The organism is Cellulosimicrobium sp. 22598, from assembly GCF_052044445.1.
In the GTDB taxonomy this organism is placed as follows: domain Bacteria; phylum Actinomycetota; class Actinomycetes; order Actinomycetales; family Cellulomonadaceae; genus Cellulosimicrobium; species Cellulosimicrobium cellulans_G.
This window is the reverse complement of the sequence record NZ_JBQEMZ010000017.1, coordinates 10031-67701: the sequence shown is the minus strand read 5'-3', so window position 1 is coordinate 67701 and position 57671 is coordinate 10031. Positions and strand designations below refer to the sequence as shown.

General features: G+C 73.4%; 54 protein-coding genes. 45 read left to right on the top strand and 9 right to left on the bottom strand.

All coding sequences use genetic code 11. From position 1 onward, the window contains the following. The first annotated feature begins 607 nt into the window (after positions 1–607). The 7 genes from ACTJIY_RS16930 to ACTJIY_RS16900 all read left to right on the top strand — a co-directional run bounded on the left by ACTJIY_RS16930 (position 608) and on the right by ACTJIY_RS16900 (position 7523). Complete coding sequence (locus tag ACTJIY_RS16930) at positions 608–1087, top strand: carboxymuconolactone decarboxylase family protein (protein ID WP_353707974.1); 480 nt, start codon at positions 608–610, stop codon at positions 1085–1087. 78 nt (positions 1088–1165) lie between these two features. Beyond that, positions 1166–1561 carry a DUF1801 domain-containing protein gene (locus ACTJIY_RS16925; RefSeq protein ID WP_253051055.1) on the top strand — a complete coding sequence of 132 codons (396 nt, stop codon included), beginning with the start codon at positions 1166–1168 and terminating at the stop codon, positions 1559–1561. A gap of 115 nt (positions 1562–1676) precedes the next feature. After that, positions 1677–2114, top strand: coding sequence for a hypothetical protein (locus ACTJIY_RS16920; protein WP_440674774.1), 438 nt, complete (start codon positions 1677–1679; stop codon positions 2112–2114). Continuing rightward, positions 2111–2440, top strand: coding sequence for a winged helix-turn-helix domain-containing protein (locus tag ACTJIY_RS16915; RefSeq protein ID WP_440674775.1), 330 nt, complete (start codon positions 2111–2113; stop codon positions 2438–2440). The genes ACTJIY_RS16920 and ACTJIY_RS16915 overlap by 4 nt, the downstream gene beginning before the upstream one ends. Before the next feature lie 419 nt (positions 2441–2859). Continuing rightward, the gene (locus ACTJIY_RS16910; RefSeq protein WP_440674776.1) at positions 2860–4713 is read left to right on the top strand and encodes an ABC transporter family substrate-binding protein; all 1854 of its coding nucleotides are present in this window, start codon (positions 2860–2862) and stop codon (positions 4711–4713) included. Between the two features lie 297 nt (positions 4714–5010). Then, positions 5011–6489 (top strand): ABC transporter permease, encoded by a 1479-nt coding sequence (locus ACTJIY_RS16905; protein ID WP_440697247.1) that lies wholly within the window; start codon positions 5011–5013, stop codon positions 6487–6489. Next, positions 6486–7523 (top strand): ABC transporter permease, encoded by a 1038-nt coding sequence (locus tag ACTJIY_RS16900; protein WP_253051060.1) that lies wholly within the window; start codon positions 6486–6488, stop codon positions 7521–7523. Before ACTJIY_RS16905 ends, ACTJIY_RS16900 begins: the two co-directional genes overlap by 4 nt. A gap of 65 nt (positions 7524–7588) precedes the next feature. On the opposite strand, the gene ACTJIY_RS16895 is transcribed toward ACTJIY_RS16900, so the two are convergent. Next, positions 7589–8167 carry a PH domain-containing protein gene (locus ACTJIY_RS16895; protein ID WP_440674778.1) on the bottom strand — a complete coding sequence of 193 codons (579 nt, stop codon included), beginning with the start codon at positions 8165–8167 and terminating at the stop codon, positions 7589–7591. Positions 8168–8232: 65 nt separating this feature from the next. On the opposite strand from ACTJIY_RS16895, the gene ACTJIY_RS16890 reads away from it, so the two are divergent. The 9 genes from ACTJIY_RS16890 (at position 8233) to ACTJIY_RS16850 (ending at position 21432) form a co-directional block, all read left to right on the top strand. Beyond that, on the top strand, positions 8233–10065 hold the full coding sequence (locus ACTJIY_RS16890) for an ABC transporter ATP-binding protein (RefSeq protein WP_253051062.1): 1833 nt from the start codon (positions 8233–8235) through the stop codon (positions 10063–10065). Positions 10066–10200: 135 nt separating this feature from the next. Then, positions 10201–11970 carry a BCCT family transporter gene (locus tag ACTJIY_RS16885; RefSeq protein ID WP_253051063.1) on the top strand — a complete coding sequence of 590 codons (1770 nt, stop codon included), beginning with the start codon at positions 10201–10203 and terminating at the stop codon, positions 11968–11970. Between the two features lie 207 nt (positions 11971–12177). Continuing rightward, a complete protein-coding gene (gene typA, locus ACTJIY_RS16880; protein ID WP_440674779.1) occupies positions 12178–14088 on the top strand; it encodes a translational GTPase TypA in 1911 nt (636 codons plus the stop codon). A gap of 13 nt (positions 14089–14101) precedes the next feature. Then, complete coding sequence (locus ACTJIY_RS16875; RefSeq protein ID WP_440674780.1) at positions 14102–15139, top strand: PIG-L family deacetylase; 1038 nt, start codon at positions 14102–14104, stop codon at positions 15137–15139. A gap of 10 nt (positions 15140–15149) precedes the next feature. Beyond that, positions 15150–15599: a hypothetical protein gene (locus tag ACTJIY_RS16870; RefSeq protein ID WP_440674781.1), complete on the top strand. Its 450-nt coding sequence runs from the start codon at positions 15150–15152 to the stop codon at positions 15597–15599. A 76-nt stretch (positions 15600–15675) separates the two neighbouring features. Continuing rightward, positions 15676–18543 carry a VanW family protein gene (locus tag ACTJIY_RS16865; RefSeq protein WP_440674783.1) on the top strand — a complete coding sequence of 956 codons (2868 nt, stop codon included), beginning with the start codon at positions 15676–15678 and terminating at the stop codon, positions 18541–18543. Positions 18544–18575: 32 nt separating this feature from the next. Next, on the top strand, positions 18576–19481 hold the full coding sequence (locus tag ACTJIY_RS16860; RefSeq protein ID WP_440674785.1) for a hypothetical protein: 906 nt from the start codon (positions 18576–18578) through the stop codon (positions 19479–19481). Beyond that, positions 19478–20440: a prephenate dehydratase gene (locus ACTJIY_RS16855; protein ID WP_253051069.1), complete on the top strand. Its 963-nt coding sequence runs from the start codon at positions 19478–19480 to the stop codon at positions 20438–20440. The genes ACTJIY_RS16860 and ACTJIY_RS16855 overlap by 4 nt, the downstream gene beginning before the upstream one ends. Further along, positions 20437–21432: a prephenate dehydrogenase gene (locus ACTJIY_RS16850; protein ID WP_440674786.1), complete on the top strand. Its 996-nt coding sequence runs from the start codon at positions 20437–20439 to the stop codon at positions 21430–21432. Before ACTJIY_RS16855 ends, ACTJIY_RS16850 begins: the two co-directional genes overlap by 4 nt. A gap of 5 nt (positions 21433–21437) precedes the next feature. Here ACTJIY_RS16850 and ACTJIY_RS16845 read toward each other — a convergent pair whose 3' ends face one another. Continuing rightward, the gene (locus tag ACTJIY_RS16845; protein WP_440674787.1) at positions 21438–21743 is read right to left on the bottom strand and encodes a putative acetyltransferase; all 306 of its coding nucleotides are present in this window, start codon (positions 21741–21743) and stop codon (positions 21438–21440) included. Positions 21744–21897: 154 nt separating this feature from the next. On the opposite strand from ACTJIY_RS16845, the gene fdxA reads away from it, so the two are divergent. The 3 genes from fdxA to ACTJIY_RS16830 all read left to right on the top strand — a co-directional run bounded on the left by fdxA (position 21898) and on the right by ACTJIY_RS16830 (position 24790). Continuing rightward, the gene (fdxA, locus tag ACTJIY_RS16840) at positions 21898–22215 is read left to right on the top strand and encodes a ferredoxin (RefSeq protein ID WP_024841122.1); all 318 of its coding nucleotides are present in this window, start codon (positions 21898–21900) and stop codon (positions 22213–22215) included. Positions 22216–22234: 19 nt separating this feature from the next. After that, positions 22235–23365: a succinyldiaminopimelate transaminase gene (dapC, locus tag ACTJIY_RS16835; RefSeq protein ID WP_440674788.1), complete on the top strand. Its 1131-nt coding sequence runs from the start codon at positions 22235–22237 to the stop codon at positions 23363–23365. Between the two features lie 126 nt (positions 23366–23491). Continuing rightward, positions 23492–24790, top strand: a complete 1299-nt coding sequence (locus ACTJIY_RS16830; protein WP_253051073.1) for a citrate synthase — start codon at positions 23492–23494, stop codon at positions 24788–24790. Between the two features lie 184 nt (positions 24791–24974). Here the strand turns inward: ACTJIY_RS16830 and ACTJIY_RS16825 are convergent, their stop codons facing one another. Beyond that, positions 24975–25952, bottom strand: coding sequence for a hypothetical protein (locus ACTJIY_RS16825; RefSeq protein WP_440674789.1), 978 nt, complete (start codon positions 25950–25952; stop codon positions 24975–24977). 28 nt (positions 25953–25980) lie between these two features. Next, the gene (gene dapD, locus ACTJIY_RS16820; protein WP_440674790.1) at positions 25981–26973 is read right to left on the bottom strand and encodes a 2,3,4,5-tetrahydropyridine-2,6-dicarboxylate N-succinyltransferase; all 993 of its coding nucleotides are present in this window, start codon (positions 26971–26973) and stop codon (positions 25981–25983) included. Between the two features lie 36 nt (positions 26974–27009). Between dapD and dapE the strand changes: the two genes are divergently transcribed. From dapE to ACTJIY_RS16790, 6 genes are all read left to right on the top strand, one after another. Next, complete coding sequence (gene dapE / locus ACTJIY_RS16815; protein WP_439158693.1) at positions 27010–28137, top strand: succinyl-diaminopimelate desuccinylase; 1128 nt, start codon at positions 27010–27012, stop codon at positions 28135–28137. A gap of 10 nt (positions 28138–28147) precedes the next feature. After that, entirely contained in the window at positions 28148–28984 is an 837-nt protein-coding gene (locus tag ACTJIY_RS16810) for a TIGR00730 family Rossman fold protein (RefSeq protein WP_047233518.1), read from the top strand. Positions 28985–28997: 13 nt separating this feature from the next. After that, positions 28998–29984, top strand: a complete 987-nt coding sequence (gene folP, locus ACTJIY_RS16805) for a dihydropteroate synthase (RefSeq protein ID WP_440674791.1) — start codon at positions 28998–29000, stop codon at positions 29982–29984. Next, positions 29981–31198 carry a hypothetical protein gene (locus ACTJIY_RS16800; protein WP_440674793.1) on the top strand — a complete coding sequence of 406 codons (1218 nt, stop codon included), beginning with the start codon at positions 29981–29983 and terminating at the stop codon, positions 31196–31198. Before folP ends, ACTJIY_RS16800 begins: the two co-directional genes overlap by 4 nt. Positions 31199–31318: 120 nt before the next feature. Then, entirely contained in the window at positions 31319–31486 is a 168-nt protein-coding gene (locus ACTJIY_RS16795; RefSeq protein WP_064506638.1) for a DUF3117 domain-containing protein, read from the top strand. Between the two features lie 60 nt (positions 31487–31546). After that, complete coding sequence (locus ACTJIY_RS16790) at positions 31547–33115, top strand: leucyl aminopeptidase family protein (RefSeq protein WP_440674794.1); 1569 nt, start codon at positions 31547–31549, stop codon at positions 33113–33115. A 12-nt stretch (positions 33116–33127) separates the two neighbouring features. On the opposite strand, the gene ACTJIY_RS16785 is transcribed toward ACTJIY_RS16790, so the two are convergent. Continuing rightward, positions 33128–33733, bottom strand: a complete 606-nt coding sequence (locus tag ACTJIY_RS16785) for an O-methyltransferase (RefSeq protein WP_269430019.1) — start codon at positions 33731–33733, stop codon at positions 33128–33130. 250 nt (positions 33734–33983) lie between these two features. Between ACTJIY_RS16785 and sigE the strand changes: the two genes are divergently transcribed. The 7 genes from sigE to ACTJIY_RS16750 all read left to right on the top strand — a co-directional run bounded on the left by sigE (position 33984) and on the right by ACTJIY_RS16750 (position 40274). After that, positions 33984–34610 (top strand): RNA polymerase sigma factor SigE, encoded by a 627-nt coding sequence (gene sigE, locus ACTJIY_RS16780; protein WP_440674795.1) that lies wholly within the window; start codon positions 33984–33986, stop codon positions 34608–34610. Further along, positions 34607–35569, top strand: a complete 963-nt coding sequence (locus ACTJIY_RS16775) for a zf-HC2 domain-containing protein (RefSeq protein ID WP_353707992.1) — start codon at positions 34607–34609, stop codon at positions 35567–35569. Before sigE ends, ACTJIY_RS16775 begins: the two co-directional genes overlap by 4 nt. After that, positions 35566–37032: a S1C family serine protease gene (locus tag ACTJIY_RS16770; protein WP_353707993.1), complete on the top strand. Its 1467-nt coding sequence runs from the start codon at positions 35566–35568 to the stop codon at positions 37030–37032. Before ACTJIY_RS16775 ends, ACTJIY_RS16770 begins: the two co-directional genes overlap by 4 nt. A 9-nt stretch (positions 37033–37041) precedes the next feature. Next, positions 37042–37389, top strand: a complete 348-nt coding sequence (locus ACTJIY_RS16765) for a twin-arginine translocase TatA/TatE family subunit (RefSeq protein WP_353707994.1) — start codon at positions 37042–37044, stop codon at positions 37387–37389. Positions 37390–37460: 71 nt separating this feature from the next. Further along, positions 37461–38552 carry a tryptophan--tRNA ligase gene (trpS, locus tag ACTJIY_RS16760; RefSeq protein WP_290444915.1) on the top strand — a complete coding sequence of 364 codons (1092 nt, stop codon included), beginning with the start codon at positions 37461–37463 and terminating at the stop codon, positions 38550–38552. Beyond that, positions 38549–39112, top strand: coding sequence for a 2'-5' RNA ligase family protein (locus ACTJIY_RS16755; RefSeq protein ID WP_253051084.1), 564 nt, complete (start codon positions 38549–38551; stop codon positions 39110–39112). Before trpS ends, ACTJIY_RS16755 begins: the two co-directional genes overlap by 4 nt. Before the next feature lie 10 nt (positions 39113–39122). Next, positions 39123–40274 carry a YihY/virulence factor BrkB family protein gene (locus ACTJIY_RS16750; RefSeq protein ID WP_353707995.1) on the top strand — a complete coding sequence of 384 codons (1152 nt, stop codon included), beginning with the start codon at positions 39123–39125 and terminating at the stop codon, positions 40272–40274. Positions 40275–40639: 365 nt separating this feature from the next. On the opposite strand, the gene ACTJIY_RS16745 is transcribed toward ACTJIY_RS16750, so the two are convergent. From ACTJIY_RS16745 to sdhC, 4 genes are all read right to left on the bottom strand, one after another. Beyond that, positions 40640–41407: a succinate dehydrogenase iron-sulfur subunit gene (locus ACTJIY_RS16745; RefSeq protein WP_253051086.1), complete on the bottom strand. Its 768-nt coding sequence runs from the start codon at positions 41405–41407 to the stop codon at positions 40640–40642. Then, positions 41407–43239, bottom strand: a complete 1833-nt coding sequence (gene sdhA, locus ACTJIY_RS16740) for a succinate dehydrogenase flavoprotein subunit (protein ID WP_253051087.1) — start codon at positions 43237–43239, stop codon at positions 41407–41409. The genes ACTJIY_RS16745 and sdhA overlap by 1 nt, the downstream gene beginning before the upstream one ends. Before the next feature lie 67 nt (positions 43240–43306). Next, complete coding sequence (locus ACTJIY_RS16735; protein ID WP_047233508.1) at positions 43307–43768, bottom strand: succinate dehydrogenase hydrophobic membrane anchor subunit; 462 nt, start codon at positions 43766–43768, stop codon at positions 43307–43309. Next, positions 43768–44151: a succinate dehydrogenase, cytochrome b556 subunit gene (gene sdhC, locus ACTJIY_RS16730; protein ID WP_087471554.1), complete on the bottom strand. Its 384-nt coding sequence runs from the start codon at positions 44149–44151 to the stop codon at positions 43768–43770. Before sdhC ends, ACTJIY_RS16735 begins: the two co-directional genes overlap by 1 nt. A gap of 234 nt (positions 44152–44385) precedes the next feature. Between sdhC and ACTJIY_RS16725 the strand changes: the two genes are divergently transcribed. The 13 genes from ACTJIY_RS16725 (at position 44386) to ACTJIY_RS16665 (ending at position 57601) form a co-directional block, all read left to right on the top strand. Further along, complete coding sequence (locus ACTJIY_RS16725) at positions 44386–45513, top strand: mannose-1-phosphate guanylyltransferase (RefSeq protein ID WP_253051088.1); 1128 nt, start codon at positions 44386–44388, stop codon at positions 45511–45513. Next, entirely contained in the window at positions 45510–46727 is a 1218-nt protein-coding gene (locus ACTJIY_RS16720) for an amidohydrolase (RefSeq protein ID WP_253051089.1), read from the top strand. Before ACTJIY_RS16725 ends, ACTJIY_RS16720 begins: the two co-directional genes overlap by 4 nt. 226 nt (positions 46728–46953) lie before the next feature. Continuing rightward, complete coding sequence (locus ACTJIY_RS16715; RefSeq protein ID WP_253051090.1) at positions 46954–48048, top strand: BMP family lipoprotein; 1095 nt, start codon at positions 46954–46956, stop codon at positions 48046–48048. Positions 48049–48272: 224 nt separating this feature from the next. Then, complete coding sequence (locus tag ACTJIY_RS16710; RefSeq protein WP_440674798.1) at positions 48273–49895, top strand: ABC transporter ATP-binding protein; 1623 nt, start codon at positions 48273–48275, stop codon at positions 49893–49895. Then, positions 49892–51208, top strand: coding sequence for an ABC transporter permease (locus tag ACTJIY_RS16705; protein WP_374614485.1), 1317 nt, complete (start codon positions 49892–49894; stop codon positions 51206–51208). The genes ACTJIY_RS16710 and ACTJIY_RS16705 overlap by 4 nt, the downstream gene beginning before the upstream one ends. Beyond that, complete coding sequence (locus tag ACTJIY_RS16700; RefSeq protein WP_253051092.1) at positions 51205–52500, top strand: ABC transporter permease; 1296 nt, start codon at positions 51205–51207, stop codon at positions 52498–52500. The genes ACTJIY_RS16705 and ACTJIY_RS16700 overlap by 4 nt, the downstream gene beginning before the upstream one ends. A gap of 13 nt (positions 52501–52513) precedes the next feature. After that, entirely contained in the window at positions 52514–52987 is a 474-nt protein-coding gene (locus ACTJIY_RS16695; RefSeq protein ID WP_290444916.1) for a cytidine deaminase, read from the top strand. 146 nt (positions 52988–53133) lie between these two features. Beyond that, entirely contained in the window at positions 53134–54399 is a 1266-nt protein-coding gene (locus tag ACTJIY_RS16690) for a thymidine phosphorylase (RefSeq protein WP_253051440.1), read from the top strand. Positions 54400–54401: 2 nt separating this feature from the next. Beyond that, a complete protein-coding gene (locus ACTJIY_RS16685) occupies positions 54402–54809 on the top strand; it encodes a YidH family protein (RefSeq protein WP_253051093.1) in 408 nt (135 codons plus the stop codon). Beyond that, on the top strand, positions 54806–55153 hold the full coding sequence (locus tag ACTJIY_RS16680; protein WP_253051094.1) for a DUF202 domain-containing protein: 348 nt from the start codon (positions 54806–54808) through the stop codon (positions 55151–55153). The genes ACTJIY_RS16685 and ACTJIY_RS16680 overlap by 4 nt, the downstream gene beginning before the upstream one ends. Then, complete coding sequence (locus ACTJIY_RS16675) at positions 55150–56118, top strand: hypothetical protein (protein ID WP_253051095.1); 969 nt, start codon at positions 55150–55152, stop codon at positions 56116–56118. Before ACTJIY_RS16680 ends, ACTJIY_RS16675 begins: the two co-directional genes overlap by 4 nt. Positions 56119–56168: 50 nt before the next feature. Further along, positions 56169–56408, top strand: a complete 240-nt coding sequence (locus ACTJIY_RS16670) for a hypothetical protein (RefSeq protein ID WP_253051096.1) — start codon at positions 56169–56171, stop codon at positions 56406–56408. Between the two features lie 62 nt (positions 56409–56470). Then, positions 56471–57601, top strand: coding sequence for an adenosine deaminase (locus ACTJIY_RS16665; protein WP_253051097.1), 1131 nt, complete (start codon positions 56471–56473; stop codon positions 57599–57601). Positions 57602–57671 lie beyond the last annotated feature (70 nt).

The window sequence follows — 57671 nt, the reverse complement described above, 5'->3', positions numbered from 1 at the left end:
GTCCACCGAGCGACGCGGTCGTCGTCGACCACGACGAGACCTCGCGTGGGCGCCGAGCCGAGAAGACCGCGACGCTCGCGGCGGAGCGGGCACGAGCGACGCTCCGGCGAACATGCCCGACGTGCGACGTGCGGACACGACTCGGCAGGAAGCGGGCCGCGGTGGCAGCGTCGCAGGCCGTTCGATCGCCCCGTCCGCCGCGACGTCCGTCTCATGCCCACCGGAACGTCGCTCCGCGACGACCTCGAGCCCGTCTCCGCGGCTCTCTGGGAGAGCGTGCGACGCGCCCGGCTCGCGGCTCGCGGTGTCGACGTCCGGCTGCGCGTCCGGCTGTTTCCGTTCAGCGTCCCGCCCTGCACGGGTAGTGGGACGCCTTGAGCCACCCGCGGGCACGAGCCGCGTGCGCGACGCCTCCGAGGCGGTACGACGGACGTCGCCGCTGGCGTCCGAAGGCTGGGCGGCGACCGTGCGTCGAGGCCGCGCACGTCGTCCTTCCGATCGTTAACCCAGGACGCAGGGGACGTTGCTCGACCCGTCGTTGTTCGAGGCCGGGCCGGCTGCGAGGCTCGAGACGTACCGAGCAGCCACCACGGCAAGGAGAGCTGAGATGACCTCGACGACCCCCCTCGCGACACCCCGGATGTCGAATCCGGCCACGCTGCTCGACGGCGCGTCGGGTGCGATCTTCGCGCTCATGAAGGCAGCCCGCCAGACGGACCTGCCGCACTCGACGCTCGAGCTGGTGCACCTCCGGGTCAGCCAGATCAACGGCTGCAGCGTCTGCGTCGACTCGGGCGTGCGGTCCGCGAAGCAGGCGGGCGAGACCGACGAGCGCCTTCACGCGGTGGTCGCGTGGCGCGAGACGCCGTACTTCACCGACGAGGAGCGCGCCGCGCTCGCGCTGGCGGAGAGCGTCACCCGGCTGGCCGACCGCCCGGACCCCGTCCCGGACGACGTGTGGGACGAGGCGGCGAGCTTCTTCGACGAGCGCCAGCTGGCGGCCCTGGTCCTCTACGTCGCGACGACCAACCTGTTCAACCGGCTCAACGCCACGACGCGTCAGCTCGCCGGCGCTTCCTGGGGCTGAGCGTTCCCGACCCGATCAGACGACCTGCCCCGACACGCGAGAGGCACGACGATGGCAGCTGTGCGAGACCAGAGATCCGTGAACGCCGACGAGGCGTCCGCAGGGAAGGAGATCGATGCGATCGTCGCCCACGCCGGCGGGTGGCGTGCGGAGACGCTCGCGCGGGTCCGCCGGGTGATCCTCGACGCTGACCCGGGGATCGTGGAGGAGATCAAGTGGCGCAAGCCCTCGAAGCCGGAGGGCGTCCCCACGTGGGTGTGCCAGGGGAACGTCTGCATGGCGGACCTCCTGAAGCGAGCCGTGCGGCTGACCTTTCCCGCGGGGGCCCGGCTGGACGACCCGGCTCGCCTCTTCAACGCCCGGCTGGACGGCGCCACGGTCCGGGCGATCGACCTCGTCGAGGACGCGGAGATCGACGACGACGCGCTCCGCGAGCTCGTGCGTCGCGCGGTCGCCGAGAACCGGCGAGGGTGATCCAGAGCCTCAGGGCACACCTCCGGTGAAGTGCTTGAATGATCGTTGAGTACATGATTCCATGGCAAGCATGAGCTCGTCTCGTGCAGACACCCGTTCCCGAGCTGGAGGCATCGTGTCGACACCGGAGGACACCAGCGGTTCGTGGCCGTCGACAGCGGCGGAGACGCTCGCCGCGGCCGACGAGGTCGGTCGCCGGATCCGTTCGCGCCGGCGGTGGTACGTCGTCGGCGCGCTCGTCATGGCGACCACCCTGACCGCGTTCACCGTCGCGCTGGCGTCGTGGCCGGAGCGTCTGGCCGAGGTGATCGTCCCCGGCCTCGTCGTCGTCGGCGCGACCCTCGCCCTCCTCGCGTGGTGCGGACGGACCGTCCCGGCCGCCGCCACGGCGGCGACGCAACGCGCGCTCTTCCTCGGCGCTCTGCTCCTCGTCGTCGCGCTGCTCGTGATCCGGCTGGTCCTCCCCGAGGGCTTCTCCGGATGGGTCGTGCTCGTCGGTCTGCTGCCCGGCCTGCCCTTCCTCGAGCTCGCATGGCGGGTGAGCCGAGCGTGACGCACCCGCGTCATCGCCTCGACGACCTCATCCACTCGCCGGTCCGGCTCTCCGTCATGGCCGCGCTCCGCGCCGCGGACGCCATCCACTTCGGGCTGCTCCGGGACACGCTGGAGGTCAGCGACTCCCTGCTGTCCAAGCACCTCGCCGCGCTGGAGTCGGCCGGCTACATCGAGGTCACGAAGGGCTATGCCGGACGTCGGCCCCGCACGTGGTACTCCCTCTCGCCGGAGGGCCGGGCCGCGTTCGACGCGTACGTCGTAGCGCTGCGCGAGATCGTCGACGCGTCCGACCCCTCGGACCCGCCTCCTCGTTCCCCGGCGTGAGGCGCATGCCTGTCGTGCCCCGGGCCACGGAGCGCCCCGTCGTCGCCCAGCGCGGCGGTCCGCCGTGCGCGGCGCTGCGGGCGATGCGCTCCGGCCGATCCGAAGACCGGTGAACGCCCGCCGCATCGTGAGACACAGCGGGCGTCGTCGCCTCGCTCGGCGGCGCGTTTCACGCGTGTTTCTCTGCCGTCTCGGGGTGGCGACGCGCCCGTACCAGCCAGTATCAACTCGATAACGATCGACCGCAGCAACCGGGCAAGGGGGAGAAGCGTCGCAACTTGCTGGGTAGCGTTGCCTCAAACCGTGGTGGGCATTCCCGTCCACGCGCACCGACACCAACCGGGCGCGCGGGAGACGGGGCGGCCGGGGGGCGAACGACGCCCGTCCGTCCGCGCCCACCATCCCTTGGAGGAGGAACATTGAAGATCAGGCGCACGAGTGCCGCCCTTGCGGTGACGGTCACCGGGGCACTGCTGTTCTCGGCGTGCAGCGGCACGTCGGGTGACGGCAACACCGAGACCGACGACTCCGGCATCAACACCGAGTCCGCCGTCACCGTCGCGTGGGAGGCGCCCCTCAACGAGCTCAACCTGAGCTCCGCGAACGGCAACGCGACGCAGAACGCGGTCATCAACTACATGCTCAACGCGGGCTTCAACTACTACGACGCCGACCTGAACCTCGTCCAGGACGAGTCGTTCGGCACGTACAAGAAGGTGTCCGACGACCCGCTGACGATCGAGTACACCGTCGGGGACGACACGAAGTGGTCTGACGGCACCCCGTTCGACGCGACCGACATCCTCCTCGAGTGGGCCGGTTCCGGGACGAACCTCAACACGGTCCAGGCGGAGACCGACGAAGAGGGCAACATCACCAACCAGGACGCGGTGGACGCCGGTGTCTACTTCGACGGCAGCTCGCCGGGCGTGGCGCTCATCCAGGACACCCCGACGATCAGCGACGACGGCAAGACCATCACGATGGTCTACTCGAAGCCGTTCGGTGACTGGGAGCTGAACTTCACCAACCAGTTCGTCCCCGCGCACGTCGTCGGCCAGAAGGCCCTCGGCATCGAGGACGCGCAGGAGGCCAAGGACGCCGTCCGCGACGCCATCGTCAACAACGACGTCGCCGCGCTGTCGAAGATCTCGGCGTTCTGGAACTCGGGCTTCGAGTTCGTCAAGATGCCGGACGACCCGGCGCTGACGGTCTCGACCGGCCCCTACACGCTCGACGCGTACGAGGAGAACCAGTTCCTCACGCTCAAGGCGAACCCCGACTTCGCGGGCCAGAACAAGGCCTCGATCGACACGGTCACGGTCCGCTACATCGACGACCCGATGGCCCAGGTCCAGGCGCTGCAGAACGGTGAGGTCGACCTCATCGGCCCGCAGGCGTCCGCCGACGTCCGCACCGCGCTCGAGGCGCTCGACGGCGTCGAGACCCGCTCGGGCATCGAGGGCACGTACGAGCACGTCGACCTCGTCTTCCAGAACAAGGGCCCGTTCGACGCGCAGACCTACGGTGGCGACGCGGAGAAGGCCAAGCTCGTGCGCCAGGCGTTCCTGCTGACGATCCCGCGCCAGACGATCGTCGACAACCTCATCAAGCCGCTCAACCCGGACGCCGAGGTGCGCAACTCGAACATCCTCATCCCGGGCTCGCCGAACTACGACCAGATGGTCCAGGAGAACGGCTCGGCCGAGTACCCCGACGCCGGTGACGTCGAGAAGGCGAAGGAGCTCCTCGCCCAGGCGGGCGTCCAGACGCCGATCGACGTGCGCTTCGCGTACAACAACGAGAACACGCGCCGCGTGAACGAGCTCGCGCTCATCCAGGACACGGCGACCCAGGCCGGGTTCAACATCATCGACACGGGCCGCCCGGCCGCCGAGTGGGGCACGCTGCTCCAGTCCGGCCAGGACCAGTACGACGCCTCGCTCTTCGGCTGGCAGTCGACCTCGACCGCCGTCACCGAGTCGGACGCCAACTTCCGCTGGTCGCCGACGCCGGGCATCAACAACTACGGCCAGTACAACAACCCGGCCGTGGACGCCGCGCTGGACAAGCTCCAGGTCTCGACCGACCCCGAGGAGCAGTTCCAGCTCCAGCTCGAGGTCGAGAAGAACCTGTGGGCGGACGCCTTCGGTGTGACGATCTTCCAGTTCCCGGCCATCCAGGGCTGGAACGACGGCCTGAAGGGTGTCGAGCCGATCACGATCAGCCCGACCATCTTCCACGGCTTCTGGAACTGGTCGTTCGAGGGCTGACAGCCCTGACCGCCTGACGTGGCCCGTCGCCGTCCGCGAGGACGACGGCGGGCCCGTCCGGACGTGAGAGACCGGGGGTCTCGACGGCCCGCCCGTCGAGGCCCCCGGTCCTCGCGTGCTCCCGTCCCCGACGTCCTGACACCGCGGCGTCCCGTGCCCCTCGGTTCACGATCACGCGAGACCCACGCGTAGAATCGACCGGCCCCAGACCCGGGGTCCCTACCGACCAGCGAGGTAAGACCTCCGATGTTCTCCTTCATCTCGCGGCGTGTGCTGGCAGGGTTGGCGACCCTTCTCGTGTCCACGTTCGCGATGTTCCTGCTCGTCAGCGCCGCGATCCGGCCGTACATCTTCATGGATCTCGAGGGCAGCACCAACCCCAACAAGGCGCAGCTGATCGAACAGCGCACGATCGACCTCGACCTGCACACGAACGTCGTCATCCGCTACTTCAAGTGGCTCGGCGACTTCGTGCAGGGGGATCTCGGCGTCGCGTGGCGCTCCGGCCAGCAGGTCACGACCCTGCTCCAGGGCGCCGTGATCTCGACCATCCAGCTCGTCGCCGCAGCAACGGTGCTCGCGGTCGTCTTCGGCGTCATGGTCGGCATCGTCAGCGCGCTGCGTCAGTACAGCACCTTCGACTACCTGACGATCTTCGTCTCGTTCGTCCTGTACTCGCTCCCGGCCTTCTGGGTCGCCGTCCTGCTCAAGCAGTGGGGCGCGATCGGCTTCAACGACTTCCTCCGGGACCCCAACCTCTCGATCCTCGCGATCGCCGTGGTCGGCGTGATCATCGGTCTGCTGTGGTCGCTCGCGTTCGGGGGGACCGCACGACGGCGTGCGACGGTCTTCGGCATGGGCTTCGCCGCGAGCGCGCTCGCGCTGCTCTACCTCCAGCTCTCGGGCTGGTGGGCCGAGCCGAACCTCGGTCCCGTGATCATCGTCGTCACCGGCACCGCCCTCGCGTTCGCGATCACCGCGCTCGTCTCGGGCCTGCAGAACCGTCGTGCGCTCTACGCCGCGCTCACCACGGTCGTCGTCGGGGTCGTCGTCTACTTCCCGATCCAGTCCGTGCTCCGCCAGGTCGACAACTGGTGGCTCGTCCTCGTCCTCGCCGTCGTCACCGTCGCCGTCGGCATCGGGATCGGGTTCGCGTGGGGCGGCCCGGACAAGGGCGTGTCGGCGCGTGCTGCGGCGATCACGGCGTTCCTCGTGGGGTCGATGATCTTCGTCGACAAGGTGATGTCCGTGTGGCCCGCCTACTTCGCCGCCCCGGCGATCAACGGCCGGCCCATCCCGACGATCGGCAACAGCACGCCGAACCTGGGCGGCAACTTCTGGGTGCAGGTCCTGGACCAGTACACGCACCTGCTGCTCCCGACGATCGCGCTCGTGCTCATCCAGTTCGCCGGCTACACGCGGTACTCGCGCGCGAGCATGCTCGAGGTGATGAGCCAGGACTACATCCGCACGGCGCGCGCCAAGGGCCTGCCCGAGCGGACCGTCGTCATGCGGCACGGGTTCCGCAACACGCTCATCCCGCTCGCGACGATCGTCCCGATCGACGTCATCACGCTCCTCGGCGGCGCGATCATCACCGAGAAGGTCTTCGGCCGGCCCGGCATGGGCCTGCTCTTCCTGAACTCGCTGCAACGAGGCGAGATCGACCCCGTCATGGCCTATCTCGTCATCGTCGCGGCCCTCGCCATCATCGCCAACATCGTGGCTGACCTCATCTACGCAGCCCTCGACCCGCGGATCCGGGTGAACGCATGAGCAACACACCGAACGACGCGTCGCAGAGCGGCGCGCTCGAGAACCAGATCGAGCTGCTCGAGGTGGAGGGCCTGTCGCAGGGCCAGATCGTCCGGCGGCGCTTCTTCCACCACAAGGGCGCGGTCGTCGCGCTCGTCGTCCTCGTCGGCATCGTGCTGCTCGCGGTGACGTCGATCGGCGTCGCGGGCTGGAACGGCTGGTACGCCTACAAGGCGACCGGCCAGGGCTCGACGTACCCGCTCGTCAACGGCGGTGCGCCGTCGGCCGAGCACATCTTCGGCCAGGACGAGGCGGGCCGCGACGTGTTCGCGCGCGTCATGCTGGGTACCCAGACGTCGCTCCTCGTGGTGCTCTCCGTCGGCGTCATCTCGACCGTGGCGGGCATCCTCTTCGGGGCGCTCTCCGGGTTCTTCCGCGGCCGCGTGGACTCCTGGCTCATGCGGTTCACCGACCTCATCATCACGATGCCGGTCATCGTCATCGGCGCGGTGCTCGCCCTGCTCTCCGGGGGGAGCAACCCGCTCATCCTGGGCGCGTTCCTCGGTCTGGTGCTGTGGCCGCCGCTCGCGCGTCTGGTGCGCGGCGAGTTCCTCTCGCTGCGCGAGCGCGAGTTCGTCGACGCCGCGCGCGTCGCGGGGGCGAGCAGCAGCCGGATCATCTTCAAGCACATGCTGCCCAACGCCGTCGGCGTGATCATCGTCAACGTGACGCTGCTCATGAGCTCGGCGATCCTCCTGGAAACGGCGCTCAGCTACCTGGGCGTCGGCATCCAGAACCCGGCGACCTCGCTCGGCAAGCTCATCAGCGACTACCAGGAGGCGTTCGCGACGCGTCCGTGGCTGTTCTGGTGGCCGGGCCTGTTCATCGTCGCGATCGCGCTGTGCGTCAACTTCATCGGCGACGGCCTGCGCGACGCGTTCGACCCGCGCCAGAAGCGCATCCCGTCGGAGCGCAAGATGGCCCGTGCGCAGCGCGTCGCACGTCCGACCGCCACCGCCACGCCGGGCGCGACCGGTGAGGCCGGGGCGAGCTGATGACCGCCGTCGTCGCCGCCCGCCCGAGAGGTCGTGGACCTCTCGGGCAGGGCGGCGCGCCGCGGTCAGGCGGTGAGCGCCACGACCGTCGCGACGGCGAGCGCGCCCAGCACGGCGAGCTGCACGACGTGCCACGTCGTGCGCGCGCCGGGTGCGCCCGGCACCGCACGGTCGAGGTGGCCGGCGGCCACGAGCAGGCCGTGCCGCTGCGTCACGGCCTCGGCGACCGTCTCGGCGTTCGCGCCGGTGACCACACGCTCGCGGTCCACGGGGTGTCTCCGAGAGCTGCGCAGCCAGCGGGCCGACCCGCTCGAGCGGGGCGCCGCCCAGGCGGTCACGCGACCGCCGGTGTAGCGCACCTCGAGCGAGTAGCGGGTCTCGACGCCCTCGTACGCGGTCCACGGCACGTGGACGGTGCGGGTGACGTTGCGGACCTCGACCCCGCCGTCGGACACCTCGACGGCGGGACGCCAGAACAGCATCCAGACGAGGTACGTCACGAGCGCGGCGGGCACGAGAGCTCCCACGACCGCGCCGACGTCCCCCGTCAGGGCCGTGCTCACGCCCAGCGCGACGGCGACGGCGCCCGTCGCCACCGTGAGGACTCGGCCGTACGTCGAACGGAAGACCAGCGTGGGACCCATGCGCCCATGCTCGCAGAGTCGCGGCGCCACGAGCGCCGGCTCCAGCAGGAAGGACACTGATCAGCGTGGCCATCGAGACGTCTCCCGCGGCCCCGGCCGCGCGCCAGGGCAGCCCCGTGCTGACCGTGCGCAACCTCGGCGTGGACTTCTACGTCGACAAGGCCTGGTACCCCGCGGCCACGGACGTGAGCTACGACCTCCACTCCGGTGAGGTCCTCGCGATCGTCGGCGAGTCCGGCTCGGGCAAGTCCCAGTCGTCGCTCGCGCTGCTGGGCCTGCTCCCGCCGAACGGTCGCGCGCGCGGTTCCGCCAAGCTCGGCGACCGCGAGCTCATCGGCATGTCGCACGGCTCGCTGCGGCACGTCCGCGGCAAGGAGATCTCCATGATCTTCCAGGAGCCGATGACGGCGCTGAACCCCGTGTACACGGTGGGCTTCCAGATCGTCGAGACCATCCGGACGCACTTCAACGTCGGCCCGGCCGACGCGAAGAAGCGAGCGATCGAGCTCTTGCGGCTCGTGGAGATCCCGGAGCCCGAGCGTCGCTTCGACGCCTACCCGCACCAGCTCTCCGGCGGCCAGCGCCAGCGCGCGATGATCGCCCAGGCGCTCGCGTGCGACCCCAAGCTGCTCGTCGCCGACGAGCCGACCACGGCGCTCGACGTCACGGTCCAGGCCGAGATCCTCAAGCTCCTGCGCGACCTGCGCTACCGCGTCGACGCGGCGATCATCCTCATCACGCACGACATGGGCGTGGTCGCGGACATGGCCGACTCGATCATGGTCATGAAGGACGGCCAGGTCGTCGAGCGCGGGACGTCGGCGGAGATCTTCGGCAGCCCGCAGCACCCCTACACGGTGCGTCTCCTCGAGGCGGTCCCGCACCTCGGCTCGAAGCGCGACACGACCACGGTCACGGACCGCGCGCCGTCCGGTGCGGCGACGCAGGACCGCGCGCTCGTCCTCGACGCGCAGGACATGGTCATCGAGTACCCGGGGCGTCGCCGCCAGGCGGCGTTCCGCGCCGTCGACGAGGTCTCGCTGCAGATCCACCAGGGCGAGGTCGTCGGGCTGGTCGGCGAGTCGGGCTCGGGCAAGACGACGATCGGCCGTGCGGCCGTGGGACTCCTGCCCGTCACGGGCGGGTCGCTCCGGATCGTCGGCAGGGACATGGTCGGCGCCAAGCCCAAGGACCTCAAGCCGCTGCGCACCGAGGTGGGCATCGTCTTCCAGGACCCGGGGTCGTCGCTCAACCCGCGTCTGCCGATCGGCGAGTCGATCGGCGAGCCGCTCATGCTCCACCGCGGGGTGAAGGGCAAGGAGCTCAGCCGCGAGGTCGAGCGCCTGCTCGACCAGGTCGAGCTCCCGCGCGCGATGCGCAACCGCTACCCGCACGAGCTCTCGGGCGGTCAGCGCCAGCGCGTCGGCATCGCGCGCGCGCTCTCGCTCGAGCCCAAGCTGCTGGTGGCGGACGAGCCGACGTCGGCGCTCGACGTGTCGGTGCAGGCCAAGGTCCTCGACCTGTTCACGGACCTGCAGCGCGAGCACGGCTTCGCGTGCCTGTTCATCTCGCACGACCTCGCTGTCGTCGAGCTCCTGTCCGACCGTATCGCCGTCATGCACAAGGGCAAGCTCGTCGAGGTGGGCGAGACGTCGCAGATCGTGCACGCCCCGAAGCACCCGTACACGCAGCGGCTCCTCGCCGCGGTGCCCGTGCCGGACCCGGCGGCGCAGCGCGAGCGCCGTGCGGCCCGGGACGCGCTGCTCGAGGCCGCGGCGCGCGACATCGCGAACGACGAGCTGTCGTCGCTGGTGGACGAGGAGCGCTCGCTCGCCGAGGCGCGCGACGACATCGACCACGAGCGCAGCGCACCCCCCACGGCGGGCGCGGGGTTCTGACGGCGCTACCCACCTCCGGTGGCGCGGCGGATGCCGCGCGACCGACGACACCGACGCCCCGGCGCGGCCACGTTCGTGGCCCGCGCCGGGGCGTTCCGGTTGCCGGGCGCGGGGTGCGCGGCAAGCCTGGGACGCATGACACCAGCGGAGGACGACGTCCCCGGGACGCCGAGCGCGGACCGGCCCGGGCCGGGCGACGCGGGCGCCCCCGCCCGCGGGGCCACGGCCGCCGACGACCTCGACAGCCCGCGGACCGGACGTCCGGACCCCCGGGTCTTCTACCCGGCGGCCGGCCTCATCCTGCTGTTCGTGCTGGCGACCATCCTGTTCACCGACACGGTGACGGCGCTCATGAACACGCTCCAGCGCGACGTCATCGGCGTCTTCGGCTGGTACTACGTGATCGTCGTCGCCGGGTTCGTCGTGTTCTCGCTCTGGATGGGCATGAGCCGCTTCGGCGACATCGTGCTCGGCAAGGACGAGGACGAGCCCCTGTTCCGGCTGCCCGTCTGGTTCGCGATGCTCTTCGCGACGGGCATGGGGATCGGGCTCGTGTACTGGGGGGTGGCGGAGCCCCTGTCGCACTACGTGAGCCCCAAGCCGGGCGTCGAGGGGAGCGACCCGGCGCTCGCCCAGGCCGCCATGGGGCAGAGCTACCTCCACTGGGGCGTCCACGCGTGGGCGATCTACGTCGTCGCGGGCCTCGCGCTCGCGTACGCGATCCACCGCAAGGGGCGGCCGGTGTCGATCCGGTGGGCCCTCGAGCCGCTGTTCGGCGACCGGGTCCGGGGCCGGCTCGGGGACGTCATCGACGTCGTCGCGATCATCGGCACGGTCTTCGGCGTGGCGACGTCGCTGGGCTTCGGCGTCCTCCAGATCGCGGCCGGGCTCGGCTACCTCGACGTGGTGCAGCCGAGCACGGCGCTCGAGATCGGGCTCATCGCGGCGATCTCCGCGCTCGCGACGATCTCGGTCGTGTCGGGGCTGGGCAAGGGGATCAAGTGGCTGTCCAACGGCAACATGATCCTGGCGGGGGTCGTCCTGGTCCTGGTGCTGGCCCTCGGGCCGACCCTCTTCCTCCTGCGCGAGTGGGTCCAGTCGCTCGGCTACTACGTCCAGAACATCGTGCGGCTGTCCTTCGACACCACGGCCTTCCAGGGCGAGGCCGGGCTCGAGTGGCAGTCGTCGTGGACGATCTTCTACTGGGGCTGGTGGATCTCCTGGGCGCCGTTCGTCGGCGTCTTCATCGCCCGGATCTCGCGCGGGCGGACCGTGCGGGAGTTCGTCCTCGGGACGCTCCTCGTGCCGACGGTCGTCACGACCCTGTGGTTCTCCGTCTTCGGCGGGTCGGCCCTCTACCGCGAGCTGACGGAGCCGGGGAGCATGCTCGTCGACGGCGAGGTCGACACCGACACGACGCTGTTCCAGCTCTTCGACGGGTTGCCCCTCGGCAACGTCCTCTCGGTGGTGGGCATCCTCCTGATCGTCGTGTTCTTCGTGACGTCGTCGGACTCCGGGTCGCTCGTGGTGGACATGCTCGCGAGCGGGGGCAACCCGAACCCGCCCACGTGGAGCCGCATCTTCTGGGCCGGCGTCTCGGGCCTGCTGGCCATCGCGCTCCTCCTCGCCGGTGGGCTGCAGGCGCTCCAGACCGCGGCGATCCTCATCGCGCTGCCGTTCTCGGTCGTCATGATCGGGATGGCCGTCTCGACCGTCCGCGCCCTGCGCGCGGAGCACGCCGCGATCCTGCGCGCCGAGCGGAGGGCGGCGCGCGCGGCGCTGACGGAGCACGTGACCACGCGCGTCTCGGAGAGCATCTCGGAGCAGTGGGAGGAGCTCTACCCCGACCGGCCGGAGCGGTGGCGCGCGCTGACCCGGCGCCCGCGCAAGGGTTCGCCGCCGTGACGTCTCTGCCCGGCCGACGGGTCGCGGAACGACGGTGCGGCGCCGGGGTGACGTGGGTCATGGTGGCGGGGAGCGCGACCCGGTAGGATAGCCGTGCCCGGGTGACGGCCCGTGCTCCGTGATGCCGCGGCGGGCTGCTCCCGCGCCGTGCGCGCAGAGGTGGCCGGCCGTCGTCGCCCCTCGAACCCCACGAAATGAGAACCGTAGATGTCTGTGCGCTCCGACCTGCGCAACGTGGCGATCGTCGCCCACGTCGACCACGGCAAGACCACGCTCGTCGACGCGATGCTGCGCCAGTCCGGCGCCTTCTCCGCGCACCAGCACGTGGACGACCGCGTCATGGACTCCGGTGACCTCGAGCGCGAGAAGGGCATCACGATCCTCGCGAAGAACACCGCGGTCCGCTACGCCGGCCCGGCCGCCGCCGCGGTGGGGGAGCCCGACGGCATCACGATCAACGTCATCGACACCCCCGGTCACGCCGACTTCGGCGGCGAGGTCGAGCGCGGCCTGTCGATGGTCGACGGCGTCGTCCTCCTCGTCGACGCGAGCGAGGGCCCGCTCCCGCAGACCCGGTTCGTGCTGCGCAAGGCGCTCGCCGCGAAGCTCCCCGTGATCATCGTGGTCAACAAGGTCGACCGTCCGGACTCGCGCATCACCGAGGTCGTCGCCGAGGCGACGGACCTGCTGCTGGGCCTCGCGTCCGACCTCGCGGACGAGGTCCCCGACCTCGACCTCGACGCCATCCTGGACGTCCCGGTCGTCTACGCGTCGGCCAAGGCCGGTCGTGCGTCGCTCGACCAGCCCGTGGACGGCCAGCTCCCCTCGAACGAGGACCTCGAGCCGCTCTTCACGACCATCCTCGAGAAGATCCCCGCGCCGACGTACGACGAGGGCGCGCCGCTCCAGGCGCACGTCACGAACCTCGACGCGTCGCCGTTCCTCGGCCGCCTCGCGCTGCTGCGCATCTTCAACGGCGAGCTCCGCAAGGGGCAGGTCGTCGCGTGGGCCCGGCACGACGGCACGCTCCAGAACGTCAAGATCACCGAGCTCCTCGAGACCAAGGCCCTCGACCGCGTCCCGACCGAGTCGGCCGCGCCCGGCGACATCGTCGCCGTCGCGGGCATCGCGGACATCACGATCGGCGAGACCCTCACCGACCCCGAGGACCCGCGCCCGCTGCCGCTCATCACGGTCGACGACCCGGCGATCTCGATGACCATCGGGATCAACACCTCGCCGCTCGCGGGCAAGGGCGGCAAGGGCCACAAGGTCACGGCGCGCCAGGTCAAGGACCGCCTCGACTCCGAGCTCGTCGGCAACGTGTCGTTGCGCGTCCTGCCGACCGAGCGCCCCGACGCGTGGGAGGTCCAGGGTCGCGGCGAGCTCGCGCTGGCGATCCTCGTCGAGCAGATGCGCCGCGAGGGCTTCGAGCTCACGGTCGGCAAGCCGCAGGTCGTCACGCGCACGATCGACGGCAAGACGCACGAGCCGATGGAGCGCATGACGATCGACGTCCCCGAGGAGTACCTCGGCAACGTCACGCAGCTCCTCGCGCAGCGCAAGGGCCGCATGGAGACCATGTCCAACCACGGCACCGGCTGGATCCGCATGGAGTTCATGGTCCCGGCCCGCGGGCTCATCGGCTTCCGCACGCGCCTCCTCACGGAGACGCGCGGCACGGGCATCGCGGCCTCGATCTCCGAGGGCTACGAGCCGTGGGCCGGGCACATCGAGACCCGCACGACGGGCTCGCTCGTGGCCGACCGCGCCGGCAAGGTGACGCCGTTCGCCATGATCAACCTCCAGGAGCGCGGCTCGTTCTTCGTCGACCCCACGCAGGAGGTCTACGAGGGCATGATCGTCGGCGAGAACTCGCGCAACGAGGACATGGACGTGAACATCACCAAGGAGAAGAAGCTCACGAACATGCGGTCCTCGACGGCCGACAACTTCGAGAACCTCGTCCCCCCGCGCCACCTCACGCTCGAGGAGTCGCTCGAGTTCGCGCGCGAGGACGAGTGCGTCGAGGTCACGCCCGAGGTCGTGCGCATCCGCAAGGTGATCCTCGACCAGACCGAGCGCGCCCGCGCGGTCTCGCGCGCCAAGCGCGCCTGACGTCGCCGCACGGGTGAGCGTCCCCCCGGTCCCGCAGGCCGCCGTCGTGCCCGACGGCGGCCTGCTGGCCGTGCACGCCCACCCCGACGACGAGACGCTCGCCACGGGCGCGCTCCTCGCGACGTGGGCGCGCGCCGCGCAGCCGGTCACCGTGGTGACGTGCACGCGCGGCGAGCGGGGCGAGGTGATCGACACCTCGGCGCACCCGACCGGCGTCGGGCACCTGGAGGGCGACGGCCCCGCCCTCGCGGCGCACCGCGAGGGCGAGCTCGCCCGCGCGCTCGGCGCCCTCGGCGTCACGGACCACGTCTTCCTCGACACGGTCGCGCCGCCGACGGCGGGTGCGGCGCCCGACGGCGGAGCCCGCCCCCGGTTCGAGGACTCCGGCATGGCGTGGGTCGCACCGGGGGTCGCGAGCGCGGTCGCCACGGAGCAGCTCCCGCCCCGCGCGTTCGTCGGCGTCCCGCTCGACGAGGCGGCCGCCCGGCTGGCCGCCGTCGTGCGCGACCGCCGTCCCGCGGTCGTCGCGACGTACGAGCCCGGCGGCGGCTACGGGCACCCCGACCACGTGCGCGCGCACGACGTGACGGTCCGGGCGCTGGAGCTGCTCGAGACCGCCGGCGATCCCGTCCCGGCGCTGTGGCTCGCCGTCGCCCCCGAGAGCACGGTGCGCGCGGCGCGGCGGGCGCTCGCCGCGCACCCCGCGGTCCGCGCGCTCCTCGCCGCGGGCGCGGACCTCACCCTGCCCGACCCGGACGAGGCCCTCCCGCCCGTCGCGCGCCCCGACGCCTCGCTGCCCCCGCTCGTGGCGGTGCCCGTGGCTCCCGTCCTCGACGAGCTCCTCGTGGCGATGCGCGCGCACGCGACGCAGGTGCAGCACGTGACCGCCGCCGCGACCGCGGGGTCCACCGCGGAGGAGGAGCCCACGGGCGTCCTGGGCTGGTACGCCCTCAGCAACGACGTGCTGGCGCCCGTTCCTTCACACGAGTTCTACGCTCCCTCCGGCGGCGCTCTCCCGCGCGGCCAGGTCCGGCGCGAGCCCACGCGTTAGCCTGGGGCCCGTGGAGACCGGTATGGGGCGGCTCATCGGCCGCGGGGTGGCGAGCGCGCTCGTCGGCGTGCTCGTCGGGCTCGTCGGCACCGTCGCGCACCGGGCGCACCTGCTCGGCGTGGACCTCCCCGGAGGCGTCGGGCTGGGCATCGTCCTCGCCCTGCTGACCGTGCTCGCGGCGGGGACCCTCGCGCGCGCCTGGGGCGGCATGGCCGGCCTGCTGGGCTACGGCGTCGGATGGGTCGTCGTCGTCCAGCTCCTCTCGCTCGAAGGGCCGGGCGGCGACGTCCTCGTGCCGAGCGAGCCCGTCGGGTACGTGTGGATCTACGGGGGTCTCCTCGTGGTCGCGGCGGTCGCCTTCCTGCCGCGCTCGTGGTTCAGCGACCGCCCCGTCCGCCCGGCGCTGCACGGGCGTCCCACCAGGCACGACGGACCCGAGGACCCCCTCGCGTCCCGCTAGAATTCGCGGTGCGGGTCCCCGCACACCCCTCGTCGTCGCGCGCTCGACCGCGCGCCTTTCGTCACGGAGACAGTGGATGGGTCAGCCGACCGACCGAGACGCCGAACTCGACTCCCCGCAGGACGCCGTGCCCGAGCCCGCTGCGTCCGGTGAGGAGCGCGCGCCCGTCGGTCAGACCGGTGACGACGCGCCCGCGACGCTCGACGACGTGGCGGAGCGCGAGGACGACGCGGTCCGCGGCGCCGAGACGGTCGACGAGGCGGTGCCCGGCGCGCAGGACGAGGTGTCCACGGCGCCGGAGCGGGGCGACGCGCCTGCGGCACCGGCCGGCCCGGTCGAGGACCCCACGGAGCCGGTGACGGCGGCCGCGGAGGACCAGGCGGCGGAGACTCCCACCGACCCGGTCGGGGAGCCGGACGCCGTGGCGGACGAGACCCCCGGGCACGGCACCGACGAGGCGGTGACGGATCCCGTCGGACCGGCCGAGCCCGTCGGACTTGTCGCGCCCGTGACGGAGCCCGCCGAGCCGACCGAGCCCGAGGTCGCGGAGCGACCGACGGCCGAGGCGCCGCCCGCGGGCGAGGACGTGTCGCCGGTGGCCACGGACCCCGAGGGCGACCCGGCCGGGGACGGCAGCGCCGAGGCGGGCGCGACGACCGACGACGCCGCGACGACCGACGACGCCGCGACGGTCGAGGGGCCGGCCGACGTACCCGCACCTGCCTCCGCACCGGGACCGGAAGCGCCGACCGCGACCGAGGGCGTCGCCGCGTCCGCGCAGGCCGACGACGAGGACGAGCCGTACGTCCCGCGCGTGTTCGCGTTCGACCCCGACGTCCCGGCCGTGCTCGTCCCCCCGCCCGGCTCGGACGCGCAGCCCGCCGCGGTGACGGGTGACCCGTCCGTCGCTCCTGTCGACCCGCCCGCTGCGACGCCGGAGGCGGTGGGCCGAGCCGCGGCGGACGAGCCCGACGCCGACCCGACGGCCGTCGTGCCCGTCGTGCCGCCGCAGGCGCCCGCCTCGCCCGCACCCGGCGCCGCGGAGCCGACGTCGGCGGCCGACGCCACGCAGGTGATCCCGCCCGTCGACCCGTGGTCGCGGCCGGCCCCCGTCGTCCGCACGTCCGTCCGTCCGGCCCCGCAGGCTGCCACGGAGGCCGCGGCGGCCCCGACGGCGACCCCCGCGGCCGCCCCGGCGGCGGGCCTGGGCAGCGCCTTCGGCCCCGTCCCGCCCGACGAGTCGCGGGAGACCTCGCCCTTCGACGGCTTCGAGGAGGAGGCGCCGCGGCGCGGCTGGGTGCGCGGGCTGCTGTGGACCGGCGTCGGGGTGCTCGTGCTCGGCGGCCTCTACACCGGTGCGCAGTGGTTCTTCTCGGACAAGGTCCCGAGCGGGACGAGCGTCGCCGGCGTGGACGTCGGGGGACAGACCCGGACGGCGGCGCAGGACACGCTCGAGGCCGAGCTCGGGCCGCGCGCGGCCGAGCCGGTCACGCTCACGGCGGGCGAGGCGAGCACGACCCTCGACCCGGCCGCCGCCGGGCTGACCTTCGACGCCGCGGCCACCGCCGAGGAGCTCACGGCGTTCTCGATGAGCCCTGCCAGGCTCTGGCAGCACCTCTTCGGCGGCCAGGACGAGGCGCCGGTCCTCGCGGTCGACGAGGCGGCGCTCGACGCCCAGGTCGAGGCGCTGCGGGGGAGCCTCGAGATCGAGCCGGTCGACGGCACGGTGCAGTTCGTGGACGGCGCGCCGACGAGCACCCCGGCGGCCGACGGCTCGGCCCTCGTGACCGACGAGGTCCCGGCCGTCATCACCGGGAGCTGGCTCGTCACGGACGGCCCGGTCGCGCTGCCGACCGAACCCGTGGAGCCCGCGATCACGCAGGAGGAGACCGACGCCGCGCTCGCGCAGGCGCAGAAGGTCGTCTCCGCGCCCGTCGTCGTGTCCGTCGGCGGCCAGAACCCCGAGCTGCCGCCGGAGGCGCTCGCGGCCGCCGCGTCCTTCCAGGCTGCCGACGGCGTGCTCACCCTGACCTTCGACGGGGCTCTGCTCGTCCAGTCGGTGGTGGACCGGACGAACGACCTGCTCACCGCCGCGGACGACGCCCACTTCGTCTTCCAGGACGGCGTCCCCGTGATCGAGGGCGGGGAGCCGGGCACGACGATCGACCCCGCGGCCATCGCGACGGCCGTCACGACGGCGGCCTCCGGTGACGAGCGGACCGCGACCGTCGAGCTCGTGGAGTCCGACCCGGCGCAGTCGGTCGCCGCGCTCGAAGCCCTCGGGATCACGGAGAAGGTCTCGGAGTTCTCGACCCCGGTGCCCAACGTCCCGGTCCGCACCGCGAACCTGCGCCGCGGGGCGGAGAAGGTGACGGGGACCCTCGTCAAGCCGGGCGAGACGTTCTCGCTCGTCGACACGCTGTCGCCGATCACGCTCGAGGGCGGCTACTTCGCCGCCGGCATCGTCGAGAGCGGGCGGCACACCGAGGGGGTCGGCGGCGGGCTGTCCCAGATGGCGACGACCACGTACAACGCGGGTTTCTTCGCGGGGCTCGAGGACGTCGAGCACCGGCCGCACAGCTACTGGTTCGACCGGTACCCCGCGGGGCGCGAGGCGACGATCTTCGTCGGCTCGATCGACATGAAGTTCAAGAACGACACGCCGTACGGCGTCCTCATGCAGTCGTGGGTCGGCGGCGGCGAGCTGCACGTCGCGATCTGGAGCACCAAGTACTACGACGTGGAGACGTCGTCGAGCGGCAAGACGAACGTGGTCCAGCCGACGACGGTCACGCACTCGGGCGCGGACTGCGCGCCGACGCCCGCGGGCAGCCCGGGCTTCTCCATCACGAACTACCGCAAGGTCTACCACGAGGGGGAGCTCGTCAAGGACGAGTCCTACCGGTGGACGTACAAGCCGGACAACGCGGTCGTCTGCGAGTAGACGACCCGGTCCACCACACACACGGAGGTCCTATGCTCGGACGCAGCGAACGGGAGTCGGGCGCGCAGGCGCTGCTCGCGGCCACGGCGGCAGGCTGGGTCGCCGGCGACCCCGCCGAGGCGGACGCGCTGCTCGACCTCGGGTCGACGACGGCGACGCTGTCGACCGTCGCGAGCATCGACGGGCTGTCGGCCGTCGTGCACCTGGGGCACCCCGCGCAGCCGTCGCACGAGCTCGAGCGGGCGCTGCTCGCCGCGCCGCCCTCGCTCGTGCTCACGGGTGCGTCGGCCGTGCCCGCGCAGTGGGTCTGGGTGGGGCGCTCGGCCTCCGCGCGGGACCTGACGGGGCACGTCGTCGTGGACGAGGCGGGCATGCGCGACCGCCGCCACGTGCTGCGCACGATGGGCGTGAGCCCGTCCCTCGTCCCGACGCGGACGAGCCTGGAGGAGCGCGTCGCGCTCGCCGGCCCGGACGGCAGCCTCGTCGTGGAGCGCTCCGTGGCGGCGGGCCCGCTCGCCGCGCTCGGGTACGCGGAGCTCTCCGGGAGCGAGGTCCTCGGGGAGGGTGCGCCCGTCTGGTACGGGCTCCTGGAGAGCCGGGACGTGGTGCCGCGCGTCGACGGCGTGGCGCAGGTCTGGCTCGCGTTCGGGCCCCGGGACGACCACCGCGGCTCGTTGCAGCAGACGCTCGGGCTCGTCGCCCAGGCCGGCATCGACCTCCAGCACCTGCGCAGCCACCGTTCGCAGACCGGGACGCACATCTTCTTCTGCGCGTTCTCCTGCCCGGACGCGGCGACGCTGGACGCCCTCGTCGCCGGGTTCGCGGAGTGCGGCGTCGCGCACCGCCTGCTCGCCGTCCTGCCCGGGCAGGAGTTCGTGCCCGGCCCGGACGCGCTCGCGCCGCGCTGGGCGTCGGCGCCGGACGCCGTGCGCGCGTGAGCGTCGTCGGCTACCTCGGCCCGGAGGGGTCGTTCACGCACCAGGCGGCCGCCGCGTGGTGCGCCGACCGCGGGGACGACCCGGCGTACCGGTCGGCCCGCCTCGCGGCGCGCACGACGGTGGCGGACGTGTTCGCCGGGGTCGCCGCGGGAGACCTCGCGCGCGGGGTCGTGGCGATCGAGAACACCGTCGAGGGCTACGTGGTCCCGTCGCTCGACGCGATCGTCGGGAGCGCGACGGTCGTCGCGGTCGACGAGGTCGTGCTCGACATCTCGTTCGACGCGTTCGTGCGGCCCGGCCACGGCGAGCTGACGGAGGTCACCGCCCACCCGCACGGCCTCGCGCAGTGCCAGGAGTTCGTCCGCCGGACGGGTCTGGCCCCGCTCGCCGCGTCGTCGAACGCGGCGGCGTGCCGGGACGCGGGGCCGCACCAGGTCGCGCTCGGGCCGACGATCTGCGGCGAGCTCTACGGGCTGGAGACGTTCGAGCGCGCGGTCGAGGACTTCGCCGGTGCCCGGACGCGCTTCCTCGTGCTCGCGCCGCGGGCGGAGGCGTCGGCGACGCTGGAGGGCGCGCGCACGCGCGGGGACGGTCCGTGGCGCACCATGCTCGCGGTGACCCCGGTCGTCACGGGGCCGGGCGTGCTCGCCCGGATCACACGGTCGTTCGGCGAGCGCGGCGTCAACCTGTCGAGCCTCATCACGCGACCGCTCAAGGCGGTGGCCGGCACGTACGTGTTCGTCCTGACCGTCGACGGCGCCCCGTGGGACGCGCCGGTCCGCGCCGTGCTCGACGACCTGGTCCGCGCGGGCGACTCGCTCAAGACGCTCGGGGTCGTGCCCGCGCGCGGCGAGCTGGACGAGTCGGTGCACGCCGACGTCGACGTCGCGCACGTCCCGGTGGGCAGCGTGGACGCCTCGGCGGACCCGTCCGCGCTCGCGGCGGGGCTGCTGTGGTGACGGTCGACGCCGCGTCGGCGGCGGGCACCGGGCCGCGGGTCGGGGTCGTCGGGCTCGGGCTGGTCGGCGGCTCGGTCGCGCGGCTCCTGCACGAGCAGGGCGTCGACGTGACCGCCCACGACACGACGGCCACCACGCGCGCCGCGGCCCGCGCCGCGGGCCTCCGGGTCGTCGGCGACGTGGCCGACGTGTGCGCGGCGGAGCCCGACGTCCTCGTGCTCGCGGTCCCGCTGCGGGCCATGCGGTCCGTCGCGACCGAGGTCGCGCGGCACGTGCGCGGCGCGACCGTCGTCACCGACGTCGGGAGCGTCAAGGGCGCGGTGCGCGACGCCGTCCGCTCGGCGGGTCTCGACGCGCGCTACGTCGGGGCGCACCCGATGGCCGGTACGGAGCACTCGGGGTTCGCGGCGTCGGACCCGGCGATGCTCGACGGCGCACGCTGGGCCGTCACGGTCGACGGGACGACGCGGCGCGAGGCTCTCGTGACGCTGCTCCGGCTCGTGACCGGACCGCTGGGCGGGACCGTCCACGTCCTCACCGACGAGGTCCACGACGAGTCGACGGCGCTCGTCAGCCACGTCCCGCACGTCCTCGCCACGGAGCTCCTCGGCGTCGTCGCCGACGCGCCCGTGCGGGACGTCGCGCTCGGGCTCGCCGCGGGCAGCTTCCGGGACGCGACGCGGGTGGGGCGCACCGACCCGCGGCGCACCGAGGCGATGGTCACGGACAACGCCGCCTGGGTCGCGTCCGCCCTGCGCGTGGTCGTGCGCGACCTCGAGCAGCTCGTCGCGGCGCTCGAGTCCAACGCGCCCGTGGGGGAGTTCTTCGACCGGCCCGAGCCGGTCCGCGGCCCGGCCCCCGCGCCGGGCAGCGGGGAGCGGCGGCGGATCGACCTCGACGAGGCGGGGGAGTGGCGCACGGCGCTGAGCGACGCCGGCGCCCGGGGCGCGGTCGTCGTGGACGTCGCGGACGACGCGGTCGTCGTCGCCTGACGGCGCTACCGCAGGGACGCCGGGCGCCGCGGGGGACGGGGCGGCACCGGCTTGCCCGCCACGATCGCGTCGAGCGGGACCGTCACCAGGGGCGGGACGTCGTCGTGCGTCCCGTGACCGCGGTGCGGCGGGGCGGCGCTCCCGCCCGCGTCCTCGCGCAGGACCAGCTCCGTGGGGGTGGTCCGGACGACCACGCCGATCACGTCCGTGAGCGGCTTGCCCGCCGCGGCGGCCTCGTCGGGGGCGAGGCGACGGCGCACGACCACCCGGGTGCCCGGTGCCCACGTCGTCCAGGGCGCGTCGTCGGGCACGGGAGCGCTCCTCGGGTCTGTGACGTTCGTCCACGGGCTGGTCAGGGAGGGTCGGGCACGGTCCGACCTGAGCGATACTAGTCCTGCGTCTCCCTGTCGTGACCTCGCCCCTCGCCGGGTCGGGGTCCGGACGAATCCAGAAAGGTACTCGGTCGTGACTTACGTGATCGCTCAGCCGTGCGTGGACGTCAAGGACAAGGCGTGCATCGAGGAGTGTCCTGTCGACTGCATCTACGAGGGCAAGCGGTCGCTGTACATCCACCCCGACGAGTGCGTGGACTGCGGTGCCTGCGAGCCGGTCTGCCCGGTCGAGGCGATCTACTACGAGGACGACGTGCCGACGGAGTGGAGCGACTACTACCGCGCCAACGTCGAGTTCTTCGACGACCTCGGCTCGCCCGGCGGCGCCGCGAAGATGGGTCTCATCGAGAAGGACGACCCGATGATCGCCGCCCTGCCGCCGCAGGCCTGAGCACCCGGCACCGCCGCACGTGGGACTCGCCGACCTCTCCGGTCTCGCCTATCCCTGGGACACGCTGACCCCCTACGTCGAGCGCGCCCGCGCGCACCCGCGCGGCGTCGTCGACCTCTCGATCGGGACGCCCGTCGACCCGACGCCGGCCGTCGTGCGCGACGCGCTCGCCGCCGCCTCGGACGCGCACGGCTACCCGACGACCCACGGCACGCCGGCGCTGCGCGAGGCCGTCGCCGCCTGGTTCGCGCGGCGACGCGGCGTGCCGGGCCTCGACCCGGACGCCGTGCTCCCCACGGTCGGCAGCAAGGAGCTCGTCGGGCTCCTGCCCGCGCTCCTGCGTCTCGGGCCGGGCGACGTCGTCGTGCACCCGCGCACCGCCTACCCCACGTACGACGTAGGCGCGCGCCTCGCCGGCGCGACGCCGCTCGCGACCGACGACGTCGACGAGTGGGCGGGGCGGGCCGACGTCCGGCTGGTGTGGGTGAACTCCCCGAGCAACCCGACCGGGCGCGTGCTCGACGCCGCCCACCTCGCGCGCGTCGTCGCGGCGGCCCGCGAGATCGGTGCGGTCGTGGCGAGCGACGAGTGCTACGCCGAGCTCGCCTGGGTCGAGCCGTACGCGTCGCGGGGCGTGCCGAGCCTGCTCGACCCGGCCGTCGCGGGGGGCTCGCACGAGGGGCTCCTCGTCGCCTACTCGCTCTCGAAGCAGTCGAGCATGGCCGGCTACCGCGGCGCGTTCGTCGCCGGCGACCCGGCCCTCGTGGCGGACCTGCTCGGCACCCGCAAGCACCTCGGGATGATCGTCCCCGCGCCCGTCCAGGCGGCGATGGTGGCCGCGCTGTCCGACGACGCCCACGTCGCCGCGCAGCGCGACGTGTACGCGCGGCGCCGCGAGGTGCTCGTCGGGGCGCTCGGCGACGCCGGGCTGCAGGTCGACCACTCCGAGGCGGGCCTCTACCTCTGGTCGAGGCCGGCCGGTGACCACGCGGGCGACTGCTGGCGGACCGTGTCCGACCTCGCCGATCTCGGCATACTCGTCGGGCCGGGAGCGTTCTACGGACCGGAGGGCGCGGGCCACGTGCGCGTCGCGCTCACCGCGACCGACGAGCGCGTCCACGAGGCCGCCGCTCGACTCTCCGAAGCCTGAACTCTGACGTGACCTGCCTCACAGAGGTGTGGTGTTCTCGTGACGGTTCAGGATTGGTCACGTGCGGGTGAAGCGGGGTACGGTCGACCGCGCGGCAACGGCGCGAGCAGCAGCAGGAAGGGAACCATGACCACCACTCAGCAGGCGAAGGTCCGCCTCCTCGTCGACGACCAGGCGCAGGACCTGCCCGTGGTCGCGGCGACCGAGGGCAACGACGGCATCGTCGTGTCCTCCTTGCTCAAGTCGACCGGCCTCGTGACGGTGGACCCGGGCTTCATGAACACGGCGTCGTGCGAGTCGAGCATCACCTACATCGACGGTGACGCCGGCATCCTGCGGTACCGCGGGTACCCCATCGAGCAGCTCGCGGAGCAGTCGACCTTCCTCGAGGTCGCGTACCTGCTCATCCACGGCGAGCTCCCCGACACCCCGACGCTCGAGGCGTTCGTCGAGCGCGTGAACCGCCACACGCTGGTGCACGAGGACTTCCGCACCTTCATGGGGACGTTCCCCCGCGACGCCCACCCGATGGCCGTGCTCTCGTCCGCGATCAACGCGCTGTCGACGTTCTACCCCGAGTCGCTCGACCCCTTCGACGACGAGACGGTCGAGCTCGCGACGGTCCTGCTCCTCGCGAAGTCCCGCACCATCACGTCCTACCTGCACCGCCGCCGCGTCGGCGAGCCGCTGCTCTACCCGGACTACTCGCGCGGCTACGTCGACGACTTCCTGCGCATGACGTTCGCGACGCCGTACCAGCAGTACGAGGCGGACCCGGTCGTCGTCGACGCCCTCGACAAGCTGCTCATCCTGCACGCCGACCACGAGCAGAACTGCTCGACGTCGACCGTCCGCGTCGTCGGGTCCTCGCACGCGAACCTCTACGCGTCCGTCGCCGCGGGCGTCAACGCGCTCTCCGGCCCGCTGCACGGTGGGGCCAACGAGTCGGTGCTCACGATGCTCGACAAGATCGCGGGCGCGGAGTATGACGTCGACACCTTTATGAAGAAGGTGAAGAACAAGGAGGACGGCGTCCGCCTCATGGGCTTCGGCCACCGGGTCTACAAGAACTACGACCCGCGTGCCGCCATCGTGAAGAAGTCCGCCGACGCCGTGCTCTCGACCCTCGGCAAGAAGGACCAGCTCCTCGACATCGCCATGGGCCTCGAGGAGATCGCGCTCAACGACGACTACTTCATCGAGCGCAAGCTCTACCCGAACGTCGACTTCTACACGGGCCTCATCTACAAGGCCATGGGCTTCTCGCCCGCGATGTTCACGCCGCTCTTCGCGCTCGGCCGCATGCCCGGCTGGATCGCGCAGTGGCGCGAGATGATGAAGGACCCGCAGACCAAGATCGGCCGCCCGCGCCAGGTCTACGTCGGCGAGACCGAGCGCGACTACGTCCCGGTCTCCGACCGCTGACACCCGCACCCCGGACGCCGCGTCGCTCACCCCGGTGAGCGGCGCGGCGTCTCGTCGTTCTGGCACTCGGGTCTGCCGTCCGGTCCGCGCTGTGGCCGCACCGCCGCTCGGCGGTCGTCGTACGGTTCGTCGGGGGTCGCCGCCGTACCCGGGGCGACCACACGACCGCGCTACCAGGGCGCCGTCAGGACTCGTCCGGGACGGCGACGTGGACGCGGACGCGGCCCGGGTCGAGCGGGGCGAGGTCGTCGGGGTCGAGCGGGCTCCACGTCGAGTCGTCGCGAGACCACCGGCGGTCCCCGACCTCGACGGCGACGACGTTCGTCGCGTCCGCGGTGGCGACGGCCCACTGTGCGACGGCCCATGCCGCACGGTCGAGACCGCCGTCCTCGGCCGCGGTGGGCAGACCCGAGGCGTCGACCTGGAGCGTGCCCCCGTCGCCGCCGTCGAAGGGCTCGACGCGGGCGCCGTCGCCGAGGTCGCGGGCCAGGCGGTCCTCGAACGGCTGCGTGGCGGCGCCGTCGGTCGGGAGCTCGGTCGTGGCCACGGGGCCCAGGTCGCACGTGAGGGACGTGGGGGACCAGCCGGTGAGCGCGGAGGCCCAGGCGCGCGACCGGGGCTCGTGCTGCGCGTAGGCGTCGGGGAACGCGGAGCGCTGGACGGTCTGCGCGGCGACCGTGACCTCCATGGCCTCGTAGCCCTCGACCGTCTCGAGCACGTCGTAGAACGCGTTGGCCGAGTACACGGGGTCCATGATCTGCTCGACGCTGCCCCAGCCCTGGGACGGGCGCTGCTGGAACAGGCCGACGGAGTCGCGGTCGCCGTAGTCGATGTTGACGAGGCGGGACTCCTGGAGCGCGGTCGCGAGCCCGATCGTCGCGGCGCGGGCGGGGAGGCCGCGGCGCACGGCCGTGCCCGCCACGAGCGCGGCGTTGTCCGCCTGCGTGACGGACAGGTACCAGGTGCGGCCGTCGGCGGTGGCCGCGCACCGCTCGGCGACGGGCGTCTCGTCGTCGAGCCGGTTGAGGGCGACGACGACGCCGCCCACCCCGACCGCGGCCACCGTGAGGAGGGTGACCGCGGCGCGGAGCGGGCGGCGCCGCCGGCGCGCCCGACCGACGTCCGGGAGGTCCCGGGGACGGGATGGTCGGGTCGCGGTCATGCGGGGCGCCGTCGTGCTCGTCGGCGGGTCAGTTGGCGTGCAGCGCGGCGTTGAGCTCGACGCCGGCGCCGGTGCGGGACACGGCCTCGACACCACCGGTCAGCGAGTTGCGGCGGAACAGGATGCCGGAGCGACCGGAGAGCTCGCGCGCCTTGACGACGAGCGGCTCGCCCGTGGCGTCGGTCTGCCCGACGACGGTCACCTTGGTCCCCGCGGTGACGTACAGGCCGGACTCGACGACGCAGTCGTCGCCCAGGGGGATGCCCAGGCCCGCGTTGGCGCCGAGGAGCGAGCGCTGCCCGACGGAGATGACCTCGCGACCGCCTCCGGAGAGGGTGCCCATGATCGACGCGCCGCCCCCGACGTCGGAGCCGTCGCCGACGACGACGCCGGCCGAGATGCGACCCTCGACCATCGACGTGCCGAGCGTCCCGGCGTTGAAGTTGACGAAGCCCTCGTGCATGACGGTGGTGCCCGGGGCGAGGTGCGCGCCGAGGCGGACACGGTCGGCGTCGGCGATGCGGACGCCGGCGGGGACGACGTAGTCGACCATGCGCGGGAACTTGTCCACGCCGTACACGGTCACCGGCTGGCCGGTCGCGCGCAGGCGGAGGCGCGTCTCCTCGAAGCCGTCGACGGCGCAGGCGCCGTGGTTGGTCCACACGACGTTCGTGAGGACGCCGAAGAGGCCGTCGAGGTTCTGGCCGTGCGGGGCGACGAGGCGGTGGGAGAGCAGGTGGAGTCGCAGGTACGCGTCGGCGGTGTCGGCGGGGGCGGCGTCGAGGTCGATCTCGGTTCGGACCACGACCACGTCCACGCCGCGCAGCTCGTCGCGCTCGGCGAGCGCGTCGAGCGAGGCGGGGACGGTCGTGCTCGCCGGGGCGGCGCCGAGCGCCGGGGCCGGGTACCAGACGTCGAGGGTCGTGCCGTCGTCGGTGACGGTCGCCAGGCCGTAGCCCCACGCCGTACGCGGCTCGGACGCGGCCGCCGAGGGGGCGGTCGCGGGGGTCGCAGAAGTCATGCGCCCCACCCTATCCGGCGCCGGTAGGGTGCTGGCGTGACCTCTCCCACCACCGGTACCACGCCCGTGCTCGACCTCCGCGGCGATCTCGTCGCGCTCTTCCGCGCGGTGTGCGACACCCCGTCGGTGAGCGGCGACGAGCGCGGGCTCGCGGACGCGGTCGAGGCGGCGCTGCGTGCGTACCCGCACCTGGAGGTCGTGCGCGACGGCGACACGGTCGTCGCGCGGACGTCTCTCGGCCGGGAGCGGCGCGTCGTCGTCGCGGGCCACCTCGACACCGTGCCGCTCACGGACCCGCCGAACCTCCCGACGCGCGTCGTCGGCGAGGGCCTGCGCGCGGAGGTCTGGGGCCGGGGGACCGTCGACATGAAGGGCGGGGTAGCCGTCGCCCTGGCGCTCGCGGCCGAGCTCGACGCCCCGGCGCAGGACGTGACGTGGGTGTTCTACGACAACGAGGAGGTCGCGTCCCACCTCAACGGGCTCGGGCGCCTCGCGCGGAACCGCCCCGACCTGCTCGTGGCCGACTTCGCCGTCCTGGGCGAGCCGACCTCGGCGGGCCTCGAGGGCGGGTGCAACGGGACCCTGCGGGTCGACGTGCGGGTGCCGGGCGTGACGGCGCACTCGGCGCGCGCGTGGACGGGTTCCAACGCGATCCACGCCGCGCACGAGGTGCTCGACCGTCTGGCGGCGTACGTGCCGCAGGAGATCGAGGTCGACGGCCTCGTGTACCGCGAGGGCATGAACGCCGTGGGGATCCGCGGAGGGATCGCGGGCAACGTGATCCCGGACGAGTGCGTGGTCACCGTGAACTTCCGGTTCGCGCCGTCGCGCACCGTCGCCGCGGCGGAGCAGCACGTGCGCGAGCTGTTCGACGGCTTCGAGGTCGTGCTCACGGACGCCGCCCCGGGCGCGCGCCCGGGGCTGGACGACCCGCTCGCGGCGGACTTCGCCGCCGCGGTGCTGGGCGTCACCGGCGGCGCGCCGGCGCCGAAGTACGGCTGGACCGACGTCGCGCGCTTCGCCGAGCTGGGCGTCCCGGCGGTGAACTTCGGGCCCGGCGACCCGCTGCTCGCGCACAAGGACGACGAGCGCTGCCCGGTCGGCGAGCTCGCGCTGTGCCGCGACGCGCTGCGTGCGTGGCTCACGGCCGCCCCTGCGGCATAGGCTCGTGACCATGAGCGACACGGTGCGTGACCAGGGTTCCGACGACGGCCTGCCCCAGGCGGGGACGGGGTACCGCAAGGGGCCGGTCCTGCTGCGCGGGGACCAGATCCCGCGCCAGACGACGGACCAGCGCCTCCTCGACACGGGGGGCAGCGCGGACTGGGTCCACTCCGACCCGTGGCGCGTGATGCGGATCCAGAGCGAGTTCGTCGAGGGCTTCGGCGCGCTGGCCGAGGTCGGCCCGGCCGTGTCCGTGTTCGGGTCGGCCCGGACCAAGCCGGACCACCCGGACTACGCGCTCGCCGAGGACGTCGGCCGTCGCCTCGTCGACGAGGGCTTCGCCGTCATCACGGGCGGCGGGCCGGGCATCATGGAGGCGGCCAACAAGGGCGCGTCCGAGGCGGGCGGGCTCTCGATCGGCCTCGGCATCGAGCTCCCGTTCGAGCAGGGCATGAACCGGTACGTCAACCTCGGCGTGAACTTCCGCTACTTCTTCGCCCGCAAGACGATGTTCGTCAAGTACGCGCAGGGCTTCGTCGTCCTGCCCGGGGGCTTCGGCACGTTCGACGAGCTGTTCGAGGCGCTCACGCTCGTCCAGACGCACAAGATCACCGAGTTCCCGGTGGCGCTCGTCGGCACGGACTACTGGAGCGGTCTGCTCGAGTGGGCACGCACGGCGGTCGCGGGACGCGGCATGATCAGCGCGCACGACCTCGACCTCGTCCACCTGTGCGACGACCCGGCCGAGGCCGTCGAGTACGTCTGCGACCGCGGCGCCGAGCTGCGCGCCGAGGAGCTCGAGGCGACCGAGGAGCTCGCCCGGGCGCAGGCCGGCGACGCGAGCTGACGGTCGCGGCGCGATGACGTCACCTGGCTCGGCCGCGCCCACCGGGCCGGGGTCCGTGCGCCGCGACGACGGTCCACTGCCCCTGCCGCCGCTCGGTGTGCCGCCTCGCGGCACGTCGCTCGTCCTGCGCGGGCGGACCCTCGCCCGGCCCGCGGTGATGGCGATCCTCAACCGGACCGACGACTCGTTCTACGCGGGAGCGCGCCAGCTCGACGACCGCGCGGCCCTCGCCGCGGTCGAGCGCGCGGTGGTCGAGGGCGCGGAGATCCTCGACGTGGGCGGCGTCCGGGCCGGCGTGGGGCCCGAGGTGACGCCCGAGGAGGAGGCCCGGCGCGTCGTGCCGTTCGTCGCGCGGGTGCGTGCGGAGTTCCCGGACCTGCTCGTGAGCGTCGACACGTGGCGGGCCGAGGTGGCGCACGAGGCGGCGCTCGCGGGTGCCGACCTCATCAACGACACCTGGGCGGGTCACGACCCACGCCTCGTCGAGGTCGCGGGCGAGCACGGCGTCGGCGTCGTGTGCTCGCACACCGGGGGAGCGACGCCGCGCACCGACCCGTTCCGCGTCGCGTATCCCGCCCGGCCGGGAGCCGCCGACCCGCGCGACGGCGTCGTCCAGGACGTCGTGGCGACCCTCCGTGCGGCGGCGGAGCGCGCGGTCGCCTGCGGGGTCCCGCCGGCGTCGGTCCTCGTCGACCCCACGCACGACTTCGGCAAGAACACGTGGCACTCCCTGCACCTCCTGCGGCGGACCGAGGTCCTCGCGGGTCTCGGGTTCCCGTTGCTCATGGCCTTGTCCCGCAAGGACTTCGTCGGAGAGACGCTCGACCTGCCGGCCGACGAGCGGCTCGAGGGCACGCTCGCCGCGGCGGCCGTCGCGGCGTGGCTCGGGGCGCGCGTCTTCCGCGCGCACGACGTGGCCGCGACCCGGCGCGTGCTGGACCTCGTCGCCGCGGTGCGCGACGAGGCGCCCCCGGCAGCCGCGCTGCGGGGCCTCGCGTGACCACGCCGCGCGCCGTGGTCGGCCCGGGCGGGAGCCCATGGCTGCTGCGTCCGGCCACCTGGCCGTGGTGGGCGCAGGTCCTCGCGGTGTTCGCCCTCGCGCGCGGGGTGAGCGCGGTGATCCTCCTCGTCGTCGCGAGGTCCCAGGAGGCGAACCCCTGGACGGACGCCGCGCCGTCGTACCTGCCGTACGTCGCGCGCATGTGGGACGCGAGCTGGTACGAGCAGATCTACGCGTCCGGCTACCCCGACACGCTCCCCGTGGGTCCCGACGGCGCCGTCGAGCAGAACGTCTGGGCGTTCTTCCCCCTGTTCCCGGCGCTCGTCCGCGCGCTCGACGCCGTGACCGGCCTCGGGTGGGACGTGCTCGCGCCCACGGTCGCGCTCGTGTGCGGCGCCGGTGCCGTGCTCGTGATCCACCGCCTCGTCACGACTGCGGGCGCCGCGGCGGTCGAGCGCAGGCCGGGCCTGCCGCTGGCGACGGTCCTGCTCGTGAGCGTGTTCCCCTCCAGCCCCGTGCTCCAGGTCGCGTACACGGAGTCGCTCGCCCTGCTCCTCGTGGCCTCCGCGCTCCTGCTGCTGGCCCGGCGCCGCTACGGGTGGGCGGCGCTCGTGATCGGCCTCCTCGGCTTCTCGCGCGCCGTCGCGCTGCCCATGGCGGCCGTCGTCCTGTGGCACGGTCTCGTCCGGTGGCGCCGGGGCGACCTGCGCGCCCCCGACGCCGCGCGCCTCGGCGGGCTGCTCGCGGTCGCCGTGGCCAGCGGTCTCGTGTGGCCGTGGGCGTGCAGCGTCGTCACGGGCGTGCACCAGGGGTACTTCCGCACGCAGGAGGCGTGGCGCGGAGGCGCGGAGGTCGTGCCGTTCGTCCCGTGGGTCGACGTGTCGCGGTGGCTCCTGGGCGACGCCGGCCCGTGGGTCCTCGCCCTCGTGCTGCTCGCGACGGCCGCCCTCGTGCTCAACCCCGTCGCGGCGCGGCTCGGCCCGGAGATGCACGCGTGGTCCGGCGCGTACCTCGCCTACCTGGTCGCGGCGATCCAGCCGGGCACGTCGCTGGTGCGGTTCCTGCTGCTCGCCTTCCCGCTCGCGGCGGTCACCGTCGGGTGGACGCGGTCGCGCCTGTGGCTGGCCGCCGTGACCGTCGCCGGCGTCGCGGGCCAGGTGTGGTGGGTGTGGTCGCTCTGGCGGCTCGTCCCGCCGTCCGGCTGGCCGCCGTGACCCGGACGCCCGGGATGTCGGCACGGGTGAACTAGACTGTCCTCGGGCGTCGTCCGAGGTCGGACGCCCCTCCTCGCGCGCGCGGGGTGGACTCGGGACAACGGAAATGGAGTGCCATCGATGGCTGCGATGAAGCCGCGGACGGGTGACGGGCCGCTGGAGGTCACCAAGGAAGGGCGAGGCATCGTCATGCGGGTCCCGCTCGAGGGTGGCGGACGCCTGGTGGTCGAGCTCAACGCGACCGAGGCCAGCGAGCTGGGTGAGGCGCTCCAGGCCGTGGTGGGCTGATTGCCCGCACGTGAGCGCCGGGCGGCCCGTCTCCCCGGGCTGCCACGTGCGCTGCCCGAGGTGGTCGGCGCCCGGGGTGCCCTGAGCGACGCGGCGCTCCTCGACGACACGCAGGTCGACGCGGTCGTCGTGGCCGTCGCGCCTCCGCGCGAGGCCGAGGACGGTCTGCAACCGCGCGCGGGGACCGTCGACGCCACGGTGCGGTACGGCGTCGACCTCGCGGAGCTCGCCGAGCGGGCGGGCGGGCGTGCCTTCCGCGGCGCCTCTGGAGAGGTCGTGCGCGTCGACCTGCCGCGCGCGCACGCCGGGTCCGCGACGCGGCTCCCGTGGGCCGGCCTGCCTCCCCGGATCCTGCTGCTCGGGGTGGGGACCGGGACGACGACGGACCTCCGGCGCGCCGGCGCCGCGCTCGCTCGCGCGTCGCGCGGCCTGGAGCGCGTCGTCAGCGCCGCCACCGCCGACGCGGGCCCCGACGAGGTCCGGGCGTTCGTCGAGGGCTACCTGCTCGCCGCGTACGACCAGCCCCGCCAGAGCGGGTCACCACGGCCCGCGGCGGAGGCACCCGCGGAGCAGCTCGTCCTGCTCACGCCCGAGGACCGGCCCGACGTCACGACGCCGATCGAGGCCGCGCACCGCGCGGCGGCGGCGACCTGGCTGGTGCGCGACCTCGCCAACATCCCGTCCGACGTGAAGGACCCGGCGTGGTTCGCCGACCGCGCGGTCGAGCTGGCCGACGCGCTCGGGCTCGACACGACGGTCCGCGGCCCCGCCGAGCTCGGTGCCGAGGGCTTCGGGGCGACCCTGGCGGTCGGGGCGGGCTCCGCGCGCCCACCGCGCCTCGTGACGGTCACCTACGACCCCGCCGACCACGGCGTCCTCCCGGTGGAGGCGGGCTCCGCCGCGCGGCACGTCGTCGTCGTCGGCAAGGGCATCACGTACGACACGGGCGGGCTCTCCATCAAGCCCCGCGAGGCGATGGTGCCGATGAAGACCGACATGGCGGGCGCCGCCGTCGCCCTGGCGGTCGTGCTCGGCGCCGCGCGCGCACGCTCCGACCGGCGGGTCACCGCGGTGCTCCCGCTGGCCGAGAACCACGTGGGCGCCGCCTCGTACCGCCCGGGGGACGTCCTGCGCACCTGGTCGGGTCGGACGGTCGAGGTGGCGAACACCGACGCGGAGGGCCGGCTCGTCCTCGCCGACGCGATCGCGTACGCCGTGGCCGAGCTCGCGCCCGACGTGCTCGTCGACGTCGCGACCCTGACCGGAGCGGCGAGCCTCGGCCTCGGCCGCGGGCACGGCGCGCTGTTCGCCACGGACGACACCGTGGCCGGGGCGCTGGAGGACGCGGCGCTCGCCACCGGCGAGCGCGTGTGGCGGCTGCCGCTCGTCGAGGACTACGCGGGCGCCCTGCGCTCGGACGTCGCCGATCTCCGCCACGTCCCCGTCGAGAGCCCGGGCGGCGGGTCGATCACGGCCGCGCTGTTCCTGCGCGAGTTCGTCGGGGACGTGCCCTGGGCGCACCTCGACGTCGCCGGTCCGGCGCGGGCGACGGCCGACCGGCACGAGGTCGTCGCCGGGGCCACCGGGTACGGCGCGAGGCTCCTGCTCGAGGCGATCGACCGGCTCTGACCGTCGCCGGCGTCAGCGGCGCACGGCGAGCAGGAGGCCGTCGCCGCTCGGGAGCAGCGCCGGCAGGACGCGCTCGTCCGAGCGCAGCGACCGGCCCACCTCGCGGACGATCGTCGTCACCTCGTCGCGCCGCGCCGGGTCGGCGACCCGGTCGTGCGACAGCGCGCCGTCGACCGCGAGCACGCCGCCCGGGCGGAGCAGGCGCAGGCCCTGCTCGACGTACTCGGGGTAGCTGTGCTTGTCGGCCCCCACGAGCACGAGGTCGTAGGCGCCGTCGGTGAGGCGGGGGAGGACCTCGCTCGCACGACCCGGGATGGTGCGGGTCCGCGCCGAGGGCACGCCCTCCTCCGCGAAGGCCTCCTTGGCGGCGCGCTGGTGCTCGACCTCGACGTCGATCGTCGTGAGCACGCCGTCCGCCGGCATGCCGCGCAGGAGCCAGAGCGACGCCACGCCGGTACCGGTGCCGATCTCGACCACCGCGCGGGCGGCCAGCGAGGCCGCGAGCACCTGGAGCACCGCCCCGACGCCGGGGAGGACCGTCGGGCAGCCGAGCTCGGCGGCGCGGTCGCGCGCACGCAGGAGGACCTCGTCCTCGGGGACGAACTCCTCGCTGTACACCCAGCTCGCCGCCTTGGCGCTGCGGTGGGTGCCGACGTCGCTGGTGATCGGTGCCTCCTGGTGGTCCGTCGTCCGCGCGTGCGGCCGGGACGGGACGTCCCCGGCGGGTGCGCTGCCTCGGATCGTACCCGCCCCCTCCCAGGGCGGCCCGCTCCCGCGCCGCGCGTGTGTGCACGGGCCGTGGACGTCGCGCGCACGTCCCGCGCGCGAGGGGGAACACCGGGAGGGTGCCGGACGTTCTTCTGGGACGATGGACGACGTGGACGACGCACGACCAGGGACGAGCACGCACGGGACGCAGGACGGGAGCGCGTGGGTGCCGCCGTCGTGGGACCAGATCGTCCGCGAGCACTCGGCACGCGTCTACCGGCTCGCGTACCGCCTCACCGGCAACCGGCACGACGCCGAGGACCTCACGCAGGAGACGTTCGTCCGGGTGTTCCGCTCGCTGTCGAGCTACACGCCCGGCACGTTCGAGGGCTGGCTGCACCGGATCACGACGAACCTCTTCCTCGACCAGGTGCGGCGCAAGCAGCGGATCCGCATGGAGGCCATGGGCGACGACGACGGCCAGTACCCGGCCCGCTCCGAGGCCCAGCCGGAGCGCGGCTTCGAGCACGCCAACCTCGACCACGACGTGCAGCGCGCGCTCGACGCGCTCTCGCCCGAGTACCGGGCCGCCGTCGTGCTGTGCGACATCGAGGGCCTGTCCTACGAGGAGATCGCCGTGACGCTCGGGATCAAGCTCGGCACGGTCCGCTCCCGCATCCACCGCGCACGGTCCCAGCTCCGCGCCGCCCTCCCGCACCGCGACCCCGCGGACCGCCCGGCGTCGGACGACGTGCCGACGCCCGTGGTCGCCCGGGGGGTGGCGTGACGCACCTCGGCTCCCGCCTCTCCGCGCTCGTCGACGGGCAGCTCACGCCCGCCGAGGCGGAGCGTGCGCTCGAGCACGTGGCGTGCTGCCCGCGGTGCGCCGCCGAGCTGTCGGCGGCGCGCGCCGCGCGCCGGGCGCTGAGCTCCGCCGGGCCGGTCGAGCCCGCTCCCGACCTCGCGGCCCGTCTGCTCGCGCTGTCCGCCCAGATCCCCTCGACCGACGGCGACCCGCTGCGCTCCGCGCCCGTCGCGGGCGACCCCTGGACGCAGCCCGTCCCCCTCCCGCGCGGCGCCTGGAGCGGCGAGGTGCGCCGGGGGGCGGTGCGCCGACGGGTCGTCGGGCTGGTCGTGGGCGGTGTCGGCGTGGCCGCGATCGGCCTCTTCGCGCTCGGGGAGAGCCCGGTCGTCACCCCCGACCTCCATCGCAGCGACCCCCTCAACGTGCTGGCGCAGGCCGCGCCCCGGGCCACCGGGGCGCTCGTGGTGGGCGGGGCGCGCGCCTCGGACCGGTCCGCCGGCGACGAGGCGTCCGACGGCGACGGCGCCGCGGCGTTGGCGGCGCTCGACGCCCAGGGCTGGACCTGCCCGACGGTGCTCCCGGCGGGCTTCAGCGTGGTCGACGTGCGGGACGACGCCGCGCGGGGCGTCGTCGAGATCGACCTCGAGGCGCCGGGCGGCGAGGCCGTCGTACGCGAGCAGTCGGGTCTCCTGGACACCGCCGCGCTCGCGGGCGGGGAGACCTGGGACGTCGACGGCCGCCGGGTGCACGTGCTGTCCGAGGCGCCGTGGCACGTCGTCTGGCAGTCCGGCGACACGGTGATCGACGTCGTCGCCGACACCGAGCAGGAGACGGTCGCCGCCCTCGTGGCGGCCTTCCCGGCCCGTGACTACGATGCCGGGGTCCCGGCGCGCATCTCCCGGGGCTGGACGACCATGACAGGAGCGCTCGGCACCTCATGACCGACCCCCAGACCGGCCCTCAGCCCGGCCGTCAGACCGGCACCGAGCACCCCGGGGCGCCCGACGCCGCACGGAACCCGTTCGCGCCGCCGTCCGCGTACCGCAGCGTGCCGCCCGTCCCGCCGTCCGCGCCGGTCGGCCCCGGTCCGGTCCCGCCCCCGCCGGGCGCGGCCGTCCCGCCCCCGAGCGGGCCCCCGCCGGTCCCTGCTCCGGACGTCGCGCAGCCCGTCGCGCAGGATCCCGCGGACCCGTGGCAGACCCTGCGCTCGTTCGGCGAGCCCGAGCCGCCGTCGGCGCCGACGCGACCCGGCGGCTCGGTGGACCCGACGCTCGTCGGTGTGCCGCGGGGTCCCGCGTCGCCGTCGCCGGGGCGCGGGCTGCGACCCGCCGTGGTGGCGGGCGTCACCGTGCTGGCGCTCGTCGCGGGAGCGCTCGGCGGCGTCGCGGCCGACCGGCTCCTCGGGCAGGACACGCCCGGGGCGTACTCGTCGGCCCTGCCGCCGGCGAGCGTCGAGCCGGGCGCCGACCGCCCTGCGGGCTCGGTGGCGGACATCGCGGCCACGGTGCTGCCGAGCGTCGTCTCGCTCCAGGTCCGCGGGTCCGACGGCGTCGCCACGGGGTCCGGCTTCGTCCTCCGCGAGGACGGGTACATCCTCACGAACAACCACGTGGTCGCGGGGGCCGCCGACGGCGGGGACGTCGTCGTGCTGTTCTCGGACGGGCACGAGAGCCCGGCCGAGCTGGTCGGCCGGACCGTCGACTACGACCTGGCCGTCGTGAAGGTCGACGACTCAGGCCTGACACCGCTCGCGCTCGGCGACTCCGACGCCGTCGTCGTCGGGGACCCCGTGGTCGCGGTCGGTGCTCCGCTCGGTCTCAACGGGACCGTCACCACGGGCATCATCAGCGCGCTCAACCGCCCGGTCCAGGCCGGTGCCGCGGCCGAGACGGCGTTCATCAACGCGATCCAGACCGACGCGGCGATCAACCCCGGCAACTCCGGGGGTCCGCTCGTCAACGGACGCGGCGAGGTCGTGGGCATCAACTCCGCCATCGCGCAGCCGCCGGGCAGCGCCTCGGCGACGGGGAGCATCGGTCTCGGCTTCGCCATCCCGTCCAACCAGGCGCGCCGGACCGCGGAGCAGCTCATCGCCGACGGCGTCGCGACCTACCCCGTGATCGGCGTGCTGCTCGACCAGCGGTACCAGGGCGAGGGCGTCCAGGTGTCGACCGACTCGCAGTCCGGGACGCCCGCGGTCACGCCCGACGGCCCGGCCGACGCCGCCGGGATCCGGCCCGGAGACGTGATCCTCTCGATCGACGGCCGGCCCGTCACCGAGTCGGACGAGCTCATCGTCGCGATCCGGGCGAAGGCCCCGGGAGACGCCGTGACGCTGCGGGTCCGCACGGGGGACCAGGAGCGCGACGTCCGCGTCGTCCTCGACGAGGCCACGAGCGAGTAGTCTGTCGGCGTGTTCGGGATCAACGGAGCCGAGTTCATCGTGCTCCTCGTCGTGGCGGTCGTCGTCATCGGTCCTGAGCGTCTGCCGCGCTACGCGGAACAGCTCGGGTCGTTCGTCCGCTCGGCCCGAGGGTACCTGCGGGACGCCAAGGCCCGCGTGGACGCCGAGATCGGGGACGAGATCGCGGACGTCGACTGGTCGAAGCTCGACCCCCGCCAGTACGACCCGCGCCGGATCGTGCGCGAGGCGCTCCTCGACGACGAGCCCGTGCGCGAGCGGGTTGCGCCGCCCCCGCCACCTGCCCCCTCGGCGGTGCCGCCGGGCAGCCCCGCACCGTTCGACGACGAGGCCACCTGAGGCCGGCGCCGACCGTCCGCGCGACGGGAGGCGATTCGTTCCGGCACGGCACCACCTGTCAGAATGGGGCAATGTCCATCGAGGCGACGCACACCGGTCCGGCACCGGTCCCGGAGACCGCGCAGGCGACCGGGAACCCGACCAGCACCCAGCCCCGGATCCTCTCCGGCATGCAGCCCACGGAGGACTCGCTGCAGCTCGGGAACTACATCGGCGCCCTGCGCCAGTGGGTCGCCCTCCAGGACTCCTACGACGCGCTGTATTGCGTCGTCGACCTCCACGCCCTGACGGTCAACCCCGACCCTGAGCGCCTGCGCGAGCGGACGCGTCGCACGGCGGCGCAGTACCTCGCCGGCGGCGTCGACCCGGAGCGGTCCGCGCTCTTCGTGCAGTCGCACGTGCCGCAGCACGCGGAGCTCTCCTGGGTCCTGTCCTGCCAGACGGGCTTCGGCGAGGCCGGCCGCATGACCCAGTTCAAGGACAAGTCCGCGAAGCAGGGCGCCGACGGCACGACCGTGGGGCTCTTCACCTACCCCGTCCTCATGGCGGCCGACATCCTGCTCTACGACGCCGCCCTCGTGCCGGTCGGGGAGGACCAGCGCCAGCACCTCGAGCTCACCCGTGACCTCGCCGAGCGGCTCAACGCCCGCTTCGGCGACGGGACGGCCGTCGTGCCGGAGGCACACATCGTCCGCTCGGTGGCCAAGATCTACGACCTCCAGGAACCGACGGCGAAGATGAGCAAGTCCTCGTCGAACGGCAAGGGCGTCATCTGGCTCCTCGACGACCCGAAGGTCGCCGCGAAGCGGATCCGGTCCGCCGCGACGGACTCGGACTCCGAGATCCGGTACGACCCGGTCGCCAAGCCCGGCGTGTCCAACCTCCTCACCATCTACTCCGCCCTCACCGGTCGCGACGTCGAGGCGATCGCCGCCGAGTACGACGGCCAGGGGTACGGACGGCTCAAGGTCGACCTCGCCGACGTCGTGGTCGACTTCCTCGTGCCGTTCCAGGAGCGGGCCAACACCTACCTCGCGGACCCCGCCGAGCTCGACGCGGTGCTCGCACGCGGTGCCCAGAAGGCGCGCGAGATCGCTGCCGGGACGCTCGCGCGCATCTACGACCGCGTCGGCCTCCTGCCCGTCGGGGGGCCGACCGCGTGAACCTCCCGGAGCGTGGGCCGGACCAGGTACGGATCGGCATCGCGATCGAGGTGCCCGAGCCCTTCGCGACGCAGCTCCAGGACGCGCGCGCACGGTTCGGCGACCCGCTCGCACGGTCGATCCCGCCGCACGTCACGCTCCTCGGGCCCACCGTGCTCGACCCGGCCGAGCTCGACGCGGCGCGCGCCCACCTCGCCGCCGTCGCCTCGACCGCGGCGCCGTTCCAGGTCCACCTGCGCGGCAGCGCGACGTTCCGGCCGATCTCGCCGGTCGTGTTCATCCAGGTGGTCGAGGGCATCGCCGAGTGCGAGCACCTCGAGAGCGCCATCCGCACCGGTCCGCTCGCCCAGGAGCTCCGGTTCAACTACCACCCGCACGTGACCGTCGCGCACGAGGTCCCGGACGCCGCGCTCGACGCCGCGTTCGAGGAGATGGCCACCTACGAGGCGCGGTTCGAGGTCGCCGGGTTCTCCCTCTACGAGCACGGCGACGACGGCGTGTGGCGCCCCGGACAGGTCTTCCCGCTCACCGCGGATGCCGGGACCGCGCCCTCCTCGTAGGGTTCGGGGCGTGACGCCGCCTCCCTCCGCCGCTCCCAGCGCCGTCCGGCGCACGAGGGAACGCGTGGAGGCGCTCGTCGAGTGGTGGAAGGACAGCCGTCCCGGGCGCGCGACCTACCGCTACCTGTACGCACGCGGTGCCCTGCTGTGCGGCGGCATCGCCTACTCGGCCCTGTTCTCCCTCTTCGCCGCGCTGACCATCGGCTACACCGTCTTCATGCAGGTCCTCGGCGGGAGCCAGGAGCTCATGGACGCCGTGTTCGGCGAGATCAACGAGCTCGTCCCCGGCCTCATCGCGGTCGACGGGGAGAAAGGCGTGATCGACCCGGACGACCTCCTCCTCCCGCCCGGCCTCAGCGTCACGAGCATCGTCGCCGGGGTCGTGCTGCTCTTCTCGGTCGTCTCCTTCATGTACCACCTGCGCGGCGCCGTCCGGACGATGTTCGGCGTCAGCGACATCGGGCAGAGCCCCGTCCTCGCGCGGGCACGCGCCCTCCTCGGCTTCTTCCTCCTGGCGCTGAGCATGCTCGTCTCCGCCGTCGCGAGCATCGCCGTCTCCTCGATCGGCTACCAGCTCCTGGAGGCGCTCGGGCTCTCCGGAGGGCCCGCGATCCTCGTCACCGGCGCCGGGCTCGTGGTGAGCATCCTGCTCGACGCGCTCGTCGTCGTCGTGGTGGTCACGCTGCTGGCCGGCGTCCACGTGCGCCGCCGCGACCTCCTCGTCGGGTCGCTCACCGCCGCCGTCGCGTTCGGCGTCCTGCGCTACCTCGGGTCGTCGTTCGTCGCGGGCAGCGCCAGCAGGAACGCGCTCCTCGCGTCGTTCGCCGTCCTCGTGACGCTCCTCATCCTCGTCAACTTCACCGCGCGCATCCTCCTCGCGGTGTGCGCCTGGATGGCGAACCCGCCCCGCCCGCCCGACCCGGAGCCCGACGGCCCCCGGCACGCCCGCGAGGGTCGCCCGGAGCTCCCGGTCGTCGACGGCACCCCCACGACCGACGCCCGGCACGCGCGCGTCGCCCGGCACGCGGCGTCCGCGGACGTCGGAGGCTCCGTCGTGGCCGTGTCGACGGAGGAGCGTCTCCGCGCCGGGCAAGGGTCCGGCCGACCCTGGAGCCCGATCGTCCGCGGCGTGCGCCGCGCTCGCCTCCCGCGCGGCGCGTAGCGGTCGGCGTCTGCGCCGGGTACGCGGTCAGGGTTTCGTGCCTGCGGGGTCGGGTCCGCGGTGGCGGGCGGTTCCTGGTCGAGATGCGAGTAGTGGCCCCTGCGGGCCTCGTTCTCGGGGCGATTTCTCGCTTCTCGTCAGCACGCGTGCGGCTCGTGGTGGCGCGTGGCGTCGTCGGCCGTGGGGCGGGCCGAGTGCGACGGGTCGACGTGTCGGCGGGTCAGGGACCTGGCCTGGGTCTGGAGGCTCGGGGGAGCGCTGACAGGTGCGGGCACGGCTCGACCACGCGGACCGCGAAGCCCGTGCGGACGACGCAGGGCGCCGACCGTGGCGGTCGGCGCCCTGCGTGCGGGACGTGCGAGGGATCAGAAGGCGCGCGTGATCATCGCGCGCTTGACCTCCTGGATCGCCTTCGTGACCTCGATGCCGCGGGGGCAGGCCTCGGTGCAGTTGAAGGTCGTGCGGCAGCGCCACACGCCCTCCTTGTCGTTGAGGATCTCGAGGCGCTGCGTGGCGCCCTCGTCGCGGCTGTCGAAGATGAACCGGTGCGCGTTGACGATCGCGGCGGGGCCGAAGTACTGGCCGTCGGTCCAGAACACCGGGCACGACGACGTGCACGCCGCGCACAGGATGCACTTGGTGGTGTCGTCGAAGCGCTCGCGCTGCTCCGCGGACTGGAGGCGCTCCTTGCTGGGCTCGTTCCCGGACGTGATGAGGAACGGCATGATCTCGCGGTAGGACGCGAAGAACGGCTCCATGTCCACGACGAGGTCCTTGACCACGGGCAGGCCCTTGATGGGCTCGACCGTGATGGGCTTGTCGGGGTTGACGTCCTTGAGCAGCGTCTTGCACGCGAGACGGTTGCGGCCGTTGATGCGCATCGCGTCGGACCCGCACACGCCGTGCGCGCACGAGCGGCGGAACGTGAGCGAGCCGTCGTGCTCCCACTTGATCTTGTGGAGCGCGTCGAGCACGCGGTCGGTGCCGTGCGCGAGGACGGTGAACTCGTCCCAGTACGCCTCCTCGCCGTGCTCCGACTCGGGGGAGTAGCGGCGGACGCGGAGCGTGACCTCGAACGAGGGGATCTCTCCGGCCTTGGCCTCGGCGGCCGGGCTCTCGAGTGTGGCAGTCATCAGTACTTCCGCTCCATGGGCTCGTACCGGGTCTGGGTGACGGGCTTGGAGCCCAGGGCGACCTTGTAGCCGTCGAACTCCTCGACGTGGTCGAAGTAGCCGGCGACGTGCCCGTCGGCGACGTCGCTGGCCGAGGTGGGACGGCGGTACGCCATCGTGTGCAGCATGTAGTTGGCGTCGTCGCGGTCGGGGTAGTCCTCGCGGTAGTGACCGCCGCGCGACTCCTTGCGGTTGATCGCCGCGACGACGGTGACCTCGGCGATGTCGAGGAGAAACCCGAGCTCGATGGCCTCGAGCAGATCCGTGTTGAACAGCCGACCCTTGTCCTGGACCGAGACGTTCTTGTACCGCTTCTGCAGGTCGCGGATGTCCGCGAGGGCCTGGTTGAGCGACTCGCCGGTGCGGAACACCTGGGCGTTGGCGTCCATGGTCTCCTGGAGCGCCTTGCGGACGTCGGCGACGCGCTCGCCGTCGGGACGGTTGCGCATCTCCTCGAGCTGCGCGATCACGGCCGCGGCGGGGTTCTCCGGGAGCTCGGTGTACGAGGCCGTCGCGGCGTACGCGGCGGCGGTGCGGCCCGCGCGCTTGCCGAAGACGTTGATGTCGAGCAGCGAGTTGGTCCCGAGGCGGTTCGAGCCGTGGACGCTCACGCACGCCACCTCGCCGGCGGCGTAGAGCCCCTTGACGACGTTGTGGCTGTCGCGCAGGACCTCGGCCTCGACGTTGGTCGGGATGCCGCCCATCGCGTAGTGCGCCGTCGGGTACACGGGCACGGGCTCGGTGTAGGGCTCGATGCCGAGGTACGTGCGGGCGAACTCGGTGATGTCGGGGAGCTTCGCGTCGATGTGCGCGGGCTCGAGGTGCGTGAGGTCGAGCAGGACGTAGTCCTTGTTCGGCCCGGCGCCGCGGCCCTCGCGGACCTCGTTCGCCATGGACCGGGCGACGATGTCGCGCGGCGCGAGGTCCTTGATGGTGGGGGCGTAGCGCTCCATGAAGCGTTCGCCGTCCGCGTTGCGCAGGATGCCGCCCTCGCCGCGGGCGGCCTCCGACAGGAGGATGCCGAGGCCAGCCAGGCCGGTCGGGTGGAACTGGAAGAACTCCATGTCCTCGAGCGGCAGGCCGCGACGGTACGCCAGCGCCATGCCGTCGCCCGTGAGCGTGTGCGCGTTGGACGTCGTCTTGAAGATCTTGCCCGCGCCACCGGTGGCGAAGATGATCGCCTTCGCCTGGAAGACGTGGATCTCGCCGGTCGCCAGGTCGTAGGCGACGACGCCGGTCGCGGTGACCGTCTCGCCGTCGGGGATCTCGCCCGTGGAGAGGTCGTGGTCGGTGATGAGGTCGAGCACGTAGAACTCGTTGAAGAACTCCACGTCCTGCTTGACGCACTGCTGGTAGAGCGTCTGGAGGATCATGTGGCCGGTGCGGTCCGCGGCGTAGCAGGAGCGGCGCACCGCGGCCTCGCCGTGGTTGCGGGTGTGCCCGCCGAACCGGCGCTGGTCGATGCGGCCCTCGGGCGTGCGGTTGAAGGGCAGGCCCATGCGCTCGAGGTCGAGGACCGCGTCGATGGCCTCCTTGGCCATGATCTCCGCGGCGTCCTGGTCGACGAGGTAGTCGCCGCCCTTGACCGTGTCGAACGTGTGCCACTCCCAGTTGTCCTCCTCCACGTTCGCGAGGGCGGCGCACATGCCGCCCTGCGCGGCGCCCGTGTGCGAGCGCGTGGGGTACAGCTTGGAGATGACGGCCGTGCGGACCTTGCCGGACGACTCCAGCGCCGCGCGCATCCCGGCGCCGCCTGCGCCGACGATGACGACGTCGTACTGATGGGTTTGCATCGGGGTCGATGCCTCCTGGGAGAGAGCCGGGTGGAGCGAGAAGACGGGGGCGAGCTGCGGGAGGTGCTCAGGCCGTGCAGAACGACGCGAGCAGCTCGGCCGGAGCGTTCGCGGGGCACGGGTCGAACGTGAAGATCACGAGCGTGCCGAGGACCGTGACGATCGTGAACGCGAGGTACAGCGCGAGCTTGAGGACGAGGCGAGTGCCGTCACGCTCGGCGTAGTCGTTGATGATCGTGCGCACGCCGTTGGTGCCGTGGAACATGGCCAGCCACAGCATGAGCAGGTCCCAGATCTGCCAGAACGGCGAGGCCCACTTGCCGGCGACGAAGCCGAAGTCGATCGCGTGCACGCCCTCGCCGACCATGAGGTTGACGAAGAGGTGACCGAAGATCAGCACGATCAGCACGACGCCGGAGGCGCGCATGAAGATCCAGCTGTACAGCTCGTAGTTGCTGCGCGTGGCCTTGCGGCGCTTGTACGGGTCGCGCGGGCTCGCGACCGCCGAGGCCGTGGTCGTGGTCGACATCAGTGCCCCCCTCCGAAGACGTTCATGAGGTGACGCGGCAGGAAGCCCGCCATCGTCACGACGAAGAGGCCGACGACGATCCAGAGCATGGTGCGCTGGTACCGCGGGCCCTTGGCCCAGAAGTCGATGAGGATGATGCGGATGCCGTTGAAGGCGTGGAAGACGATGGCCGCGACCAGTCCCGCCTCGCCCAGGCCCATGATCGGCGTCTGGTACGTCCCGATGACGGCGTTGTAGGCCTCGGGCGACACCCGGACGAGCGCCGTGTCGAGCACGTGGACGAGCAGGAAGAAGAAGATGAGCACGCCGGTCACGCGATGCGCGACCCACGACCACATGCCTTCACGGCCGCGGTAGAGCGTGCCAGCTGGTGCACTGGGCACTTTGGGGGCCTCCTGTGGCGAGATCAGGGGGGAGATGTCAGGTTCCGGCCCTGGCCCGGAACTCCCTCAGTCCGGACCGCGGGACCGTCGTCGGCATCGGTCTCTGGGCTTCCACCATAGTGACATCGGCGTCATGATGCGGACCGTCGGAGGCGGCGGAACGCCCCTGCGCGGGGGGTTTGTGACTGATCCCACAGCCCGCGGGGGAACTGTGCGGCTCACTATGCTGCCCTCATGGCCTCCTCGTCCGCCGGGCCGATCCCCGGCTTCCACGCCGTCGTCCCGGCAGGAGGCGCGGGCACGCGGCTGTGGCCGCTCTCGCGCGCCGGCTCGCCCAAGTTCCTCCTCGACCTCACCGGCTCGGGCCGCTCGCTCCTGCAGGCGACGGTGGACCGGCTCGTCCCGCTCGCGGGAGAGCAGGGCGTCGTGCTCGTCACGGGGGACCGGCACGTCGCCGCCGCACGCACCCAGCTCCCCGGCCTGCCGGCCGAGAACGTGCTCGCGGAGCCGTCGCCCCGGGACTCGATGGCGGCCATCGGCCTCGCCGCGGCGGTGCTCGAGGCGCGGCACGGCGACGTCGTCGTCGGCTCGTTCGCCGCGGACCAGGTGATCACGGGGCGCGACTCCTTCGAGTCGTCGGTGCGCGAGGCGGTGGAGGCGGCCCGCGCGGGCTACGTGGTGACGATCGGCATCGCGGCGTCGCGGCCGTCGACGGCGTTCGGGTACGTCCACAGCGGCGCGCCGCTCGGCGTCGCGGGGGCGCCGAGCGCGCAGCACGTGCGCGGCTTCACGGAGAAGCCGGACTCCGCGACCGCGCAGCGCTACCTCGCGTCCGGCGAGTACCGGTGGAACGCCGGCATGTTCATCGTCCGGTCGTCGGTCCTCCTGGGGCACCTCGCGGACCAGCGCCCGGAGCTGCACGACGGCCTGCGCGCGATCGCCGCGGCGTGGGACGGCCCCGACCGCGACCGCGTGCTCGCGGAGCGCTGGCCCGCGCTCGAGCGGATCGCGATCGACCACGCGGTCGCCGAGCCCGTCGCGGCCGTGGGCGGCGTGGCCGTCGTCCCCGGCACGTTCGGCTGGGACGACGTGGGGGACTTCAACTCGCTCGCCGCGCTGCTGCCCTCGGTCGACGGTGCCGGCTCGAAGGTCCTCGGTGACACGGGCCGGGTCGTCCGTCGCGAGAGCGCAGGGTCCGTGGTCGTGCCGGCGAGCGACCGGGTCGTCACGGTGCTGGGCCTCGACGACGTCGTGGTCGTCGACACCCCCGACGCGCTGCTCGTCACCACGCGTGCACGGGCCCAGCAGGTGAAGTCGATGGTCGACACGGTGCGCGAGCTCGGGATGGACGAGCTCCTGTGACCGCCGACGTGACCCTCGCCGCCCGCATCGCCGCCGCCGCGGCCCGCCACGTGGACGAGGTCGTGGCGATCCGCCGCGATCTCCACGCCCACCCGGAGGTCTCGCGCGCCGAGACGCGGACGACGGCGCTGCTCGCCGACCGGTTGCGCGCCGCGGGGCTCGAGCCGCGGCTCCTGCCGGGCACGGGCCTCGTGTGCGACGTCGGCCCGCAGCCCGGGGACGGGGCGGCCACGGGGTCGCCCGTCCCGGGACGCGTCGCCCTGCGGGCCGACATCGACGCGCTGCCGCTCCAGGACAGGTGCGACCTCCCGTGGGCCTCGACGGTCCCGGGCGTCGCCCACGCCTGCGGCCACGACGTGCACACCGCGGTGGTGCTGGGTGCCGGCCTGGTCCTCGCCGACCTCCACGCGCAGGGCGAGCTGCGCCGCGGCGTGCGGCTCGTCTTCCAGCCCGCGGAGGAGGTCCAGCCCGGCGGGTCGCTCGACGTCCTCGCCGCGGGCGCGATGGACGGCGTCGACGAGATCTACGCGGTGCACTGCGACCCCAAGGTCGACGTGGGCCGCATCGGGACGCGCATCGGTCCGATCACGTCGGCGTCCGACGAGGTCTCCGTGACCATCGCCTCGCCCGGGGGACACACGTCGCGCCCGCACCTCACGGGTGACGTCGTCTACGCGCTGGGTCAGGTCATCACGCAGGTCCCCGCGGTGCTGGGCCGGCGGCTGGACCCGCGCTCGGGCGTGAACCTCACGTGGGGCGCCGTGCACGCGGGGTCGGCGCACAACGCGATCCCGAGCACCGGGACGGTGCGCGGCACGCTGCGCTGCCTCGACGTGCGCGCGTGGGAGTTCGCGGGTCAGGTGCTGCACGACGCGGTCGAGCAGGTCGTCGCGCCGTACGAGGTCGAGGTGACCGTGCACCACACGCGCGGCGTGCCGCCGGTGGAGAACGACGAGCGCTGCACGGGTCTGCTCGAGGCGGCCGCGCGCGACGTCCTCGGCCCGGACTCCGTGCTCCTCACGGAGCAGTCGCTCGGCGGGGAGGACTTCGCCTGGTACCTCACGAAGGTCCCCGGCGCGATGGCCCGGCTCGGCACGCGGACGCCTGGCGGGCGCAGCTACGACATCCACCAGGGCGACCTGCAGGTCGACGAGCGCGCGGTGGACGCCGGGATGCGCCTGCTCGCCCGTGTCGCCGCCGGTCAGGACGGGTGAAGCGGTCCCGACTCGTGGACAGGGGTGTGTCACGCCTCAGACGCAAAGTGACGCTTGCATAACGAAGCAGCGGCGTTACCGACAAGTAACGTGCAAGACCCGTCGGGCTGATTAGTGTTCGGTCCTATAGAGGCCGACGGACCGGTCCTCCCGTGCAACGGCGCTCGGGAGGGCCCAGGGGTCCTTCCCTGCGCGGCCCTGCTACGAGAACGACAGGAGCTATCAGGTGAAGAGAGCGACTCAGGTCACCGCGCTCGCGGCGGTCGCCGCGCTCGCGCTGGCCGCGTGCGGCGCCGCGCCCGAGGACGACGAGACGACCGGCGGCGGCGAGAACACCGCGGGCGGCAACTCCGACTTCTCCGCGTGCATGGTGTCCGACGCCGGCGGGTTCGACGACCAGTCCTTCAACCAGTCGGGCTACGAGGGCCTCATGCAGGCCAAGGACGAGCTCGGCATCACGACCCACGAGGTCGAGTCGCAGGCGGACACGGACTACGCGCCCAACATCGACAGCCTGGTGCAGCAGGGCTGCAACCTCATCATCGGCGTCGGCTTCCTCCTCGAGGACCCGATCCAGACCGCCGCCGAGGCCAACCCCGACACGCACTTCGCGCTGATCGACTCCTCGTTCTCCGACGCGGACTTCAACCCCGTCGAGATCGACAACGCCAAGCCGATCCTCTTCAACACCGCCGAGGCCGCGTTCCTCGCCGGGTACCTCGCGGCGGGCATGACGGAGTCCGGCACGGTCGCCACGTTCGGCGGCATCCAGATCCCGTCGGTCGCGATCTTCATGGACGGCTACGTCGACGGCGTCGCGAAGTACAACGCGGACAACGGCACCGACGTCAAGGTCCTCGGCTGGGACAAGGCGGCCCAGACGGGCACGTTCACCGGCGACTTCGACAACCAGGCCAACGGCCAGAACGTCACGCAGGGCTTCATCGACCAGGGTGCGGACATCATCATGCCCGTCGCCGGTCCGGTGGGCCTGGGCGCGGCGGCCGCGGCCGAGGGCGCGGGCGCCAAGATCATCTGGGTCGACTCGGACGGCTTCCTCACGACGGACTACGGGAGCCTCATCCTCACGTCGGTCATGAAGCAGATCGGCCCGGCCGTGTTCGACACGGTGAAGGAGTCGGCGGACGGCAACTTCACCAACGAGCCGTACGTCGGCACGCTGGAGAACGAGGGCGTCGGCCTCGCGCCGTTCCACGACTTCGAGGACGCCGTCCCGGCGGAGCTCCAGGACCAGCTCGCGCAGTACCAGGAGCAGATCATCGCGGGCGACCTCGTCATCGAGTCGCCGAACGCGCCGTGACGCGACGCTGAACCCGCCGACCGCCTCCGGGCGGTCGGCACCGGTGGCCCGGGCACCGCGCCCGGGCCACCGTCATGACGACGACGGGGTCGTCGGTACCTGCGACGACGCCCACGGTGCCCACGACGCGACGCGCTCGGGCGAGTGCGGTTCGATGGAGTACCGCGACGTGCGCGGGGTCGGCACCGCGAAGAACGCTGCGAAGCACGAGGAGAGGCAGACCGGTGAAGCTGGAGCTGCGCGGGATCACGAAGGTCTTCGGGTCCCTGGTCGCCAACGACCACATCGACCTGGTCATCGAGCCCGGCGAGATCCATGCCCTGCTCGGGGAGAACGGTGCGGGCAAGAGCACGCTCATGAACGTGCTCTACGGGCTGTACGACCCGGACGACGGGCAGATCCTCGTCGACGACGTCCCGGTCCAGTTCACCGGACCCGGCGACGCGATGGCCGCCGGCATCGGCATGGTGCACCAGCACTTCATGCTCGTGCCGGTCTTCTCCGTCGCGGAGAACGTCGCGCTCGGCCACGAGCCCGTCAAGGGCGCCGGCCTCATCGACGCGCGCCGCGCGCGCCGTCTGGTCCAGGAGATCTCCGACCGCTTCGGGTTCGAGGTCAACCCGGACGCGATGGTCGAGGACATCCCGGTCGGCGTGCAGCAGCGCGTCGAGATCATCAAGGCGCTCTCGCGCGACGCGCGTGTGCTCATCCTCGACGAGCCGACGGCCGTGCTCACCCCGCAGGAGACGGACGAGCTCATCGCGATCATGCGCCAGCTCAAGGCGGCGGGGACGTCGATCGTGTTCATCACGCACAAGCTGCGCGAGGTGCGTGCGGTCGCGGACCGCATCACCGTCATCCGCCGCGGCAAGGTCGTGGGCACGGCCGACCCCGGCGCGAGCGAGACCGAGCTCGCGTCCCTCATGGTCGGCCGCTCCGTCTCCCTCGGGGTCGACAAGGCGCCCGCGGCGGCGGGTGACGCCACGTTCCGCGTGGACGACCTCACGGTCATGGACGACGCGGGGACCGCGGTGGTCGATCGGGTGAGCCTGGACGTCGCGCGCGGCGAGATCCTCGTGGTCGCGGGGGTCCAGGGCAACGGGCAGACCGAGCTCACCGAGACGATCGTGGGCCTGCGCAAGCCGGTCGCGGGCTCGATCCGCCTCGACGACAGGGAGCTCGTGGGCCGCAGCGTCTCCCAGGTGCTCGAGGCGGGCGTGGGCTACGTGCCCGAGGACCGCAGCACCGACGGGATCATCGGGACGTTCTCCGTCGAGGAGAACCTCGTCCTGGACCTCGTGACGTCGCCGCCGTACTCGCGGGGCGGGGCGCTCGCCCGCGGGACCATCCGCGACAACGCGGAGCAGCGCATCGTCGAGTTCGACGTGCGCACGCAGTCCGTCGAGACGCCCGCCGGGACGCTCTCGGGCGGCAACCAGCAGAAGGTCGTCCTGGCGCGCGAGATGTCCCGCCCCCTGCGCCTGCTCATCGCGTCGCAGCCGACGCGCGGGCTCGACGTGGGCTCGATCGAGTTCGTCCACCAGCGCATCGTCTCGGAGCGCGACAACGGGACGCCCGTGATCATCGTGTCGACCGAGCTCGACGAGGTGCTCGCGCTCGCCGACCGGATCGCCGTCATGTACCGCGGTCGCGTCGTCGGGGTCGTCCCCGGCGACACGGACCGCGACGTCCTCGGCCTCATGATGGCCGGGGTCCCGCTCGAGGAGGCCGTCGTGCAGGCCGCCGAGCACCACACGACCCTCGGCGAGGCGGACGCCCTCGCCGAGGACGCGCCGTCGGACGTCGCGCAGGCCGCGGACGCCGCCCGCGAGGAGGAGATCCAGTGACCCAGCAGGCAACGCCCGACGACGCGGCGGCGCTCCCGCCGACGCCGGCGCCTCCCAGCGACACCCCGACGGCGGAGACGCCCGCGGGCCAGAACGTCCTGCGCGAGATGCTCGAGAGCAGCTGGCTGGTCTCGCTGCTCGCGATCGTGGCCGCGCTGGTCCTCGGTGGCGTCCTCATCGCGGCGGCCGACCCGGCGGTCCAGGAGGCGGCGACCTACTTCTTCGCCCGCCCCTCGGACTTCTTCGCCGCGGTGTGGAACGCCGTGTTCGGCGCGTACAGCGCCCTGTTCCAGGGCGCCGTCATCAACTTCCAGGCACCCGACCTCGCCCGCGCGCTGCGGCCCCTCACCGAGACCATGACCGTGGCGACGCCGCTCATCCTCGCGGGCCTCGGCCTCGGCATCGGCTTCCGCGCGGGCCTGTTCAACATCGGTGCCCAGGGGCAGATCATCCTCGGCGGCATCTTCGCCGGCTTCATCGGCTTCACGTTCGCGCTGCCCCCGGGTCTGCACCTCTTGCTCGCCGTGCTCGGGGCGGCGCTCGGCGGGGCGATCTGGGCGAGCATCGCCGGCGTGCTCAAGGCCCGCACCGGGGCGCACGAGGTGATCGTCACGATCATGCTCAACAACATCGCGATCTACCTCGTCGCGTACCTGCTCACCACCCCGGCGTTCCAGCGCCCGGGGAGCAGCAACCCGATCAGCCCGCCGATCCCCGGCACCGCGACGTTCCCGCTGCTGCTCGGCGAGGGCTTCCGCCTCCACCTGGGTTTCGTCCTCGCGCTCCTCATGGCCGTGGGCGTCTGGTGGCTCATGGAGCGCTCGACGCTCGGCTTCCGCTTCCGCGCGGTCGGCGAGAACCCCCACGCCGCGCGCACCGCGGGCATGTCCGTGCCGTGGACGACCGTCTGGGTCATGGCCATCGCGGGCGCGCTCGCCGGCCTCGCGGGCAGCGCCCAGGTGCTCGGCACGGAGAAGGTGCTCACCGCGGGCGTCGCGGCGAGCTTCGGCTTCGACGCGATCACGGTCGCCCTGCTCGGCCGGTCCCGCCCGCTCGGCACGGTCCTCGCGGGTCTCCTCTTCGGTGCGCTGCGCGCGGGCGGCTTCGCGATGCAGGCGCGGACCGGGACGCCGATCGACATCGTGCTCGTCGTCCAGTCCCTCATCGTGCTCTTCATCGCCGCCCCGCCGCTCGTGCGGGCGATCTTCCGCCTGCCGACGCCGGGCGGCCCGACGCGGGCCGAGCGCCACGCCGCGAGGCAGCGCGCGAAGGCGGCCACGACCACCACGACGACGCAGGAGGCCGGAGCATGAGCACCGCGACCACCACCCCGGCGCCGGCCGCCGCGCCGGAGCGCGCGGCCAAGCCGCTGCCGCCCATCAGCTGGAAGGCTCCGATCGCCTACGCGGTCATCGGCCTGCTGTCGCTGGTCTTCTTCGCGCTGCTGCCCGCCGGTGGGCACCAGACGACGTTCCGCCTCTCCACGGCGAACGACTTCTTCCAGATCGAGCCGGTCACGGTGAGCTCGACCGGGGCGGCGCTGTTCCTGTCGATCCTCGCGCTCCTCCTGGCGGGCCTGTCGTTCTGGGCCGCGCGCGACCGCCGCAAGGTCGGCATCTGGCTGCCGATCGTGTTCGGCGTCGCCGTCGTCTTCGCGTTCCTGTGCTGGGCCGGCGCGGGCAAGTCCGCGATCCCGCTCACGGGCCTGCTCCAGGGCTCGCTGTTCCTCGCGGTCCCCCTCGTGTTCGGCGCGCTCTCGGGCGTGCTGTGCGAGCGCGTCGGCATCATCAACATCGCGATCGAGGGGCAGCTCCTCGCCGGGGCGTTCCTGGCCGCGGTCGTCGCCTCGCTCACGTCCTCCGCGTACGCGGGCCTCATCGCGGCACCGATCGCGGGCGCCCTCGTGGGCGTGCTGCTCGTGATCTTCTCGGTGAAGTACTGGGTGAACCAGATCATCGTCGGCGTCGTGCTCAACGTGCTCGTGGTCGGCGTGACGAGCTACCTGTACTCGACGGTCCTCACCGAGGACTCGGCGACGTGGAACTCGCGCCACCCGCTGCCGGTCATCGAGATCCCGGTGCTGTCGCAGATCCCGGTCGTGGGCCCGGTGCTCTTCCGCCAGACCCTGCTCGTCTACATCATGTACGTCGTCGTGATCCTGCTCCAGATCTTCCTCTTCCGGAGCCGGTGGGGCCTGCGCCTGCGCGCCGTCGGCGAGCACCCCAAGGCCGCCGACACCGTGGGCATCAAGGTCAACGCGACCCGCGTGCGCAACACGATCCTCGGCGGAGCGGTCGCCGGCCTCGGCGGCGCGTTCTTCACGGTCGCGGCAGGTCTTGCGTTCGGCAAGGAGATGACGGGCGGCAAGGGCTTCATCGCCCTCGCGGCCATGATCCTCGGGCGGTGGAACCCGGTCGGCGCGCTCGTCGCGGCGCTCCTGTTCGGGTTCTCGGACAACCTCCAGACGGTGCTCGGCATCGTGGGCACGCCGATCCCCAGCCAGATCATGCTCATGACGCCCTACGTCGTGACGATCTTCGCCGTCGCCGGTCTCGTCGGGCGCGTGCGCCCGCCGGCCGCCGAGGGCATCCCCTACGTGAAGTGAGGTCACGGTGCCGATGACAGACCTGCCGCACGTGCACCACTCCGTGCCCCGGCCGGGTGAGGGGACGGACCAGGGCGGGACCGGCGTCGGGCCGGACGTCGACTGGGACGCGCTGCGTGACGCCGCGCGCGGGATCATGACTCGCGCGTACGCCCCCTACTCCGGCTTCCCGGTGGGCGCCGCCGCGCTCGTGGACGACGGGCGCGTCGTCGTCGGGTGCAACGTCGAGAACGCCGCGTACGGCGTGACGCTGTGCGCCGAGTGCTCGCTCGTGAGCTCGCTCGTCGGGACGGGCGGAGGCCGCCTCGTGGCGTTCGCGTGCGTGGACCGGCACGGGGCGACGCTCATGCCGTGCGGGCGCTGCCGGCAGCTCCTGTGGGAGCACGGGGGGCCCGACCTGCTGGTCGACACCGTGCGTGGTATCAAGACGATGAGGGACGTGCTGCCCGACGCCTTCGGGCCCGAGGATCTGGAGGAGCGGTCGTGACCAGCGACGACGTGACCCCGCAGGGTGGCGGGACCGAGGACCAGGACGCGACGGCGGAGGCGCTCGTCGGGGCCGGGGCCGGGGGCGAGGACGCGGGCGCAGACGGCGAGGGGCCGGCTCCCGAGCCGTTCGACGCCGTCGACGTCATCCGGACCAAGCGCGACGGCGCGCGGCTCGACGCCGCGCAGATCGACTGGGTGATCGACGCCTACACGCGCGGCGTCGTCGCCGAGGAGCAGATGGCCGCTCTCGCGATGGCGATCTACCTCAACGGCATGGACCGGACCGAGATCGGCCGCTGGACGCAGGCGATGATCGCCTCGGGCGAGCGGATGGACTTCTCGGGGCTCTCGCGCCCGACGGCGGACAAGCACTCGACCGGGGGCGTGGGGGACAAGATCACGCTGCCGCTCGCACCGCTCGTCGCGGTGTACGGCGTCGCGGTGCCGCAGCTCTCCGGTCGCGGCCTCGGGCACACGGGCGGCACGCTCGACAAGCTCGAGGCGATCCCGGGGTGGCGCGCGGCGCTCACCAACGAGCAGATGATGAACGCGCTCGAGCACGTCGGCGCGGTGATCTGCCAGGCGGGCTCCGGTCTCGCGCCCGCGGACCGTCTCCTGTACGCGCTCCGCGACGTCACGGGGACGGTCGAGTCCATCCCGCTCATCGCGAGCTCGATCATGAGCAAGAAGATCGCGGAGGGCACGGGCGCGCTCGTCCTCGACGTCAAGGTCGGCTCCGGCGCGTTCATGAAGGAGCTCGACTCGGCGCGCGAGCTCGCCCGGACCATGGTCGACCTCGGGACCGACGCCGGCGTCCGCACGGTCGCGCTGCTCACGGACATGTCGACGCCGCTCGGCCTCACCGCGGGCAACGCGCTGGAGGTGCGCGAGTCCGTCGAGGTGATGCAGGGCGCCGGACCCCAGGACGTCGTCGACCTCACGGTCGCGCTCGCGCTGGAGATGCTCGCCGGGGCGGGCCGGCCGCAGGACGAGGACGACGTGCGGCACGCGCTCGTGGGCGGTCGCGCGCTCGACAAGTGGCGCGAGATGATCGCCGAGCAGGGCGGCGACTCGCGGGCCCCGCTGCCGGTCGCGCGCGAGCGCGAGCACGTCGTCGCCGACCGCGACGGCGTGCTCGAACGGCTCGACGCGTACGCCGTCGGGGTCGCCGCGTGGCGGCTGGGCGCGGGCCGTGCGCGCAAGGAGGACCCGGTGCAGGCGGGCGCGGGCGTCGAGCTGTTCGCCAAGCCCGGCGACCCGGTGCGCAAGGGTCAGCACCTCATGACGCTGCACACCGACACCCCGGAGCGCTTCGAGCGGGCCGTTCAGGCGCTCGAGGGGGCGTGGGGGATCGCGGACCCGGGGACCGTCGTCGAGCGCCGGCCCGTCGTCCTGGACCGCGTCGACTGAGCGTGGCACCCGACGAGCCGAGCGCCGACGAGCCGGCGGACACGCGTCGGCCGCGCTCCGTCTACGGGGTCGGGTCCGAGCCCGACGCGCGGTTCAGCCTCGCCAACGAGCGGACGGCGCTCGCGTGGGTGCGCACGGGCCTCGGCCTGGTCGCGGGCGGCGTCGCGCTGACGTCCTTCGCGACGTTCGCCGACATGCCGGGCGTCCTCGACGTCGTCGCCGGCGTCGCGTGCCTCGTGGGTGCCGGGTTCGCGGGCTACGCGCTCGTCTCCTGGCGCCGCAACGAGCGCGCGCTGCGCCTGCGTCGGCGGCTGCCCGCCCCGAGCGGGCTGCCCGTGCTCGTGGTGGGGGTCGTGGTCCTCGCGCTGCTGCTCGCGGGCTACGCCGTGGGTTCGGCGAGCGGGCCGTGAGCACGCCGCCGGGGGAGGTGCCCTCGCCGCCGGTCCGGGACGAGGGGATGCAGCCGGAGCGCACGGCGCTCGCGTGGCAGCGGACGGTGCTCGGCGTGGTCGTGGGAGCGCTGCTGCTCGCGGGCGCGGGGCTCCGCTCCGGGTCGACGGTCACGGTGTGCGCGGCGGTCGCCGTCGGCGTGCTGGCGCTCGTGCCCGCCGTCCTGCGGCCCCCGACCGGCGGGCTGCCCGGCCACGGGCGGCTGTACTCGTGGTCCTTCTTGGTGCGCGTCGCGAGCCTCGTCGTCGTGCTGGCCGTCGTGGGTGCCGCCTGGGCGCTCGGCCGGGCGCTGGGAGCGGCATGACCCTCCGGGGTGCGCTCGGCGCGCTGCGGGTCACGGACCTCGCGCGGCTCGTTCCCGCGCGGGCGGTGCCGCAACCACCGCCCGGCGGCGTCTACCGGCCCGACGGCGGGACGGACCGTGCGCTCGACCGCGCCCGGCGCGCGGGCCACCCCGAGCACCGGGTGCGCGCGCTCGCCGGCACGCTCGGTGCGCTCGACCCGAGGACGCGGCGCGCCGTCGTCGACCCGTTGGGCCGCGCCGACCCCGGGCCGAGCGGTCCACGCGACCGCCGGTCCCGGCCGCTCGAGCTCGGCGGGGAGCCGGCGCGCCAGACCGACGCGACGACGTGCGGCTCGGCCGTGCTCGGGCTGCTCGCCGCGGCGGGCGACCCGGTGCTCGCGCTGTGGCTCGTCACGGGGCTGCGCCCGGGTGACGACGGCGGGCCGGGCGGCCGGCCCCGTGCGGGAGGCGCGTCGCGGTTCGGGGAGCTGCAGCGGGTACTGAAGCGCCGGACCAACCGCGCCGCTCTCGGCCCCCTGCCGTGGCCAGCGTCCCTCGGGACGCCGCCGTGGGGCGCCGCGCGGACCGCGCGGCACGCGGACGTGCGGTACGTCGAGCGCGTCGTCGCGGGAGACCCCGACGACGACCCCGTGGTCCGGGCCGCCCTCGCCGCGGCGGCGCGCGGCGTCCCCGTCCCGCTCTTCACCGGGGGCGACCTCGCCCTCGGCGTCGCGACCGCCGTGCCGCGCCACGTCGTGCTGCTCACCGACGCCGACGACGGCACCGACGCCGACGCGCGGGCGCGGCGGTGCCGGGTCTACGAGCCGTCGTCGGGCACCGTGCACGACCTCGACGCGGCCGCCCTGCTCGACGGCGCGCGGTCGCCCGAGGTGCGTCGTGCCCTCGGGGGCTGGCCGCACCTCTGCTGGGCGCTCCTGCCCGCCGTCGGCCGGGCTGGCGAGGCCCCGCACCCGGCGAGAGGATGAAGACGGCCGCCACGGCCGTGGCGCGCCGAGTCGTCAGGTGAGGAGTCGCGATGAGCACCGTGCCCGGGAACGACGCGTGGCGGGACGCCGGCCTGGTCGAGCAGGACGAGGAGGTCGTGAGCCTGGTCGAGGAGTCGGAGGACGACGGCCCGGGCGTCGACGACGCCGAGCACGAGAGCGACGAGTACCGTCCGCGCACCGCGCGACCCGACCTCGAGGGGGAGGCGAACGAGGCCGACGTCGTCGAGCAGGCGTCCGCCGTGCCGGGCGAGGAGGACGACTACGCCTGACCGGGCCGGGGCGCCCGGCCGTTCGGCGCGAGCGGGGGCGTACCGGCCGGTACCGTGAGCGCATGACCACCGAGAACGCCCCCCTGACGGTCGACGTCATCCGCTCGCTGCCCAAGGTCGTGCTCCACGACCACCTCGACGGGGGGCTGCGCCCCGCCACGATCCTCGAGCTCGCCGCCGACGTCGGGCACCAGCTCCCCGCGGGCGACGCCGAGTCTCTCGGCGCGTGGTTCGCCGAGTCGGCCGACTCGGGCTCCCTCGTGCGCTACCTCGAGACGTTCGACCACACGATCGCCGTGATGCAGACGCGCGACGCGCTCGCGCGGGTGGCGCGTGAGGCGGTGCTCGACCTCGCCCGCGACGGCGTCGTGTACGCCGAGCAGCGGTGGGCGCCCGAGCAGCACCTCCAGCGTGGGCTGACCCTCCAGGAGACGGTGGACGCCGTGCAGTCCGGCATCGAGCAGGGCGTCGCCGAGGCCGCCGCGGAGGGCCGGACGATCCGCGTCGGGCAGCTCGTCACCGCGATGCGCCACGCCGACCGGTGGCAGGAGATCGCCGAGCTCGCCGTCGCGAACCGCGCGAACGGCGTCGTCGGGTTCGACATCGCGGGTGCCGAGGACGGCTTCCCGCCGTCGCGCCACCCCGAGATCTGGCGCTACCTCGCCGACCAGAACTTCCCCGTCACCATCCACGCGGGCGAGGCCGCCGGTCCGGCGTCGATCGCCGAGGCCGTGCACCTCGGGCAGGCGAGCCGCATCGGTCACGGCGTGCGCATCGTCGAGGACATCACGTTCGACCCGGAGTTCCCGCACAGCACCGAGGGCGAGCCGGGTACGGCCGCGCTCGGCCTGCTCGCGCACTGGGTGCGCGACCACCAGATCCCGCTCGAGCTGTGCCCGTCGTCCAACGTGCAGACCGGGGCGGCGACGTCGGTCGCGGACCACCCGATCACCCGGCTCAAGGAGCTCGACTTCGCCGTCACGCTCAACACCGACAACCGGCTCATGTCGCGCACGACGATGACGCAGGAGATGGCGCTCCTCGTCGAGCACGCCGGGTGGACGATCGACGACCTCGCCGACGTCACGATGACCGCCGCGTGGAGCGCGTTCGTCCACCACGACGAGCGCCGCGCACTCGTCGACGACGTGATCCTGCCGGGCTACCAGGAGGTCCAGGGCGCGCAGCTCTGAGCAGACCTGCCGACCCGCCCGGGTCGCCGAAACATGACGGTGGTGCCGTGATCGACGCGATCACGGCACC

Coding starts and splice junctions, on each gene's coding strand:
- ACTJIY_RS16930 (WP_353707974.1), top strand. CDS start 608: ATGACCTCGACGACCCCCCTCGCGACACCCCGGATGTCGAATCCGGCC.
- ACTJIY_RS16900 (WP_253051060.1), top strand. CDS start 6,486: ATGAGCAACACACCGAACGACGCGTCGCAGAGCGGCGCGCTCGAGAAC.
- ACTJIY_RS16895 (WP_440674778.1), bottom strand. CDS start 8,167: ATGGGTCCCACGCTGGTCTTCCGTTCGACGTACGGCCGAGTCCTCACG.
- ACTJIY_RS16885 (WP_253051063.1), top strand. CDS start 10,201: ATGACACCAGCGGAGGACGACGTCCCCGGGACGCCGAGCGCGGACCGG.
- typA (WP_440674779.1), top strand. CDS start 12,178: ATGTCTGTGCGCTCCGACCTGCGCAACGTGGCGATCGTCGCCCACGTC.
- ACTJIY_RS16865 (WP_440674783.1), top strand. CDS start 15,676: ATGGGTCAGCCGACCGACCGAGACGCCGAACTCGACTCCCCGCAGGAC.
- ACTJIY_RS16860 (WP_440674785.1), top strand. CDS start 18,576: ATGCTCGGACGCAGCGAACGGGAGTCGGGCGCGCAGGCGCTGCTCGCG.
- ACTJIY_RS16830 (WP_253051073.1), top strand. CDS start 23,492: ATGACCACCACTCAGCAGGCGAAGGTCCGCCTCCTCGTCGACGACCAG.
- ACTJIY_RS16825 (WP_440674789.1), bottom strand. CDS start 25,952: ATGACCGCGACCCGACCATCCCGTCCCCGGGACCTCCCGGACGTCGGT.
- dapD (WP_440674790.1), bottom strand. CDS start 26,973: ATGACTTCTGCGACCCCCGCGACCGCCCCCTCGGCGGCCGCGTCCGAG.
- ACTJIY_RS16810 (WP_047233518.1), top strand. CDS start 28,148: ATGAGCGACACGGTGCGTGACCAGGGTTCCGACGACGGCCTGCCCCAG.
- folP (WP_440674791.1), top strand. CDS start 28,998: ATGACGTCACCTGGCTCGGCCGCGCCCACCGGGCCGGGGTCCGTGCGC.
- ACTJIY_RS16795 (WP_064506638.1), top strand. CDS start 31,319: ATGGCTGCGATGAAGCCGCGGACGGGTGACGGGCCGCTGGAGGTCACC.
- sigE (WP_440674795.1), top strand. CDS start 33,984: ATGGACGACGTGGACGACGCACGACCAGGGACGAGCACGCACGGGACG.
- ACTJIY_RS16770 (WP_353707993.1), top strand. CDS start 35,566: ATGACCGACCCCCAGACCGGCCCTCAGCCCGGCCGTCAGACCGGCACC.
- trpS (WP_290444915.1), top strand. CDS start 37,461: ATGTCCATCGAGGCGACGCACACCGGTCCGGCACCGGTCCCGGAGACC.
- ACTJIY_RS16745 (WP_253051086.1), bottom strand. CDS start 41,407: ATGACTGCCACACTCGAGAGCCCGGCCGCCGAGGCCAAGGCCGGAGAG.
- sdhA (WP_253051087.1), bottom strand. CDS start 43,239: ATGCAAACCCATCAGTACGACGTCGTCATCGTCGGCGCAGGCGGCGCC.
- ACTJIY_RS16735 (WP_047233508.1), bottom strand. CDS start 43,768: ATGTCGACCACGACCACGGCCTCGGCGGTCGCGAGCCCGCGCGACCCG.
- ACTJIY_RS16725 (WP_253051088.1), top strand. CDS start 44,386: ATGGCCTCCTCGTCCGCCGGGCCGATCCCCGGCTTCCACGCCGTCGTC.
- ACTJIY_RS16700 (WP_253051092.1), top strand. CDS start 51,205: ATGAGCACCGCGACCACCACCCCGGCGCCGGCCGCCGCGCCGGAGCGC.
- ACTJIY_RS16695 (WP_290444916.1), top strand. CDS start 52,514: ATGACAGACCTGCCGCACGTGCACCACTCCGTGCCCCGGCCGGGTGAG.
- ACTJIY_RS16675 (WP_253051095.1), top strand. CDS start 55,150: ATGACCCTCCGGGGTGCGCTCGGCGCGCTGCGGGTCACGGACCTCGCG.
- ACTJIY_RS16670 (WP_253051096.1), top strand. CDS start 56,169: ATGAGCACCGTGCCCGGGAACGACGCGTGGCGGGACGCCGGCCTGGTC.
- ACTJIY_RS16665 (WP_253051097.1), top strand. CDS start 56,471: ATGACCACCGAGAACGCCCCCCTGACGGTCGACGTCATCCGCTCGCTG.